Annotated in this window: 41 protein-coding genes; 31 read left to right on the top strand and 10 right to left on the bottom strand. The window is 63.9% G+C overall.

Going from position 1 to position 43,205, the window contains the following annotated elements; genetic code table 11:
- The coding region (locus tag RTQ46_RS20265; protein ID WP_312439412.1) for a divergent PAP2 family protein at window positions 1–177 on the bottom strand (177 nt) is incomplete at its 3' end.
- 208 nt (window positions 178–385) lie between these two features.
- On the opposite strand from RTQ46_RS20265, the gene RTQ46_RS20260 reads away from it, so the two are divergent.
- From RTQ46_RS20260 to RTQ46_RS20215, 10 genes are all read left to right on the top strand, one after another.
- Entirely contained in the window at window positions 386–1,468 is a 1,083-nt protein-coding gene (locus tag RTQ46_RS20260; protein ID WP_312439389.1) for a DUF475 domain-containing protein, read from the top strand.
- 98 nt (window positions 1,469–1,566) lie between these two features.
- Window positions 1,567–2,142 (top strand): TerD family protein, encoded by a 576-nt coding sequence (locus RTQ46_RS20255; protein ID WP_312439388.1) that lies wholly within the window; start codon window positions 1,567–1,569, stop codon window positions 2,140–2,142.
- A gap of 68 nt (window positions 2,143–2,210) precedes the next feature.
- Window positions 2,211–2,927, top strand: a complete 717-nt coding sequence (locus RTQ46_RS20250; protein ID WP_312439387.1) for a TIGR00266 family protein — start codon at window positions 2,211–2,213, stop codon at window positions 2,925–2,927.
- Window positions 2,928–3,048: 121 nt separating this feature from the next.
- Window positions 3,049–4,083 (top strand): ATP-grasp domain-containing protein, encoded by a 1,035-nt coding sequence (locus tag RTQ46_RS20245; protein ID WP_312439386.1) that lies wholly within the window; start codon window positions 3,049–3,051, stop codon window positions 4,081–4,083.
- On the top strand, window positions 4,080–5,237 hold the full coding sequence (locus RTQ46_RS20240) for a phosphoribosyltransferase domain-containing protein (protein WP_312439385.1): 1,158 nt from the start codon (window positions 4,080–4,082) through the stop codon (window positions 5,235–5,237). Before RTQ46_RS20245 ends, RTQ46_RS20240 begins: the two co-directional genes overlap by 4 nt.
- The gene (locus RTQ46_RS20235) at window positions 5,215–5,967 is read left to right on the top strand and encodes an HAD family hydrolase (protein WP_312439384.1); all 753 of its coding nucleotides are present in this window, start codon (window positions 5,215–5,217) and stop codon (window positions 5,965–5,967) included. Before RTQ46_RS20240 ends, RTQ46_RS20235 begins: the two co-directional genes overlap by 23 nt.
- Window positions 5,964–7,073 (top strand): cysteine protease StiP family protein, encoded by a 1,110-nt coding sequence (locus RTQ46_RS20230; protein WP_312439383.1) that lies wholly within the window; start codon window positions 5,964–5,966, stop codon window positions 7,071–7,073. The genes RTQ46_RS20235 and RTQ46_RS20230 overlap by 4 nt, the downstream gene beginning before the upstream one ends.
- Complete coding sequence (locus RTQ46_RS20225) at window positions 7,066–8,046, top strand: HpcH/HpaI aldolase/citrate lyase family protein (RefSeq protein ID WP_312439382.1); 981 nt, start codon at window positions 7,066–7,068, stop codon at window positions 8,044–8,046. The genes RTQ46_RS20230 and RTQ46_RS20225 overlap by 8 nt, the downstream gene beginning before the upstream one ends.
- Window positions 8,043–9,290 carry a TerD family protein gene (locus RTQ46_RS20220; RefSeq protein ID WP_312439381.1) on the top strand — a complete coding sequence of 416 codons (1,248 nt, stop codon included), beginning with the start codon at window positions 8,043–8,045 and terminating at the stop codon, window positions 9,288–9,290. Before RTQ46_RS20225 ends, RTQ46_RS20220 begins: the two co-directional genes overlap by 4 nt.
- Window positions 9,291–9,414: 124 nt before the next feature.
- The gene (locus RTQ46_RS20215) at window positions 9,415–9,792 is read left to right on the top strand and encodes a hypothetical protein (RefSeq protein WP_312439380.1); all 378 of its coding nucleotides are present in this window, start codon (window positions 9,415–9,417) and stop codon (window positions 9,790–9,792) included.
- A 59-nt stretch (window positions 9,793–9,851) separates the two neighbouring features.
- Here the strand turns inward: RTQ46_RS20215 and RTQ46_RS20210 are convergent, their stop codons facing one another.
- Both RTQ46_RS20210 and RTQ46_RS20205 read right to left on the bottom strand, forming a co-directional pair.
- Window positions 9,852–12,275, bottom strand: a complete 2,424-nt coding sequence (locus tag RTQ46_RS20210; protein ID WP_312439379.1) for a hypothetical protein — start codon at window positions 12,273–12,275, stop codon at window positions 9,852–9,854.
- Between the two features lie 132 nt (window positions 12,276–12,407).
- Entirely contained in the window at window positions 12,408–13,421 is a 1,014-nt protein-coding gene (locus RTQ46_RS20205) for a serine/threonine protein kinase (RefSeq protein WP_312439378.1), read from the bottom strand.
- Window positions 13,422–13,524: 103 nt separating this feature from the next.
- Between RTQ46_RS20205 and RTQ46_RS20200 the strand changes: the two genes are divergently transcribed.
- Window positions 13,525–14,223, top strand: a complete 699-nt coding sequence (locus RTQ46_RS20200) for a UPF0149 family protein (RefSeq protein WP_312439377.1) — start codon at window positions 13,525–13,527, stop codon at window positions 14,221–14,223.
- 24 nt (window positions 14,224–14,247) lie between these two features.
- On the opposite strand, the gene RTQ46_RS20195 is transcribed toward RTQ46_RS20200, so the two are convergent.
- From RTQ46_RS20195 to RTQ46_RS20185, 3 genes are all read right to left on the bottom strand, one after another.
- The gene (locus RTQ46_RS20195) at window positions 14,248–14,412 is read right to left on the bottom strand and encodes a hypothetical protein (RefSeq protein ID WP_312439376.1); all 165 of its coding nucleotides are present in this window, start codon (window positions 14,410–14,412) and stop codon (window positions 14,248–14,250) included.
- Complete coding sequence (locus RTQ46_RS20190) at window positions 14,400–15,482, bottom strand: hemin-degrading factor (RefSeq protein WP_312439411.1); 1,083 nt, start codon at window positions 15,480–15,482, stop codon at window positions 14,400–14,402. Before RTQ46_RS20190 ends, RTQ46_RS20195 begins: the two co-directional genes overlap by 13 nt.
- Before the next feature lie 219 nt (window positions 15,483–15,701).
- Complete coding sequence (locus RTQ46_RS20185; RefSeq protein ID WP_312439375.1) at window positions 15,702–16,601, bottom strand: DMT family transporter; 900 nt, start codon at window positions 16,599–16,601, stop codon at window positions 15,702–15,704.
- Window positions 16,602–16,757: 156 nt separating this feature from the next.
- Between RTQ46_RS20185 and gcvA the strand changes: the two genes are divergently transcribed.
- Together gcvA and RTQ46_RS20175 are read left to right on the top strand one after the other, a co-directional pair.
- A complete protein-coding gene (gene gcvA, locus RTQ46_RS20180) occupies window positions 16,758–17,699 on the top strand; it encodes a transcriptional regulator GcvA (protein WP_312439374.1) in 942 nt (313 codons plus the stop codon).
- Complete coding sequence (locus tag RTQ46_RS20175) at window positions 17,696–18,031, top strand: hypothetical protein (RefSeq protein ID WP_312439373.1); 336 nt, start codon at window positions 17,696–17,698, stop codon at window positions 18,029–18,031. The genes gcvA and RTQ46_RS20175 overlap by 4 nt, the downstream gene beginning before the upstream one ends.
- 88 nt (window positions 18,032–18,119) lie before the next feature.
- Here RTQ46_RS20175 and orn read toward each other — a convergent pair whose 3' ends face one another.
- A complete protein-coding gene (orn, locus tag RTQ46_RS20170) occupies window positions 18,120–18,716 on the bottom strand; it encodes an oligoribonuclease (protein ID WP_308922429.1) in 597 nt (198 codons plus the stop codon).
- A gap of 55 nt (window positions 18,717–18,771) precedes the next feature.
- Between orn and RTQ46_RS20165 the strand changes: the two genes are divergently transcribed.
- The 15 genes from RTQ46_RS20165 (at window position 18,772) to RTQ46_RS20095 (ending at window position 36,655) form a co-directional block, all read left to right on the top strand.
- Entirely contained in the window at window positions 18,772–20,046 is a 1,275-nt protein-coding gene (locus RTQ46_RS20165; protein WP_312439372.1) for a M48 family metallopeptidase, read from the top strand.
- Complete coding sequence (locus tag RTQ46_RS20160) at window positions 20,043–20,408, top strand: 4a-hydroxytetrahydrobiopterin dehydratase (RefSeq protein ID WP_312439371.1); 366 nt, start codon at window positions 20,043–20,045, stop codon at window positions 20,406–20,408. Before RTQ46_RS20165 ends, RTQ46_RS20160 begins: the two co-directional genes overlap by 4 nt.
- Entirely contained in the window at window positions 20,405–21,310 is a 906-nt protein-coding gene (gene rsgA, locus RTQ46_RS20155; RefSeq protein WP_312439370.1) for a ribosome small subunit-dependent GTPase A, read from the top strand. The genes RTQ46_RS20160 and rsgA overlap by 4 nt, the downstream gene beginning before the upstream one ends.
- A gap of 252 nt (window positions 21,311–21,562) precedes the next feature.
- On the top strand, window positions 21,563–21,982 hold the full coding sequence (locus RTQ46_RS20150) for a hypothetical protein (RefSeq protein ID WP_312439369.1): 420 nt from the start codon (window positions 21,563–21,565) through the stop codon (window positions 21,980–21,982).
- Between the two features lie 127 nt (window positions 21,983–22,109).
- Complete coding sequence (locus RTQ46_RS20145) at window positions 22,110–24,953, top strand: ATP-binding protein (protein ID WP_312439368.1); 2,844 nt, start codon at window positions 22,110–22,112, stop codon at window positions 24,951–24,953.
- Window positions 24,954–25,224: 271 nt separating this feature from the next.
- On the top strand, window positions 25,225–26,145 hold the full coding sequence (gene argF / locus RTQ46_RS20140) for an ornithine carbamoyltransferase (RefSeq protein WP_312439367.1): 921 nt from the start codon (window positions 25,225–25,227) through the stop codon (window positions 26,143–26,145).
- A gap of 66 nt (window positions 26,146–26,211) precedes the next feature.
- The gene (locus tag RTQ46_RS20135; protein WP_312439366.1) at window positions 26,212–27,447 is read left to right on the top strand and encodes an argininosuccinate synthase; all 1,236 of its coding nucleotides are present in this window, start codon (window positions 26,212–26,214) and stop codon (window positions 27,445–27,447) included.
- 183 nt (window positions 27,448–27,630) lie between these two features.
- Window positions 27,631–29,442 carry a methyl-accepting chemotaxis protein gene (locus tag RTQ46_RS20130; protein WP_312439365.1) on the top strand — a complete coding sequence of 604 codons (1,812 nt, stop codon included), beginning with the start codon at window positions 27,631–27,633 and terminating at the stop codon, window positions 29,440–29,442.
- Window positions 29,443–29,457: 15 nt separating this feature from the next.
- Complete coding sequence (locus tag RTQ46_RS20125) at window positions 29,458–29,901, top strand: chemotaxis protein CheW (RefSeq protein ID WP_312439364.1); 444 nt, start codon at window positions 29,458–29,460, stop codon at window positions 29,899–29,901.
- Window positions 29,898–31,154, top strand: coding sequence for a CheR family methyltransferase (locus tag RTQ46_RS20120; protein WP_312439363.1), 1,257 nt, complete (start codon window positions 29,898–29,900; stop codon window positions 31,152–31,154). The genes RTQ46_RS20125 and RTQ46_RS20120 overlap by 4 nt, the downstream gene beginning before the upstream one ends.
- Window positions 31,155–31,169: 15 nt before the next feature.
- Window positions 31,170–31,856, top strand: coding sequence for a chemotaxis protein CheW (locus tag RTQ46_RS20115; RefSeq protein WP_312439362.1), 687 nt, complete (start codon window positions 31,170–31,172; stop codon window positions 31,854–31,856).
- Window positions 31,853–34,216, top strand: a complete 2,364-nt coding sequence (locus RTQ46_RS20110; RefSeq protein WP_312439361.1) for a hybrid sensor histidine kinase/response regulator — start codon at window positions 31,853–31,855, stop codon at window positions 34,214–34,216. Before RTQ46_RS20115 ends, RTQ46_RS20110 begins: the two co-directional genes overlap by 4 nt.
- A 10-nt stretch (window positions 34,217–34,226) precedes the next feature.
- The gene (cheB, locus tag RTQ46_RS20105; protein ID WP_312439360.1) at window positions 34,227–35,273 is read left to right on the top strand and encodes a chemotaxis-specific protein-glutamate methyltransferase CheB; all 1,047 of its coding nucleotides are present in this window, start codon (window positions 34,227–34,229) and stop codon (window positions 35,271–35,273) included.
- A 10-nt stretch (window positions 35,274–35,283) separates the two neighbouring features.
- The gene (locus RTQ46_RS20100; protein ID WP_312439359.1) at window positions 35,284–36,303 is read left to right on the top strand and encodes a diguanylate cyclase; all 1,020 of its coding nucleotides are present in this window, start codon (window positions 35,284–35,286) and stop codon (window positions 36,301–36,303) included.
- A 31-nt stretch (window positions 36,304–36,334) separates the two neighbouring features.
- Window positions 36,335–36,655, top strand: a complete 321-nt coding sequence (locus RTQ46_RS20095) for a pyrimidine/purine nucleoside phosphorylase (RefSeq protein WP_312439358.1) — start codon at window positions 36,335–36,337, stop codon at window positions 36,653–36,655.
- On the opposite strand, the gene murB is transcribed toward RTQ46_RS20095, so the two are convergent.
- Window positions 36,656–37,684 (bottom strand): UDP-N-acetylmuramate dehydrogenase, encoded by a 1,029-nt coding sequence (murB, locus tag RTQ46_RS20090; RefSeq protein WP_312439357.1) that lies wholly within the window; start codon window positions 37,682–37,684, stop codon window positions 36,656–36,658. It abuts the gene before it with no gap.
- A gap of 181 nt (window positions 37,685–37,865) precedes the next feature.
- Between murB and RTQ46_RS20085 the strand changes: the two genes are divergently transcribed.
- Both RTQ46_RS20085 and RTQ46_RS20080 read left to right on the top strand, forming a co-directional pair.
- Window positions 37,866–38,351, top strand: coding sequence for a YajQ family cyclic di-GMP-binding protein (locus tag RTQ46_RS20085; protein ID WP_065306321.1), 486 nt, complete (start codon window positions 37,866–37,868; stop codon window positions 38,349–38,351).
- A 101-nt stretch (window positions 38,352–38,452) separates the two neighbouring features.
- The gene (locus RTQ46_RS20080) at window positions 38,453–39,712 is read left to right on the top strand and encodes a nitronate monooxygenase (RefSeq protein ID WP_312439356.1); all 1,260 of its coding nucleotides are present in this window, start codon (window positions 38,453–38,455) and stop codon (window positions 39,710–39,712) included.
- Between the two features lie 51 nt (window positions 39,713–39,763).
- On the opposite strand, the gene RTQ46_RS20075 is transcribed toward RTQ46_RS20080, so the two are convergent.
- A complete protein-coding gene (locus RTQ46_RS20075; RefSeq protein ID WP_312439355.1) occupies window positions 39,764–41,062 on the bottom strand; it encodes a leucine-rich repeat-containing protein kinase family protein in 1,299 nt (432 codons plus the stop codon).
- A gap of 24 nt (window positions 41,063–41,086) precedes the next feature.
- On the bottom strand, window positions 41,087–42,313 hold the full coding sequence (locus RTQ46_RS20070) for a YbfB/YjiJ family MFS transporter (RefSeq protein WP_312439354.1): 1,227 nt from the start codon (window positions 42,311–42,313) through the stop codon (window positions 41,087–41,089).
- A gap of 109 nt (window positions 42,314–42,422) precedes the next feature.
- On the opposite strand from RTQ46_RS20070, the gene RTQ46_RS20065 reads away from it, so the two are divergent.
- Entirely contained in the window at window positions 42,423–43,049 is a 627-nt protein-coding gene (locus RTQ46_RS20065; protein WP_312439353.1) for a helix-turn-helix domain-containing protein, read from the top strand.
- Window positions 43,050–43,205 lie beyond the last annotated feature (156 nt).

Here is a 43,205-nt window from a genome sequence, read left to right as displayed (position 1 = left end):
GCGCAGGGCGATCAGGGTCGCCATGCTGGAGACGACGGCGCTGTGGTTGCTGGGAAAGCCGCCATTGCCCACCAGCCCGAACGCCCACTGGCGCGTGCGGGCGCTGTTGATCAGGAATTTGATCGGGCCGACCAGGATCCAGGTGATCAGGGGCGTGACGAGGTAAGCGATATCCACGGGTGTTCCTTGTTGTCTATGTTGGTCAGATGCCATTCCAGGCGCGCCGCAATTATCGCAGATCGGCCGGGATCGAAGAACCAACATTTCCATGCGCAGTTTCATTCGTACAAAACGCGATTGATGGCAACAAGTAATATAAAATCATGGCGTATACAACAATTGACGTAAAACAATACGTCTCAGATCAACAAGTAACGGGGTCCCCATGAAGCATTTCAGAATTTCCTTTTTAGTGACCTTTATCCTGATGGCGGTCTCGGGCTGGTGGGGCTATACCCACGGCGGCACCAGCGGCATGCTGCAGGCGCTGTGGATCACGGGCGTGCTGGGCGTGATGGAAGTGTCGCTGTCGTTCGACAATGCGGTGGTCAACGCCTCCGTGCTGCGCCACTGGAATGAATTCTGGCAAAAGCTGTTCCTGACGGTCGGCATCCTGGTGGCCGTGTTCGGCATGCGCCTGCTGTTCCCGCTGGTGATCGTCTCGGTCGCCACCGGTCTGGGCCTGATGGATGTCTGGACCATGGCCACCACCACGCCCGATATCTACGCGAAACACCTGACGGACAATCACGCGCAGGTGGCAGCGTTCGGCGGCGCCTTTTTGCTGCTGGTGTTCCTGAACTTCCTGTTTGACGACGAGAAGGAATTGCACTGGCTGGGCTGGGCGGAAGAAAAAGTCAATGCGCTGGGCACGGAAAGCCTGGCGGTGCTGATCACCATGGGCGCCGTGGCCGCGTGCGTGGCGATGGGCCCGGTCGATGAAAAATACAGCGTGCTGGCCGCCGGCATCGTCGGCATTGCCGTCTACCTGGGCGTGAACTGGATCAGCGGTTTGCTGGAAGAAGGCGAACCGGACCTGCAGGACGAGGAAGATGACGGCGCTGTCGCCGTGAAGAACGGCAACGGCCAGCTGGTGAAAAATGTCGCGCGCGGCAGTATCGGCGGCTTTTTGTACCTGGAAGTGCTGGACGCCTCGTTCAGCTTTGACGGCGTGATCGGCGCGTTTGCGATCACCAACGACGTCGTCATCATCATGCTGGGCCTGGCGATTGGCGCCATGTTCGTGCGCTCGATGACGGTGTTCCTGGTACACAAGGGCACGCTGGACGAATTCGTCTACCTGGAACACGGCGCGCACTACGCGATCGGCATCCTGGCATTGATCATGCTGGGCTCGGTCAAGTACCATATCCCGGAATGGTTCACGGGCCTGTCGGGCGTGGCCTTCATCCTGGTATCGCTGTGGTCATCGCTGCGCTACCGGAAACGGCATGCGGCGTCGGCTTGATAAAGCCGATTTCGTCACCATATGCAGTGCATGGATCAAGCCTGCGCGCTTGATCCATCCGGGCATACAAGTAATCCATTACTGAAAAGGAGCACCACATGGCAATCAGTTTGCAAAAAGGCGGCAACGTCAACCTGAGCAAGGAAGCACCGAACCTGAAGAAGATCATCATCGGCCTCGGCTGGGATCCTCGTTCCACGGACGGCGCCACCTTCGACCTTGACGGCAGCGCCTTTCTCCTGAAAAACGACGGTAAAGTGCGTGGCGACTCCGACTTTATCTTCTACAACAACCTGAAATCGACCGACGGCTCCGTCGTGCACACCGGCGACAACACCACCGGCGAAGGCGAAGGCGACGATGAGCGCATCGAGATCGACCTGACCCGCGTGCCAGCCGACATCGAACGCATCAGCATTACCGTCACCATTCACGACGCCGACGCGCGCCGCCAGAACTTCGGCATGGTGTCGAAAGCCTTTATCCGCTGCCTGAACGCGGAAGGCGAAAAAGAGATCGCCCGCTACGACCTGTCCGAAGACAGCTCGACCGAAACGGCGATGATCTTTGGCGAGATCTACCGCTACAACGGTGAATGGAAATTCAAGGCCATCGGCCAGGGCTTCAACGGTGGCCTGGGGCCTCTCGCACGTTCGTTCGGCGTGAACGCCTGATCAGGCACAGCAGCAATCAGTCACGGCCGCCTGGGACATATCAGGCGGCTTTTTTTTGGAGATTTATCATGCCAGTATTTAGTGTCACCGGTGACGTCGATCCCTTCCTGCATGTCAGCATGAAGCAGGGCGAAACCATCTATTGCGAGTCCGATGCGATGGTGATGATGGAAACGGCGCTCGACCTGAAGGGCAAGATGACGGGCGGCCTGGGCAGCGCCATCATGCGCCGCTTCGCCAATGGCGAGTCGTTCTTCCAGCAGCATATCGAAGCGGTGCGCGGCAGCGGCGACTGCCTGCTCTCGCCTACCCTGCCGGGCGCGATCGAAGTGGTCGACGTCGGCGCGCGCCAGTATCTGCTGAACGACGGCGCGTTTGTCGCCGCCACCTCCGGCACCGAAATGAAGGTGCGCACGCAAAGCATCGGCAATGCGCTGTTTGCGCAGTCGGGCGGCTTTTTCGTGATGGAGACGGCCGGCAGCGGCCAGGTGGTGGTGTCCGGTTTCGGCTCCATGTTCCAGCTCGACGTGGAGCCGGGCAAGGATGTCGTGATCGACAATTCGCACGTGGTCTGCTGGGACAACAGCCTGAAATATGAAATCTCGGTCACCACCGGCGGCGGCAACAGCGGCGGCGGCATCGGCGGCTTCCTCGGCAATATCGTCAACAGCGTGACCAGCGGCGAAGGCATCGTGCTGCGCTTTTCCGGCTCCGGCAAGGTCTTTATCTGCTCGCGCAACCGCGACGCGTTCCTGAAGTGGACGGCATCGGGAAAAGCAGGGTAATATTTTGTCGTTTTGCTATAGTTGCTAAGGCCAGGTTAAGTCAGGCTGGCTACCATCTCCGCGCGCACGTGCCTTCACGCTGCGCGCGGTTTTTCTTTCGCTTCTTCACCGGTCCCCGTACATGCAAAGAGTCTGGTTCAACAAAACATTTTCCTCGGTCGCCACGGCCATGCGCCTGATCCGCGAAGCCGACATCGCCGCCACCGGCGGCCAGCGCCGCTATCACCTGATCTATACCAATCCGAACGAACACGCGGCAGCCTTTTTGGCGGCCGACGAATACGCGGTCGAACCGAGTGACCTGAAGGGCGAAGACTACCTGGAATGGTGTTTGGAATTCTGCCGCGAACGCGCCATCACGATTTTCTGGCCAGGCCGCGCCGCCGGCCGGATCGCCAGCGCGCGCGAGCGCTTTGCAGCCATCGGCACGCGCGTGCTGAGCGTGGCGACCGAAGAAGTGCTGGTCCTGATGCATGACAAGGCGCGCTTCTGCGCCGGCCTCGACCTGCCGATGGCGCCGGTGGCCGACACGCGCGCCGTCAGCACGATCGCCGAATACGATGCGGCCTTTGCCGAGCTGCGTCCGCTGCACGAGCGCCTGTGCATCAAGCCGTCCGAATCCGTGTATGGCCTGGGCTTTGCCGTGCTCGACGAACGCTCCAGCGCCCAGCTGCTGCTGGCCGGCGCCGACTACAAGATCAACACGCAGGAACTGCGCGATGGCCTGGCGCAGATGGAGTCCTTCAGGACGCTGCTGCTGATGGAATACCTGGACGGCCATGAATACAGTGCCGACTGCGTGGCAGACCAGGGCAGGCTGGTGTGCGCGATTCCGCGAAAAAAATTGCATGCGCCGGGCAGTGGCCAGCTGATCGAACTGCGCGAAGAACTGCTGGCCGCCTGCGACAAGCTGGCGCGCGATTACCAGTTGAATGGCGTGTTCAATATCCAGTTCCGCGAAGGCGCCAAGGGCCTGGCGCTGCTCGAGATCAATCCGCGCATGTCGGGCGGCATCGGCATGGCCTGCGCGGCCGGACCCAACCTGCCGTATATCGCGCTGGCCGGCTTCGACCAGGGCTATGAAAACGTCACGATTCCTGCCATCCGCGAAGGCATGCGCGTGGCCGAAACGGCGTATCCGGTGGAACTGCCATGACCACCATCCGCCAGCAGATGCCAACCGGCGAGCTGACCCTGCAGGTCGACGAGGCGCGCTTTGCGCTCGACGAGCTGATCGGCTACGCGGCGCGCGCCAACGCCAAGCGCGGCTTCCTGTTCCTGTCCAAAGTGCTGGGCAAGCACTGGCCCGTCACGCCAGGCGCAATGGAAGCGATCCACACCGACCTGGCCGCGCAGATTCCACCGGACCTGCCCGGCCCGGTGGTCTTTATCGCCATGGCGGAAACCGCCGTGGGCCTGGGCCAGGGCGTGTTCGAGGCGTGGCTGCGGGCGCATCCCGGCAGCGAAGGCCTGTTCCTGCACAGCTCGCGCTACCGCGTGGGGTCGGTCCCCTTCTTTGAATTCGAAGAGTCGCACAGCCATGCGCCGCGCCAGTTTCTGCATCTGTCCGATTCGGCCAGCGCCGTGTTCGCGCGTGCGCGCAGCCTGGTGCTGATCGACGACGAAGCGTCGACCGGCAATACCTTCGCCAACCTGATCGGCGTGTGCCGCACGCGCTATCCGCAACTGGAGCAATTGCACCTGGGCGTGATCACCAACTTCATGGGCCAGGACGCCAACGCCGGCTTGAGCCAGCGCTTCGGCCTGCCCACCACCGTGGGCGCGGCCCTGTCCGGCCGCTACGCCTTCACAATGGGCGAGACGCCGGCACCGGTGGCCACCAGCGCGCAGCGCTTCGAAGCCGACGCGGAGCGGGGTGCCAGCGACGCATTCGGGCGTATCGGCGTCGACCGCCCGTTGATGCCGCCGCAAGCGCTGGCCGCGCGGCTGGCGCAAGGCATAGCCGACGGCGAATCCGTGCTGGTGCTGGGCACCGGCGAATTCATGCACCCTTCGTTCCTGCTGGGGCGCGAACTGGAGGCACTGGGCAAGCGGGTGGTGGTGCAATCGACCACGCGCTCGCCCATCCTGTCGTGGGGTTCGGTCGGCCATATCGTCTACTGCGACGACAATTACGGCGAAGGTATCGCCAACTACCTGTACAACGTGGCGCCTGGCCAATACCAGCACGTCTTCATCTGCCATGAAACCCCGGCCAGCCCGGCCCTCATGCAACTCGCCGGCCAGCTCCATGGCCGCCTGTTCCACTTTCAGTCAGAGACCAAAATTGAAGAAATTCCTGTTTGTTGACCTGGACGACACACTGTTCCAGACCCCGAAAAAAGTTCCCGGCGAGACCGACCTGCAGCCGGCCGCCTATCTGAAAAATGGCGACGCCTGTTCGTTTACCACGGCGCGCCAGCGCGCGTTTTTTGAATTCGCGCAAAGCGGCATGACGCTGATCCCGGCCACGGCCAGGAATGGCGACGCGTTCCGCCGCGTCGACCTGCCGTTTGCCAGCTACAGCGTGCTCGATTACGGCGGCATCGTGCTGCAGCCGGGCGGCGCGCTCGACGCGGGCTGGCTGGCGCTGATGCAAAGCGATATGCAAGTTGCCCTGCCCGGCCTGACGGACGCCATGCGCATCATCGACGACTTCCAGGTGAAGGCCGGCATGCCGTCGCGCGCGCGCCTGATCGAGGACTACGGCACGCCGTTCTATGTGGTGGTGAAAGACCATGAAGCGCGCGGCGAACGCCTGGCCGATATCGAACAGCAGGTGCTGCTGGAGTGGATCGCCAAGGAAGGTTCGGACTACTTCATCCACCGCAACGGCAACAACCTGGCCGTGCTGCCGAAAAGCCTGAACAAGGCGCGTGCGGTGGCCTACCTGCGCGCGGAACTGGAAGCCGAGCATGGCCCGATCCTGAGCTTCGGCATGGGCGACAGCCGCTCGGACGCGCGTTTCATGGCCGCCTGCGACTACGCCATCATCCCCAACGGCACCCAGCTGGCGGCGCTGACGGTGGGCGCGCTATGAGCAATCTGACGACGCAGCATTTCAGCGGCAGCTACCGCCAGCAAGATGTCGAGTTTCTGTTGACACCGATGGCGCTCGAGCCGATCCGCGACCTGGCCGAAAAGGAACGCCTGATCCAGTCCGGCCAGCGCCACTACAGCGAGATGCTGTCGCCCGAGTCGCTGCCCTCGCCCGCCTACCTGGCGCTGTTCCAGAGCGCGTTTGCCGCCAACCGCCTGCAGATGGCGCGCGACTGCCTGCGCCTGGCCGCGCTGATTGCTGCGCGCCGCGAAGGGGCGATTACGCTGGTATCGCTGGCACGCGCCGGCACGCCGGTCGGCGTGATCCTCAAGCATCTGCTGATCCAGGTGTTCCAGCGCGAGTGCAGCCATTATTCCGTCTCCATCATCCGCGACCGCGGCATCGACACCAACGCCATCAGGCACATCCTGACGCACGGCCACGCGGCGGACTCCATCGTGTTTGTCGACGGCTGGACGGGAAAAGGCGTGATCTCGCGCGAACTGCGCCAGACCGTCAATGACTACAACGCGCAGCACGGCACCGGCATCGATGGCGGCCTGTTCGTGCTGTCCGACCTGGCCGGCACCGCCGCCTGCGCCGCCTCGTCCGACGACTACCTGATCCCGTCGAGCATCCTGAACGCCACCGTGTCGGGCCTGGTCAGCCGCTCGGTGCTGAACGAGATGATAGCTCCCGGCGACTTCCATGGCTGCGTGTATTACGCGCAGTTCGAAGCCCACGACCAGTCGCGCCAGTTCGCCGACGGCCTGGTGGCGGACGCCATCGCGATTGCCGGCAGCAGCGGCGTGCCGCTGGCGGTGGCGACCGATGCACCGGCCATGGCGGCCCGTTCGCAAGCCTATATGGCGCAGGCGCAAGCCGAGTACGGCATCACCGACATCAACCTGATCAAGCCCGGTATCGGCGAAGCGACACGTGTGCTGCTGCGCCGCGTGCCGGAACGCCTGATCGTGCGCGACACGAATGCGCCGGACGTGGCACATTTGCTGCTTCTGGCACAAGAAAAAGCCATCCCCGTTACCGTACAACCGGCGCTGCCTTACCAGGCGGTCGCCCTTATCAGGAGCGCAGTCGATGGATAACTCCATACACCCACAAAGTGAACACAAGGCAGCACTCGGCGCATCGATGTATGTGCCCACCACGCACAAGGATTTGCTGGCGATCGCCAACGGCGACAAATTCAGCCATCTGCGCTCGGTGATCTTCTGCACCGAAGACGCCATCGCCGAACGCGAACTGAGCTACGCGCTGTTCAACCTGTCGCTGGCGCTGCAGAACATGTGCGAAGCGTCCGATACCTTGCGCTTCGTGCGCGTGCGCAATGCCGAAGTGATGGCGCGCGTGCTGGCCATGCCGGGCGTGGAAAAACTGGCCGGCTTCGTGCTGCCGAAATCCACGCGCCACAATTTTTCGTCGTACTTCGACCAAGTGCGCCACACGCATCACCTCCTGATGCCGACGCTGGAAACGGTGGAAGTGTTCGATGACGAAGAAATGAAGCTGTTCCGCGCCAAGCTGGCCGCGCCCGAGGTGCGTGCGCGCATCCTGGCGCTGCGCATCGGCGGCAACGACCTGCTGGCGCTGTTGGGCCTGCGCCGCCCGACCACCGGCACCATCTACCAGACGCCGCTGGGCCAGGTGATCGGTCGCCTGGTGACCATCTTCAAGCCGCACGGTTTCGAGCTGACGGCGCCCGTGTTCGAACACCTGACGCAGGACGACTGGCTGGCCGCCGAAGTGGCGCAGGACATGGCGCACGGCATGATCGCCAAGACCGCGATCCACCCGGACCAGGTGCCGCAGATCGAGCGCCATTACCAGGTGGCGCAGACCGATATCGAACTGGCGCTGCGCATCATCGACCCGGACAGCCCGGCCGTGTTCCGCATGCAGGAATCGATGTGCGAAGTGGCCACGCATTCGAGCTGGGCGCAGCGCATCATCGAGCAGGCGCGCCTGTTCGGCATCCGCCTGGCGGACGGCGCCGCGCTGCCGGCCACCGCCATCAATCTGACTCCACTGACCAGCAATGAAGGGACGGCACGACCATGACCAATTTCACACGCGGACAAAAAGGCAAGCTGGCCGACCTGGGGCTCAATGGCCCGTTTGCCGTCACCCTGGACATCGCTTCCGGCTCGATGGAAGTCGATGTCAGCTGCTTCGGCGTCGACGCTGCCGGCAAGCTATCGGACGACCGCTACATGGTGTTCTACAACCAGAAAAGCGCGCCCGACAACGCCGTCACGGTGGAACTCAATGGTCCGCGTTCGGTGTTCCAGATCGACCTGGCGCGCCTGCCCCAGTCGATCGACAAGCTGGTGTTCACTGCCGCGACGGAACAGGGCAGCATGCGCGCGCTGGGTGCATCCAGCCTGGCGCTCGGTTCCGCCGCCACGTTTGCGTTCGCCGGCACCGACTTCCAGGATGAAAAGGCCGTGATTATCGGCGAGCTGTATCGCCGCGACGGCAGCTGGCGCTTTGGCGCCGTGGGCCAGGGGTTTGCAGGCGGCCTGGCGGCGCTGCTGAAACACTTTGGCGGCAGCGAAGCGGGATCGTCCGCTCCTGCGCCGGCACCCGTGCCGACGCCGGTCCCGGCACCAGCCGCGCCACCGGCGAATAAAATCTCGCTGTCGAAAATCCGCCTCGAAAAACGCGGCGACAAGATCTCGCTCGACAAGCGCGACAGCGGCGGCTATGGCCGCATCAAGGTCAACCTGAACTGGAACCAGAGCGCCCAGCAGGGCCAGGCGCCGGCATCGAAACTGGACTCCGGTTTCCTCGGCAAGCTGTTCGCCAAGCCGGCCGGCCGCGCGGGCGGCATCGACCTCGATATCGGCTGCCTGTTCGAGATGAGCAACGGCAGCAAGAGCGCGGTGCAGGCGCTGGGCAACAGCTGGGGCGCGTTCGACCGGCCGCCGTACATCCACCTGGAAGGCGACGATCGCACGGGCAGCATCAGCAGCGGCGAAAACATCTTTATCAACGGCACCCACTTCGACCAGATCAAGCGCGTGCTGGTATATGCGTTCATCTACGAAGGCGTGCCGAACTGGGCCGCCACCGACGGCGTGGTGACGATCGAGATTCCGGGCCAGCCGACCGTCGAAGTGCGCCTGGACAGCGACAGCCAGCACGCCATGTGCGCGATCGCCATGCTGGAAAACCAGGGCGGCAACCTGCAGGTGACAAAACTGGTGGAATACTTCGGTGGCCAAGGTAAAATCACGGCGCACCAGGCGATGGACGAGCGCTACAATTTTGGCCTGAACTGGAAGGCCGGGCGCAAGGATTAATCACTGTTTTTAATCGAACCCAACGGCGTAAAACTGGGGTCGGACGGGGACACCGAGTCCCTCACGGTCCGACCCCGGCATTTGCAGTTGGGGGAAAAACGACGCAAACCAACGGCATTCAACCATGACCCCCACCACCAAAAAAGCCAGCATCGCCTTCGTCCTCTTCCTGCTCGCCGGCGCCGTGCTGCTGGCCGCCTACACCTGGCTGGCGCTGAGCTTTTCGTATTCGGAAGGCGAGCGGGCTGGCTACCTGCAGAAGTTTTCCAAGCGGGGCTGGGTCTGCAAGACCTGGGAGGGAGAGCTGCTGCTGACGGCATTGCCGGGCACGATACCGGAGAAATTCCAGTTCAGCGTGCGCGACGAGGAAGTGGCCAGGCAGCTGACGGCCGCTGCCGGCAAGCGCATCCTGATCAGCTACAGCCAGCACAAGGGCGTGCCGACCGAATGTTTCGGCGAGACCGAATACTATGCCGACAAGGTGGTCCTGAACAGTAATTAAGACCCGTTGCAGGCAGCATCAGCGCCGGTCCGCTTTACGCGGAACGGCGCTTTTTTTTATCAGTCGTCCTGGCGCGAGCGCCAGACGGTGCCGGTCACCGCATTGGTATGCGTCAGGCGATCGAGCACTTCGCGCGTCAGGTTGGCCGAGGTGGCGTGTTCGGCCTTGGCGCGCGCGGCAGTCAGGGTAGCGGAAAACTCCTGCTGCTTGTCGCGCAGGCTGGCGCGCAGTTCGCCCAGTTCGCGTTCCTGCTGCTGCGCGCGGCGCATTTCCAGTTCCAGCAGCTGCTGCTTGGCGACCGCCATCTCGCGCGTGGTGTCGGCCGCCTTGCGCTGCAGGGCCGCATGCGCCTGCGCGCTGGCCAGCAGGGCCTGCTGCGCTTCGAGCTTGTCCTGCGCCGCCTGGCGGGCCGCCATTTCGGCCTGTTCGCACAGGCGCGCCGCATCGCTGGCCTGCTGTTCCATCAGCGCGCGCGCTTCGGCGGCGGCAGCGCTCTGCTGTTCCGATTCCAGCCGGCCGGCAATCGCTTTCGAGGCCCGCTCTTCGGCTGCCGTGGCCTGGCGCTGCTGCACCAGCTTCTGGTCGATCAGCGCCAGCGACTCGCGCTCGCTGGCGACAAAGGCGCGCTCGGACGCCAGCAGTTCTTCGCCAGCCTGCGCCTTGTCGCTTTCCACGCGGGCCCGGTCGGCATGCACCAGGCCCAGCTCCACCGCCAGCCGCGCCTGCGCCTGCACCGCCTGCGCGGCAGCTGCCTTTTGTTCGCCATCGACCTGTGCCTGCTCCAGCAGGATGCGCGTGGCGGCCGCTTCCTGCTCCGCCGCGTCTTTCAATGCCAGTTCGGCCGCAGCCTGCGCCTGCAGCGCCTCGGCCTGCGCCTGTTCGGCAGCCGTGCGTTCTTGCGTCGCCTGCAAGGCCAGCACTTCCGCATCGAGCCTGGCCTTTAACGCGGCAATCGCACCCTGCTCCGCTTCGCAGCGCGCGCGTTCCTGCGCCGCCAGATGCTCGGCTTGCAATGCTTTTTCTTCGGCCAGCGTGGCCGCTTCCTGCTCTGCGGCCAGTTGCGCCTGCTCGCTGGCCAGCGCCTGCTGTTCGGCCGCATTCCGGCGCGCCGCAACGTCGGCAGCCTCGCGCGCCGCCTCGGCACGTTCGTGCGCCAGCCGCGCGGCCTGCTGCTGTTCTTCCTGTTCGCGCACGGCCGCTTCGGCCGCGGCCAGTTCGGCCGCTTCGCGTGCGCGCGTTTCCTGCAGCGCCGCCGTTTCCGCTTCCATGCGGGCGTGGCCGGCGATTTCCGCGTCCTGTTCGGCGGCGATGCGGGCCAGCGCCACGGCGCGCAGCTGCCGGTCCACTTCGATGCGCGCCTCGGTGGCGGCCAGGATGCGCACGTCGGCGTCGCGGCGCGCCTGGGCGCTGGCGGCAGCCACCATTTCCAGGCGCTCGCGGTGAATGGCCGCGTCGCGCAGTTCTTTTTCCGTCTGCAGGCGCAGGTGCAAGGATTGGGCCGCATGGCGTTCCGATTCGGCCTGCGCCAGCGCGATCGCTTCGCGTTCCTGCTCCAGGTGGGCCAGCGCGCGCGCTTCTTCCAGCGCCCGCACTTCGGCGGCGGCGCGGTTGAACGCCGATTCCAGCGCGATCTGGTCGGCGCGTTCGCGCTGCACCGTCAGTTCCAGCGCTTCGCTTTCCGCTTCGGCCAGCATTTGCGCCGTCTTGCGCGCCCCGTGGGCATGGCGTTCGCGTTCGCGCGCCATCACGGCCACGCGCGCGTCAGCGGACGCAATGCCGACCATTTCTTCCTTGGCCGCCTGCACGGCGGCGACGCGTTCGACCGCCTGCAAGCGCGCCTGCTCGGTCTGCACCTGCAATTCTTCGGCGGCGCGCGCGGCCTGCTCGGCCAGTTCGGACTGCACCGCCACCTGTTCGCTGGCGCGCAGCCGGCTCTCCTGCTCGGCGCGCGTGCGCAGCTCGGCGGCCATGCGGATTTCATTGTCGGATTCGACGCGGGCGCGCAATTCCGCCGTTTCCAGTTTGACCGCTTCCAGCCGTGCCACGCTGGCCTGGGCGGCGGCGCGCATGGTTTCCAGGCGTTCGCGGTTGGCGGCGATCGCTTCTTCGGCCGCCTGCGCGCTTTGCTGGGCGGCGGCGGCGGCGGCGGCATCGATGGCGGCGCGGTCTTCGGCCAGCGTGCGCACGCGCGCTTCGGCCAGCGCGCGGCTCTCGGCGGCGCAGGTGGCTTTCGCTTCCGCTTCGACGCGGGCAATCGCTTCGTGGATGGCTTTCAGTTCCATCTGGTGGCGGCCCGGTTCCGCAGCGTCGGCGCCGGTTTCAGTTTCCGGCGACGGCGAGACGGGGACCGCCTTGGCCTGGGCCACGGGCGTGTCGGAAGCGGAGTCCAGGTCCTGGAAATCATGCAGCGAGACGATGCTGTCCTGGCCGAACTCGTCGTCGGAATGGGCGTCGGACTGGGGCTGGATGTGCTGTGCTTGCATGATTTCTCGCTTGATCGGGTGAATTCCATTACCTGCAGGAATTATTACCACCATTATCAGGCAGGCAGATAGCGATCAGCACGGCAAGCAGAGGCCTGTTTACCGCGCTTTTCCTGATTTGCATCAGATTGATCAGATTGGCCAGAGCGGGGCTTCATCCATGAGAGCCACCTGCTCGCGCAGTTCGAGGATGCGGTCCTGCCAGTAGCGTTGTGTATTAAACCACGGAAAGGCGACGGGAAACGCCGGATCGTCCCAGCGCCGCGCCAGCCAGGCCGAATAATGGATCAGGCGCAGGGTACGCAGCGCCTCGACCAGGTACAGTTGGCGCGGCTCGAAATCGCAGAAATCCTCGTAGCCGGCCAGGATGTCGCTCATCTGGCGCACCTGGTCGCCGCGCTCGCCCGACAGCATCATCCACAGGTCCTGGATGGCCGGACCCATGCGGCTGTCGTCGAAGTCGACGAAATGCGGGCCGGCGTCGGTCCACAGCACATTGCCGCCGTGGCAGTCGCCGTGCGTGCGCAGCAGCGCCACGTCGCCGGCGCGGTCATAGCAGCGCTTGACGCCATCGAGCGCCTGCTGCGCCACGCTGGAATACGCGGCCAGCAGCTCGGGCGGCAAAAAGTTGCCTTCGAGCAGGAATTCGCGCGGCTCGACGCCAAAGGTCTGGTGATCGAGCGCCGGGCGCTGCTTGTAATCCGACAGCGCGCCGACCGCGTGGATGCGGCCGATAAAGCGCCCGATCCACTCCAGCGTGGCCGGATCGTCCAGCTCCGGCGCGCGGCCGCCGTGGCGGGGAAAGACGGCAAAGCGGAAGCCCTGGTACTGGTGCAGCGTGCTGCCGGCAATCTCCAGCGCCGGCACCACCTGGATTTCGCGCTCGACCAGTTCGGACACGAACGCGTGTTCTTCGAGGATGGCGGCATCGCTCCAGCGCGCCGGACGATAGAACTTGGCCACCAGCGGCGCGCTGTCCTCGATGCCGACCTGGTAGACGCGGTTTTCATAGCTGTTGAGCGCCAGCAGGCGGCCATCGCCGCGCAGGCCCACGCTATCGAGCGCGTCGAGCACGCAGTCGGGACTCAGTTCGGAAAAGGGATGGACGGGCCGGGCGTCCTCGTGCGGCGGGTTTTCGTTGTGCATAAGCGCCATTGTACGGGGCGCGGCGGCGTGCTGCAGAAACACTTCGGCGAGCGCAGGCAGCTAGGCGTATACTGTCGGCTTACTTCAAATAAAAGAGCAAGCCATGCAACTCGAACAGCCATTATCAGAAAAAGAATTTGACGAACTAGACCAATTCCTGTTGTCGGACCGGTGCTCCGAAGACGCCATGACCATGGATATGCTGCACGGCTATCTGACGGCCGTGGCCATCGGCCCTGAACCGATCATGCCGGCCGAGTGGTTGCCGCGCGTGTGGGGCGAAGATATCAAGGACGCGCCCAAGTTCAAGAACAGCAAGGAAGAAGAGCGCATCGTCAACCTGATCATGCGCTTCATGAACGAAGTGCTGGTGACGTTCGAAGTGGCGCCAAAAGAATTCGAGCCGCTGTTCGTCGAGCACGAGCACGCCGGCCAGACCCTGATCGACGCCGAAGCATGGTGCTGGGGCTTCTGGGACGGCATGGAACTGCGCGAGGGGTCGTGGGACGAGATCTGGGACTCCGAAGTGGGCGACCTGATGCAGCCGGTGTACCTGCTGGGCGCCGACGAGATCGAGGAAGAAGAACTGAAACTGGTGGAAGACCCGGTCAAGGCGCACAAGCTGGCGCAGGAACTGGAAGCGAACCTGCCGGCGATTCACCGTTTCTGGGTACCGCGCCGCAAGCCGGCCGTGCAGACCCTCAAGCGCGAAGAGCCGAAAGTGGGCCGCAACGACGACTGCCCTTGCGGCAGCGGCAAGAAGTACAAGAAATGCTGCGGCGCCGAGCCGGCAGCCGAATAAGCAGCATTCCAGCACCGAGGCACATCAACGCCGGGCACTGTCCCGGCGTTTTTTATGAACGGGTTTTTCTGCCACCGTGCCATCGACGCCGGCCAGGACCTGCATCGGCGCGGCCAGCGCCACCGCGCCCGCGCCCATTTTTTTCAGCGCGATGCGGCGCGCCACGCTGGCGGCGATCATGCGGCGCATAATTGCCCCTCCGAGACGGCGCGTTCGACCACATTGCGCCATTCGCACAATTCATGCGTGCCCGGTTTGCGCTCGCCAAAGAACATGACGATGGTGTCGCCCCTGGCATCGAACAGTTCGACCGATGTCACCAGGCCATCGACGGTGGGCTTTTTCACCACCCAGGCGCTGGCGACATGGTCTTCGCGCAGGTGCAGGTTAAAGCGCGCATCGAGGATATTGATCCATGGCCCCATGACAGCGATCTTGTGCACGGGTCCGGAATGGATCTGGATCATGCCGGGATTGCCGACAAACGCCATGATGGCGACTTTTTCACGCGCCGCGTCGTTCAGCAGGTCGAGCACGCACGAGGTGTCGAGCGGCTGCACGAAGCGCGGTTCGGCCAGACGCAGACCCTGCAGGCGCGAGACCGAATATTTTTTCAGCAGCGCAAAGAAATCGTGGGTATCGCGCAGGCCGGCCCAGGCGGCGCGAAAGCCGGCCACGTCGATCTGCGCGTCGGGCAGTTCAGCGGGCGGTGGCGATACGGGGGCAACCGCGATGCCCGCTTCCTGGTCATCGTCGGCAAAGCGCGTGACCAGCGCGTCATACGCGGCCAGGTCGCTCTGGGGTTTCAGGAAAATCTTGTGCACGGCATGGCCGCTGGTATCGAAAAACTGCAGGCTGCGCTGCACCTCGTCTTGCTTCATCTCGCGCACGGCAAAGCCATGCGCCCACTGGCGGTAGAACACGCGCAGGTCGATCTCGCCACCGAGCACCAGGCCCACCTGATGGTTGTGGCTGGCCCTGCGATAGACGCCGGTTTTTTCATGCACGCAGGAGGCATTGCGCGTCAGCGCCATCACGTCGCCCAGCGGTTCCAGTGCGCCGATCATCGCCGGCCATTCGGCGCGCAGGCGCTCGGCGCCCAACAAGGCGCCGTCGGCCAGCGACAGGCCCGCATGCGCGGCGATCAGTTCACCTTCGGAAATATGCAATTCGGTGGCGATATCGCGGTGGCGCGCGTTCTTTTCGCGGCGCAGGCGGGCAAATTTTTCGGCGATCTCGTTGCTGCGTGATGGGCACATGGTAGGCACGGTGGTCTCCTTTCAAGGCGAACACTGGCTGGCGGCAAGCTGGCTGGTGGGGATTGGTGCAATCAATTATAAATGCGAATCATTCGCAATTGAAGATTTATTTGAACAGTATCCGCGCAGGCAAAAAAAACGCCGCGAAAAACGCGGCGCCAAGGAAACCGATCGGCATGGCGTACCCATGCGCGATCAGTTGAGAAAAACTGTCATCAGTCAGGCGCTGGCCTGCGCCCCCGGCATCAGGGCCGGTTTGGCCGCCGGTTTGTGTGCCAGCAACACTACTGCCGCCAGCACCATCGCGCCACCGAGCAATTGCGTGCCGCTGACTTTTTCATGCAGCATGGTCACGCCGAACGCCATGGTGATTACCGGCTCGAAAGTGGAAATGATCGAGGCGCGGGCCGCGCCGATCTGCGCCACGCCGGCAAAAAATGCCGCGATCGCGATCGCCGTCGAAAACAGGGCGATGGTGCAAACGGCCAGCCAGCCGGTGGCGGTACCCGGCAGGGAGACGCCCTGCCACAGCGCAATGGCGCTGTTGGCCATGCCGGCCGTGCCCAGGATCACCACGCAGGCGGCCAGCGGATGGATGTTTTCCGGGCGTTTCGCCAGGCTGTTGCCGAACAAGATGTAGACCGCGTAGACGCCGGCCGCCATCAGCGCCAGCGCGATGCCGATCGGCTGGCCCTGCAGCTTGCCGCCCAGGGTAATGGCCATGCCGGCAATCGCCAGCGCCAGCAGCACCAGCATGCGCCGGTCCAGCTTTTCCCAGCCCAGCGTCAGCGCCAGGATCGTCACCAGCACCGGATACACATACAGCAGCATGCCGCACAGGCCGCTGCTGGCGTACAGCAAGGCATTGAAATAGCCCTGCGACTGCGCCGTATACATCAGGCCCATCAGCATGTAGCCGGCCAGCAGGCGGCCGCGCGGCAGGCGCCAGCCACCAAGCCATACCAGCGGCAGCAGCAGCATGGCGGCGATCACGAAACGCAGCGCCAGCATGGTCGACGGATTGACGCCGGACGCATACGCGGCTTTGGCAAACACGGCGGAGCTGCCGAAACCGGCGGCCGACAACAACACCAGCGCCACTGCGCGGCGATCAGACATGCGAACCTCTCAGGATAGGGGAAGATGGCGTCACCCTGCACTCATGCGTCAATGCATTTGCGGGTGGACTCTCTCAGGAACGCCATGATAGGCCCTTGCGGAAAATGAAACAAACCAATATTCTTTACGGATAGGCTCAATTTCATTAAGGCTCGCATGTCCCGTCACCTGCCCCCGCTCGCCGCCCTGCATGCATTTGAAGCGGCCGCCCGCCATGAAGGCTTCCAGCGCGCCGGCGAAGAACTGCATGTCTCGGCCGGCGCCATCGGCCACCACGTCAAGCAGCTGGAAAGCTGGCTGGGCATTGTGCTGTTCCAGCGCCTGCCGCGCGGCGTGGCGCTGACCAATGCCGGCCAGCGCTATGCGGCCGCGCTGGGGCCGGTGCTGAACCAGCTGGCCGAGGTATCGGAGGCGGCGCGGCGCCAGGGCGACGACAAGGTGGTGACAGTGACGGCCACCAGCTCGCTGGTGTCGCGCTGGCTGATGCCGCGCCTGGGGCGCCTGCGCGACCGCCATCCGCAGATCGAGCTGCGCGTACTGGCCTCGATGCATCCGGCCGACCTGGCGCGCGACGGCGTCGATGTGGCGATCCGCCTGGGGCCGGGCCGCTATCCGGGCCTGAAGGTCGATCTGCTGATGGAGGAACGCTTCTGGGCCGTCTGCAGCCCCGGCTTTCGCGCCAGCGCCGCCAAGCTGCGGCAGCCTGCCGACCTGCTGCGCTACCCGCTGCTGCACGACGCGCCCGAAGTGCACCTGCCCGGCGAGATCGACTGGGGCCGCTGGCTGCACAGCTGCGGCGTCCATTACAGCGGCAATAGCGGCAACAGCGGCGCGAGCTTTTCCCACACCTACCTGTGCCTGGACGCGGCCGCCAGCGGCCAGGGCGTGGCGATCGCCGCCAGCCCCCTGATCAGCGACGACCTGCGTTCGGGCCGCCTGGTGCGCCTGTTCGAGCACCATGTGCTGGGGCCCCACTGCTACTACCTGCTGCGCTCGCCCCAGGCCGAAACGCGCCCGCTGGTGCATGCGTTCTGCGAATGGCTGATCGCCGAAGCGCGCGCCGACCAGGAAGCCGTGTGGCCGGAGGTCCAGGCATGAGCACGCGCGAGCTGGCGCGCAGCCGCCGTTACGTGGTCGAGCATGAATACGAATCGGCCTCGGTGACGGGTGCGGATGGAATCAGGGTGGCGATCGGTGAATTCTATGGCGATCCGGCGGTGGCGCTGATCGATGTGGCGGAACGATGGTGCGCGGTGGCGGGGCAAGGCGTGATCGTGTGCCGTCTCGCGCAAGGCGGCGCGTGCGTGGAATATTTCAGGTCTGCGGGCGAGACTGTCTGGGTCACCGGCTTGCGGCAGACCGGGCCGTTTGCGCTGACGCTGCTGTGCGAAGATGGCACGGCGCGCGTGCTCGACTTCGGACACGCATGAGTGACCGGACATAGCCTGGTGCGCAGGTCGGATTAGGCGCTCCGCGCCGTAATCCGACATCACCCGCGACAGGTTTGAAACCCGCGCTTTACAATTTAATGAAATGCTCGCGATAATATTTGAGCTCTTCAATCGACTCCAGGATATCGGCCAGCGCCGTGTGCTTCTGGTGTTTCTTGAAGCCGGTGGCGATCTCGGGCTTCCAGCGCTTGCACAGCTCTTTCAGGGTCGACACGTCGACGTTGCGGTAGTGGAAGAACGCTTCCAGTTTCGGCATGCCGCGCACCATGAAGCGGCGGTCCTGGCCGATGGTATTGCCGCACATCGGCGACTTGCCGGCTGGCACGTATTTCTTCAGGAACGCGATCAGTTCCGCTTCCGCCTGCGCTTCCGTCACGGTCGAGGCCTTGACCTTGTCGATCAGGCCCGAGCGGCCGTGCGTGCCCTTGTTCCAGGCGTCCATCTTGTTCAGCGTCTCGTCGGACTGGTGGATCACGAACACGGGGCCTTCGGCCAGCAGGTTCAGGTGCATGTCGGTGACCACCACCGCCACTTCGATGATGCGGTCGGTATCGGGCTCCAGGCCCGTCATTTCCATGTCGACCCAGACCAGGTTCATCTCGTTGGGACGGGCCGGCACGGCCGGTGCGGGGGAGGATGTGGATAAGTCGGTCGCTTGTGACATAATTCTCTCTTGGCCTAATCAACTGAATAATCAGCCATTTTCTCACAGGCACAGAATGTATTCACTCGCGTTTTCGATTTTGTTTGTTTCCATCCTCATTTTGACCCTGCTGGTGCGCTTCTGGCTCGCTTCGCGCCAGATCCGCCACGTGCTGGCCAACCGTGCCGCCGTGCCGCCCGAATTTGCCGAAAAAATCCCGCTGGCCGCGCACCAGAAAGCGGCCGACTATACGGTCGCGAAGACCAAATTTGGCCTGCTGACCCTGCTCGTCAATTCCGCCGTGCTGATCGGCTTTACGCTGCTGGGCGGCCTGCAATGGCTGGCGCTGCACCTGCAGGAGCTGACGGGGCCGGGCATGCTGTACCAGATCGGCCTGATCGTCGCCTTTGTGGCGATCTCGGGCCTGATCGACCTGCCGTTCGATTACTACCGCCAGTTCGTGCTGGAGCAGCGCTTCGGCTTCAACACCATGCGCCGCGGCCTGTTTTTCGCGGACATGGCCAAGGGCGTGCTGCTGGGCGCCATGATCGGCCTGCCGCTGCTGTGGGTGGTGCTGGCGCTGATGGCCAGTTCGGGCGACCTGTGGTGGCTGTACGCCTGGTGCGTGTGGAGCGGCTTCCAGCTCCTGATGATGGTGCTGTACCCAACCGTGATCGCGCCGCTGTTCAACAAATTCACGCCGCTGGCCGACGAATCGCTGAAAAGCCGCATCGAAGGTCTGATGAAACGCGTGGGCTTTGCCTCGAAAGGCCTGTTCGTGATGGATGGCTCGAAACGCAGCGCGCATGGCAATGCGTATTTCTCGGGCTTTGGCGCGAATAAACGCATCGTATTTTTCGATACCCTGCTGTCGCGCCTGGCGCCGCATGAAATCGAGGCGGTGCTGGCGCACGAGCTGGGCCACTTCAAGCTCAAGCATATCGTCAAGCGCATCGCCATGATGTTTGCCGTTTCGCTGGGCTTCCTGGCGCTGCTGGGCTTCCTGAAGACCCAGCCCTGGTTCTACGCGGGGCTGGGCATCGATCCGGTGGCGCTGGCACTGACGGGCCAGTCGTCGGACGCCATCGCCCTGCTGCTGTTCGCCCTGGCGCTGCCCGTCTTCACCTTCCTGCTGGGTCCATTGACCTCGCTCAGCTCGCGCAAGCACGAATTCGAAGCCGACGCCTTTGCCGCGCAACATACGCAGGCGGACGACCTGGTATCGGCGCTGGTGAAAATGTACGAAGACAATGCCTCGACCCTGACACCCGACCCGCTGCACTCGGCGTTTTATGACTCGCACCCGCCGGCCAGCGTACGCATCCGCCACCTGAAAGGGGCCACCGCATGAACCTGCCAGACACCATTGAAGCCTTGACCCGGCAAACCTGCGCCCCGCTGCAGCACGCCCTGAGCGAGGCCGGCATTGCCGCCCTGCTGCCGCTGCTGCCGGACTGGACGCTGGAGAGCGGCAAGCTGTGCCGCAGCTACGACTTCAGGAACTATTACCAGACCATCGCGTTCGTCAACGCCCTGGCCTGGATGACCCATACCCAAGATCACCATCCGGAGCTCATCATTACTTATAAAACCTGCACCGTGCGCTACGATACGCACTCGGTCAACCAGGGCGCCGGCGGCCTGTCGGAAAACGACTTCGTCTGCGCCGCCAAGGCAGATGCCATTTACGCCGGCCGGCAGGTGGAATCATGAGCGATGCCAAGCTGACCGGCGTGATCATCGCCGCCCATGGCCGCCATTACCTGGCCGACGTCGATGGCGCCAAGCTGCAATGCGTCACGCGCGGCAAGAAAACCAATGTGGCCGTGGGCGATATCGTGCACCTGACGCGCACCTCGAACGACCAGGCCGTGATCGACCGCATCGAAGAGCGCAAGACGCTGCTGTACCGCTCGGACCAGTACAAATCGAAATTGCTGGCCGCCAACCTGACCCAGCTGTTCATCGTGGTGGCTACCGAACCGGGCTTTGCCGACGACCTGATCTCGCGCTCGCTGGTGGCGGCCGACGCGGCCGGCATCGAGGCGCGCATCATCCTCAACAAGACCGACGTGACCGCCTCGCTGGAGCGCGCCCGCGAACGCCTGCTGCCGTATTCATCGATGGGCTATCCGGTCGATGAAGTGTCGGCGCGCGCCGAGCCGGAACACGCGGTGGCCACCCTGGCGCCGCTGCTGGCGGGACAGTCGTCGATCCTGATTGGCCAGTCCGGCATGGGCAAGTCCTCGCTGATCAACCTGCTGGTGCCGGACGCCGATATTGCCGTGCGCGAAATCTCGGCCGCGCTCGACACGGGCAAGCACACCACCACCTTTACGCGCCTGTACACGCTGCCGGAACTGGGCGAACACAGCTCCATCATCGACTCGCCCGGCTTCCAGGAATTCGGCCTGTACCACCTGAGCGAAGGCATGCTCGAACGCGCCTTCCGCGAATTCCAGCCCTACCTGGGCGGTTGCAAGTTCTACAACTGCCGCCACCTGATCGAGCCGCAATGCGCGATCCTGGACGCGGTGGCAGCAGGCAAGATCGCCAAAATGCGCCATACCCTGTACGGCCAGCTGCTGCACGAGTCGGCACAGACGCTGTACTGATTTTCGAATTTTTTCTCCCTCACAAGTCGGCAGGCGAAATTTAATTTCGCTGCCGAGCCTGCTTTCCGGATTTACTTCCAAACCCGTTCACCATCGATTTTCTGCATTTCATCGCGCCGATCCGGCATTTCGTCGCCTTGAACTGGTTTTCATGCACCGCGCTTGCTACCTTGGCACTGTCCCTGCCAGCGTGGCTGCCGGAGACACCACTGGTCCAACACCCATCCCATACTTCGATCACAAGGTGAAATCATGAAAACTTCCTTCCCGCGTACCCTCGCCCTCGGTGCCGCCGCCGCCATCCTCGGCCTGTCCAGTTTCAGCGCCAGCGCACTGGAGCTGGGCGAACAGGATACGGTCAAGGTATCGTCCGGCAAGGCCTACAAACTGGCACCGCTGGAATTTCAACAGTACGGCAACAGCTACCGGCTCGACACGGGCGACACGCTGGCCCTGCGCCAGCAGGTGAACCGCTACTTCACGCAGATCAAGGGCCAGCCAGAAGTGGAGCTGTTCGGCCGCTCGCCAGGCGTATTTGAAACGGCCAGCGGCACGCGCCTGGAGTTTCGCGACAATGCCGACATGATCGCCATTACCGGCCTGCGGCAGTTGCCAGGCGCCACCGTCAGCGCCACCGACAAGCTCGACACCGTGCACTACGCCGCGCGCTGAGCGCGCCCTGCATTATCTGTGTTTCCAGCCGAACAAAAGCGCCGCAATGCAGCTTACAATGCCACCGGTAAGGCGCAGGGCGTGATGGGCCGCAGGCCATCGCCCTCGCCACGGTGGAGGTGTTCGGATGGAGATGTTCGCGCTCGATACTGACCTGGCGCAGTGGGAAAATGCCTTGCCGCTGCTTGACGGCGCGGCGCGCCTGCCCGTGCTGCTGCAGCTGTGCTGGCATTTGCGCCAGCGCGACTGCGCGCGCGCGCTGGCGCTGGCCGAAGAAGCACGCCGGCTGCTGCCGCAATCGGCCTTGACGCCGGTGGCCCAGGAACTGGTGATGGCGCGGTTGCAACTGGTCCGCGCCGAAGTGCAGTGGCTGCATGGCGCGCTGGACGAGGCCGAAGCACTGGCCCAGGCCGCGCATGCCGTGCTGTGCACGCATGGCGACGGCGCGGCATGTGCCGATGCGCACTGGCTGCTCGCCTCGATCGCGGTCGACCGTGGCGACCATGTGCGCAACAGCGCGCAATTGCAGACCGCAGCGGAACAGGCGCGCAGCGCCGGCGATACCGTGCGCGCCAGCCTGGCCGATGCCGCGACGGCGCGCTGGGCCGTATTGCGCGACGCACCGGCGGCGCAGGAACGCTGGCGCAGCCACTTCAGCGACGGCCCGCTGGCGCCGCCACTGGCGACCTGGGTCCACGATTTTCGCGGCGTGCAAGCCTATGTCTCGCACGACCTGGGCGCGGCCGTCGGCCATTACATGCAGGCGTATGAAGCGGCGCTGGCCAGCGGGCAGCTGCGTCCGGCCATCACGGCCGCCATCAATATCGGCGACTGCTTCGGCCATCTGAACGACCACCAGGCGGCGCTCGAATGGATGCAATGCGCGCTGGACCTGGCGCGACCGACGCAGTGGCCGCGCAGCATCGGCGCCTGCCAGACGCATACCGCCGAAACCATGCGCAAGCTGGGCCGCCTGGACGCGGCCGGCGAACTGCTGCGCGAGGCGCTGGCCGTGCTGGCCCCCGTATCGGGCGCGCGCAGCTACGCCAACGCCCTGTTCTACCTGGGCGAACTGAGCCTGGACCAGGGCGACTACGACATGGCGCTCGACGCCTTCAGCCGTCTGGCGCAGCGCGCCGAAGCGCTGGACCAGGCCGATTTTCGCTGCAAGGCCCAGCGCGGCAGTGCACATGCGCTGTCCTACCTGGACCGTCCAGACGACGCGCTGCTGGCCGCCGAACGCGCCCTGGCGCTGGCGGCGGCGCGCGGCGACGCCGTCAACCACATGGCGGCGCTGCGCGTGCTGGCCATGCTGCATGCGCGCCACGAGCTGCCGGCCCCGCCCGGCATGGCCGAAGCCAATCCGGCGCTGCACTATCTGCAGCAGGCGCTGCAGGTAGCCACGGCAATCGACGGCTACGCGCCGCCGGCCGAGCTGCTCGACGCGCTGGCGCGCGAATACGCGCACGCGGGCGACCATGCGCGCGCCTATGATATCGCGCTCGACGCGGGCGCCGCGCGCGAACGCAGCCATACGCAGCAGGCCACCAACCGGGCGATTGCCATGCAGGTGCGCCACCAGACCGAACATGCGCGCTCGCAGGGCGACCATCACCGCGAACTGGCCGCTTCCGAAGCGCGCCGCGCGGCCATCCTGCAACAGACCAGCGACACGCTGGAGCGGCTGTCGGCCATCGGCCAGGAAATCACCACCCACCTCGATGCCGGCGCCGTATTCCTGGTGCTGAACCGCCATGTGCATGCGCTGCTGCCGGTCAATACCTTCGCCGTCTACATGCTCGACCCGAACGGCACGGCGCTGCGCCGCGCCTACGGCATGGAAGCCGGCCGGCCGCTGCCCGACAACGCCATCCCGCTTGACAATCCGCGTGCCTATTCGGTGCGCTGCCTGCGGAGCCGCAGCGAAATCTGTATCGACCAGGTACCGCCGGGGCGCCGCGCCTATACCGTGCCCGGCACCCTGCATAACCAGAGCGTGCTGTACGTGCCGCTGATGGTCGGCGAACGGGTGCTGGGCGTAATGACGGTGCAGGCCTGCCAGGCGCACGCCTACGGCGAGCGCGAACGGCTGATCTTTCGCACCCTGTGCGCATATGGCGCGATTGCGCTCGACAACGCCAACGCCTACCGCCAGTTGCAGGATGCGCAGGCGCAGCTGGTGTCGCAGGAAAAACTGGCCGCGCTGGGCGCGCTGATGGCCGGCGTGGCGCATGAACTCAATACGCCGATCGGCAACAGCCTGCTGATCGCCAGCACCATGCAGCAAAAGACGGAGGACGTGGCGCGCCTGATGAACGGCCCCGGCCTGCGCCGCTCGGACCTGGCCGCGTATATCGACGACGCCGGCAAGGCGGCCGGGCTGGTGATGCGCGGCCTGCACAGCGCGGCCGACCTGGTCAACAGCTTCAAGCAGGTGGCCGTCGACCGCACCACCGAACAGCGCCGCCATTTCGACCTGCAGCAGGTTGCCCATGAAGTGATCGCCACCGTGATGAACCGCATCCGCAGCTCGGGCCACCGCATCGAGACCGAGATTGCGTTCGGCATCGGCATGGACAGCTATCCGGGACCGTTCGGCCAGGTCATCACCAACCTGATCAACAACGCCCTGCTGCATGCATTTGGCGCGACGGGCCAGCATGGCAGCGGCAAGACCGGCCTGATGCGCCTGTCCGCCAGGGCCGACACGGCGCGCGTGACCATCGTGTTCGAGGACAACGGCAGCGGCATCGCCGAACAGCATCTGTCGCGTATCTTCGACCCCTTCTTTACCACCAAGCTGGGCCAGGGCGGCAGCGGCCTGGGACTGTCGATCAGTTACAACATCGTCACGGCACTGCTGGGCGGCACCATCCAGGTGGCCAGCAGCGGCGCCGGCAGCCGTTTTACGCTGGACCTGCCCCTGGTGGCGCCGCAATTCGATGGCGCCGGGCCGCAGGCGATCTATTGACGGGGCCGCCGGTACAGGCAGGCGCCGGCGCCGGCTAGCGGGAGTCCGCCAGTCTTTCCAATCTAAAAGCAAAACCCTTATAATTGAACGGCTGACGTACCTGCCATTGCATATTTTTTAACTTTGGCAAACCGCATCGAGCCGCGCGGCCTGCCTGCGCGGACGACGATCAACACAGTAGCGCGCCGGGCAGCAAAGCCATCAGTACACTGATGCGTGCCGGCGGGAAAGGCACGCCGCCGGCGGCCTGCGCATCTTCTAGTGGTCATTTATGTCGACAAAAAAACCGATCAAGCATTACCTCCAGTTCTCCGATTTCACATTGGAAGAGTACGACTATGTGATCGAACGCGCCCACCTGATCAAACGCAAGTTCAAGAACTACGAGATCTACCACCCCCTGATCGACCGCACGCTGGTGATGGTGTTTGAAAAGAACTCCACCCGCACCCGCCTGTCGTTCGAGGCCGGCATGCACCAGCTGGGCGGCGCCGCCATTTACCTCAACACGCGCGACTCGCAGCTGGGCCGCGGCGAACCGGTGGAAGACGCCGGCCAGGTGATGAGCCGCATGTGCGACATCATCATGGTGCGTACCTTCGGCCAGGAAATCATCGAGCGTTTCGCCGCCCATTCGCGCGTGCCGGTGATCAATGGCCTGACCAATGAACACCATCCGTGCCAGGTGCTGGCCGACATCTTTACCTATATCGAGCACCGCGGCTCGATTGCCGGCAAGGTCGTCGCCTGGATCGGCGACGCCAACAACATGCTGTACTCGTGGCTGCAGGCGGCCGAAGTCTTCGGCTTTCACGTCAACGTGTCGACCCCAAAAGGCTACGACATCGATCTGTCGCAAGTGAAAACGGAACGCTACACGCTCTTTGCCAACCCGTCCGACGCCTGCGAAGGCGCACACCTGGTCAACACCGACGTGTGGACCAGCATGGGCTATGAAGCGGAAAACGCGGCCCGTATTGCCGCTTTCGACGGCTGGATCGTCGACGGCGCCAAGATGGCCCGCGCGGCGCCCGACGCGCTGTTCATGCACTGCCTGCCCGCCCACCGTGGCGAGGAAGTGGCCGCCGAAGTGATCGACGGCCCGCAATCGGTGGTGTGGGACGAGGCGGAAAACCGCCTGCACGTGCAAAAAGCGCTGATCGAGTACCTGTTACTCGGTAAAATTACCTGATACGCCCGGACCTGCAATCCCGGCAGCATCGCACTACATACATCGACAACGACAACTGGAAGCAATATGAGCGACATCAAAAAAGTAGTCCTGGCCTATTCGGGCGGACTGGACACCTCCGTCATCCTGAAATGGCTGCAAGATAACTATCAGTGCGAGATCGTCACCTTCACGGCCGACCTGGGCCAGGGCGAAGAGCTGGAACCGGCCCGCGCCAAGGCGATCAAGTTCGGCATCAAACCGGAAAACATCCATATCGAAGACGTGCGCGAAGAATTCGTGCGCGATTTCGTCTTCCCGATGTTCCGCGCCAACACCGTGTATGAAGGCGAATACCTGCTGGGCACCTCGATCGCCCGTCCATTGATCGCCAAGCGCCTGATCGAAATCGCCAACGCCACCGGCGCCGACGCCATCTCGCACGGTGCGACCGGCAAGGGCAACGACCAGGTGCGTTTCGAACTGGGTGCCTACGCGCTGAAACCGGGCGTGAAGATCATCGCCCCATGGCGCGAATGGGACCTGCTGTCGCGCGAAAAACTGCTGAAGTACGCGGAAGACGCCGGCATCGAGATCGACATGAAGCACAAGAACGGCGGTGCGCCGTACTCGATGGACGCCAACCTGCTGCACATCAGCTTTGAAGGCCGCCACCTGGAAAACCCGAGTGCCGAAGCCGAAGAAACCATGTGGCGCTGGACCGTCAGCCCGGAAAACGCACCGGACGAAGCGGAATACCTGGACATCGAATACGAACAGGGCGATATCGTCGCCATCAATGGCGTGCGCATGTCGCCGGCCACGGTGCTGGCAGAACTGAACCGCGTTGGCGGCAAGCATGGCGTGGGACGCCTGGACCTGGTGGAAAACCGCTACGTCGGCATGAAGTCGCGCGGCTGCTATGAAACCCCGGGCGGCACCATCATGCTCAAAGCCCACCGCGCCATCGAATCGATCACGCTGGATCGCGAAGTGGCCCACCTGAAAGACGACCTGATGCCGCGCTACGCGTCGATGATCTACAACGGCTACTGGTGGGCGCCGGAGCGCGTCGCGCTGCAGACCCTGATCGACCACACGCAGCAGACCGTCAACGGCTGGGTACGCATCAAGCTGTACAAGGGCAATGTGATCGTCGTGTCGCGCGATTCGAAAACCGATTCGCTGTTCGACATGAACATCGCCACTTTCGACGAAGACGGCGGCGCCTACAACCAGGCCGACGCCGGCGGCTTCATCAAGCTGAACGCACTGCGCATGCGCATCGCCGCCATCGCGCGCGAAAAACGCGGCCAGAAGTAATCGACCCGCTGTGCTTGCCAAAAGCCGCCTCCGGGCGGTTTTTTTGTGTCCTGAACATGGCAGAAAATCAATTCCTGCACAGTTGCGCGCTGCTTCACGTGCCATTCCACCCCATTGTGCGCGCCCGCATGGCAAAATGCTGGAATGCAATGAAGTGCTGAACCCTTACGATCCGGAGCCCCCATGTTCAAAGACCTGAGCATCAAGAATAAACTGTACTTGGGCTTCGGCTCCATCGTGGCGATTATCCTGATCCTGCTGGGCGTGGCCTACAACAGCTTTGCGCGCCTGTCCGAAGCGAACAAGTGGGACCGCCACACGATGGAGGTGCTGAGCGAAATCAGCAAGATCCATAATTCCATCCTGCAGATCCAGGTCGAGGCGCGCGGCTATATCCTGACCGGCAACGAAGCCTCGCTCAATCCGGAAACCGACGAGATGGCCGTGCTGACCCAGCATACGCAAAAAGCGCTGGCCATGACGGTCGACAACAAGCCGCAGGCCGAGCGCTTCCGCAAGATCGACCAGCTGACCACCAGCTGGGTCAAGGACTGGATCAATCCGCAGATCGAAAAACGCCGCGCGCTGGGCAATACGCCAGGCGCCACCGAAACCGTGGCGCGCAATATGGTGGCCAGCGGCTATCCGGCCGTGGTGCAGGCCAACCGCCTGCTCGACGAAGCGGCCGCCGAAGAATCGCGCCTGCTGGCCGAACGCACCGCCACTTCCGCGCAACTGCAGGAAACCATGATGCTGACGCTGGCGCTGGGCGGCCTGCTGTGCGTGGTGCTGGCGCTGGGCATCGCCTACCTGCTGGGCCGCTCCATCCTGGGACCGCTGAACAGCCTGACGGATGCGGTCGGGCGCATCGCCGGCGGCGAACAGGGCGCGCGCGCCGCCATCCTGTCCGGCGACGAGCTGGGCCAGGTCACGGAAGAATTCAACCGCATGGCGCAAACCATCCAGGACAACCAGGCCAACGAACTGGCCGCCACCAATACCCTGCGCGCCAAGGTCGACTCCCTGCTCGAAGTGGTGTCGAAAGCGGCCTCGGGCGACCTGACCGGCAAGGTGACGATCACCGGCAGCGACGCCATCGGCCAGCTCGGCAACGGCCTGGCGAAGATGTTCGAAAACCTGCGCAGCCTGCTCAACAATGTGCAGAAGGCCGGCATCCAGGTGACCACTTCGGCCACCGAAATCGCCGCCTCGGCGCGCCAGCAGGAAGCGACCGGCATCGAGCAGGCACAGACCAGCGTCGAGATCCTCAGCACCACCAAGGAAATCTCGGCCAATACCAGCCAGCTGTTGAAAACCATGGAAGACGCCACCGCCGTGGCCGACTACACGACCAACGCCACCGCCGAAGCGCAGAACAACCTCAAACGCATGGACTCGACCATGCAGCACATGGTCTCGGCCACCGATTCGATCAACGCCAAGCTGGCCGCGCTGTCCGAAAAAGCCAGCAATATCAACAGCGTGCTGATCACCATTACCAAAGTGGCCGACCAGACCAATATTTTGTCGCTGAACGCCGCCATCGAAGCCGAAAAAGCGGGCGAAGCGGGCCGCGGCTTCTCGGTGGTCGCCACCGAGATCCGCCGCCTGGCCGACCAGACCTCGGTGTCGACCTGGGATATCGAGCAGATGCTCAAGGAAATGCAGTCGGCCGTCTCGGCCAGCGTGATGGGCATGGACAAGTTCTCGGAAGAGATCCGCCGCAGCGTGGGCGAAGTGCGGCAAGTGACCGACCAGCTGTCGGGCGTGATGGACCAGGTGCAGAAGCTGGCGCCGCAGTTCGACGCCGTGCTGCAGGGCATGCAGTCGCAGGCGATCGGCGCTTCGCAGATTTCCGACACCATGATGCAGCTCAACGACGCTACCCAGCAGACGGTGGAGTCGCTGAAAGCGACCAGCGAAGCGGTGCACCAGCTGCAGTATGCGGCCGGCGACCTGCAGTCGAGCGTGTCGAACTTCGCCGTCGCCGTGTAAGCCATGAAAGTGCTGGTGTTTCACATCGGACATGACCGCTACGGCCTGCGGCTGGCGGCCATCGTGCGCGTGCTGCCGCTGCTGGAACTCAAGCACCTGCCGCTGGTGCCCGATTCCGTGGCCGGACTGATGGACCTGCATGGCACGTCCGTGCCCGTGATCGACCTGTCGCGCCTGGCCGGCCTGGCGCCGGCCGCCTTGCAGGTCGACACGCGCATCGTGGTGGTCGACTACCACGCGCCCGATGGCGGCAGCCACGTGCTGGGCCTGATGGCTTCGCGCGTGCGCGGCATTGCCGAGATCGACACTGGCCGGCTGGGCGAGTCCGGCGTGGCGACCGCGCCCTTCCTGGGCCAGGTGGCCAGCGACACGGACGGCATGCTGCAGCTGATCGAGCTCGAACAGCTGCTGTCGCCCGAGGTGCGCGCGCTGCTGTTCCCGCACGGGAGCGCGCCATGAGGGTGCAAACCCTGCTGCGCCGCGCCACCGGCCTGACGGTATCGAAGTCGGTGGCCGAGCGCGCCGTGCGCCAGCGCATGGAACGCACCGGACAGACCGATAGCGAGGCCTACCTGGACACCATCACGCCCGATGAAATGACGCAGCTGGTGGAACTGGTGGTGGTGCCCGAATCGTGGCTGTTCCGCGACCCGCAGGCGTTCTACGCCACCGTCGAGCTGGTAAAGGAGCGCTGGTCGCGCGGCCGGACCACGCGCATCGCCTCGATCCCGTGCGCCGGCGGCGAAGAACCGTATTCGATGGCGATGGCGCTGCGCGACGCCAATGTACCGAAGCAGGCGTTCAGCATCGACGCATACGACCTGAGCCCGGCCTGCATCGAACGGGCGCAGGCGGGCGTGTATGGCCGCAACGCGTTTCGCGCGCAGGACGTGGCGTTTCGCGAGCGCTATTTCACGCACGTGGCCGACGACGCCTACCGCATCGACGAGGCACTGCGCGCACAGGTCAGTTTCAGGCAGGGCAACCTGCTGCAGTTCGACACCAGGGCGATGGGCAAGCAGTACGACGTGATCTTCTGCCGCAACCTGCTGATCTATTTCGACAAGCCCACCACGCGCGCCGCCATCGACACCTTGTCGGCGCTGCTGGCCGATGACGGCATGCTGCTGGCCGGTTACGCCGAAGTGCCGTCGTTCTGCCAGCATGGCTTTGCGCCGCTGCAGCACCGCCAGGCGTTTGCGCTGAAAAAAGATGATGGCAAGCCGCCAGTTCCTGCGCCAGCGCCAGCGCCGGTGGCGCCGCTGAAAAAGCCTGCCCTGCGCAGCGTGCCGCCATCGCCCACGCCGGCACCGGCACTGGCACCGGTACGCGCCACGCCGGCTGCGCCGGCGCGCACGCGTCCGGTGTCCGTCCCTGCGGCAACGGCAGCGGTGGATCTGCTGGCCGAAGCGCGCCTGCTGGCCGACCGCGGCATGCTGCGCGAAGCGGGCGAACAATGCCACGCCCACCTGGCGCGCGCGCCCGAGGCGGCCGAAGCGTATTATCTGCTGGGCCTGATCAATGAACTGGCCGGCAAGATGGACCTGGCCGACGACTACTGGCGCCGCTGCATCTACCTGCAGCCCGACCACTATGAGGCGCTGTGCCACCTGGCGCTGCTGGCCGAGCGCAATGGCAACCACACGGCGGCCACCACGCTGAAAGCGCGCGCCGCGCGCATCTACCAGCGCCGCCAGGCCACAGGCCAATAACATGCGGAATACACCATGACCAGTCCTCCCGTGAGCGCACTGCAAGCCGCCATCAGCGACTGCTGGAACCATATCGGCGTGGTCGGCGACCAAAGCTGCGACAGGCTGCCGGCCAATGTCCACTGCCGCAATTGCGACGTGTATGCGGACGCGGCCCAGCGCAATCTGGAGCGGCCGGTCGATGACGGCTACCGCCGCGAGTGGGCCAGCCATTTCCGCACCGTACAGGCCGATGGCGAGGCGAAGGACAGCTCGGTGCTGGTGTTTCGCATCGGCCGCGAATGGCTGGCATTGCCCACGCAGGTGTTCGACTCGGTCGCGCCGCAAGCCAAGGCCCATGTGCTGCCGCACCGCAGCGGACGCGGCCTGCTCGGTATCGTCAATATCGGCGGCAAACTGTATCCATGCATGTCGCTGGCCAGCCTGCTGGGCATCGACGAACAGGGCGCGCCGCCCGCCAAGGGCCGCCACACGTTTGCGCGCCTGCTGCTGATGCGCTGGGAAGAGCAGTCGTTTGCCCTGCCGGTGGCCGATCTGCACGGCATCGTGCGCCATGCGTCGAACGCGCTGCAGACGCCGGCCGCCACCCTCAACAAGGGCCTGTCGCGCTATCTGTCGGGCGTGATCACCGAAGGCGACATGCGCATCGGCTGCCTGGACACGGCACTGATCGGCTTTCAACTTGCGAGACTGTTACGATGAGCCAGGATCAATACGGCGACCTGAGCGGCTTTTCCATGCTCGACCTGTTCCGCATGGAAGCGGACAGCCAGACCCAGATCCTCACCGATGGCCTGCTGACCATGGAACGCCACGCCGGCGACGCCGCCGCCGTGGAACCGATGATGCGCGCGGCCCACTCGATCAAGGGCGCGGCCGCCATCGTCGGCCTGCAGGTGGTGGTGCAGCTGGCGCACGGCATGGAAGACGCCTTTGTCGCGGCCCAGCATGGCCGCCTGAAACTGACGCCGGAACGGGTCGACGTGCTGCTGTCGGGGGTGGACCTGATCGTGCAGCTGTCGCGCCTGGACGACGCCGGCGCCGAAGCCTGGCTGGCGACCAACGCCGCGCAGATCGACCAGACCCTGAAAGCGATTGCCGGCATCGCCGAGCTGCCCGAGCTGCCGGCCCTGCCGCCGCTGCCTTCATCCTCGTCGCTGGCGCCTGCACAGGCGGGCGGCAGCGCCTCGCTGCTGCCGGCCGATATCCAGGCCGCGCTGGCGGGTGAATTGGCCAATGAGCTGGCCGACCTGGCCAACGCCGGCATGGCGGACGATCCGGCGCCGCTGCAGGAAGCACCGGCCGCCGCCGCCCGCAGCGGCGCCGCGCCTGCCAAGGCGGTGGCGCAAAACTTCGACCGGCTGCTGTCGCTGGCCAGCGAATCGCGCATCAATGCGCACCAGATGCATCCGTTTGTCGGCGCGCTGCAGCGCTTCAAGCGCAACCAGAGCAGCCTGTTTTCCGCCATCGAGCAGTTGCACGAGGCGATCGGCCGCTCTGGCGACGCGGGCCTGATGGAAAAATCCCTGCTGGCGCTGCAAAAGACGCAGCCGCTCAAGCAGTTCGTGCTCGAGCATATCGCCGACATTGAAAACTACGAGCGGCGTTTGCTGGCCGTCTCGCAGGGCATGGTCGACGAAGTGCTGGCGCTGCGCATGCGCCCTTTCCGCGACGGCATCCACGCGTTTCCGCGCATGGTGCGCGACCTGGCGCGCAGCCTGGGCAAGGAGGTGCAGCTGGAAATCGAGGGGGAGGACACGCTGGTCGACCGCGATATCCTGGCCAAGATCGAAAGCCCGCTCAATCACATGCTCAGGAACGCGATCGACCATGGCATGGAAGGGCCGTACGAACGGATCGATGCGGGCAAGCCGGCGCTGGGCACCATCCGCATGGAGGCGCGCCACCGCGCCGGCATGCTGAGCATCGAGATCAGCGACGACGGGCGCGGCGTCGACCTGGAAAAAATCCGCCAGTCGGTCATCACCCGCAAGATGGCCAGTGCGGCCATGGCGGCGGCGCTGTCGACCGGCGAGCTGCTGGAATTTTTGTTCCTGCCCGCCTTCAGCCTGAAGGAAAAGGCGAATGAACTGTCCGGGCGCGGCGTGGGTCTCGACATCGTGCATGAAACCATCCGCCAGCAGAACGGCACCGTGCGCCTCGAATCGGAAACAGGACGCGGCTTTCGCGCGCTGATCACGCTGCCGCTGACGCAGTCGATCGTGCGCGCGCTGGTGATCGAGATCCAGGGCGAAGCGTACGCCATCCCCATCGTCAAGGTGGAAAGCGTGGTGCGCGTGCCGCAGGCGGCCATCCACACGCTGGAAAACAAGCAGTTTTTCGAACTCAAGGGCGAGCACCTGGGTCTCGTGTCGGCGGCGCAGGTGCTGGAACTGGGCGAAGCCGACACCAGCGGCGACGACCTGCCGGTGGTGGTGATCGGGCGCGGCAAGCAAAGCTATGCGCTGGTGGTGGGCGCGATCCGCGGCGAGCAGAGCCTGGCGGTGCAGGCGATCGATCCGATCTTCGGCAAGATGCGCGACATCTCCGCCGCCGCCCTGCTCGACGACGGCGAGCCGGTGCTGATCCTCGACGTGCCCGATCTGCTGCTATCGATCGACAAGCTGCTGCACGAAGGCGGCCTGCACCAGCTGGCGCAGGGTCCGCACGCGCAGCAGCGCAAGGCCAAACGCATCCTGGTGGTGGACGACTCGCTGACGGTGCGCGAAATGGAGCGCAAGCTGCTGCTGGGGCGCGGCTTCGAAGTGGACGTGGCGATCGACGGCATCGACGGCTGGAACGTGGTGCGCAGCGGCGAATACGACCTGGTGATCACCGACGTCGACATGCCGCGCATGGACGGCATTGAACTGGTGTCATTGATCAAGAAGGATCTGCACCTGCACAAGCTGCCGGTGATGATCGTGTCGTACAAGGACCGCCCGGAGGACCGCGCGCGCGGCCTGTCCGCTGGCGCCGATTATTATCTGACCAAGGGCAGCTTCCACGACGAGACGTTGCTCGACGCGGTGGCCGACCTGATAGGAGATGCGCGCTTATGAGGACGCGTGAATGAAGATAGCCATTGTCAACGATGTGGCGATGGCGGCCGAGGCGCTGCGGCGCGTGGTCGCCAGCACGCAGGAGCACCAGGTGCTGTGGATCGCCCGCACGGGACTGGAAGCGGTGCGCATGTGCCTGGACCAGCGCCCCGACCTGATCCTGATGGACCTGAACATGCCCGAAATGGATGGCGTGGAAGCGACGCGCCAGATCATGGAGCAAAGCCCGTGCGCGATCCTGGTGGTGACGGGGCGGCCGCAGGACAATGTCAACCAGGTGTTCAGGGCGCTGGGCGCCGGCGCGCTCGACGTGACCGCCACGCCGGTGCTGCAAGGGCAGGCTGGCGGCGACAGCGAACTGCTGGCCAAGATCAAGACCATCGGCAAGCTGATACGCCACAGTACCGAAGCTGCGCCGCCGCGCGTGGCCAATGGCGGCGAACGCAGCGAGGGCCAGGTGCAGACGCTGGTGGCGATCGGCGCCTCGACCGGCGGGCCGTCGGCGGTGGCCAAGGTGCTGTCGGGATGGACGCCGCCGCCGGGCTGCGCCATCGTGGTGGTGCAGCATATCGACGAGACGTTTGCCTCGCATTTCGCCAAATGGCTGGACGACCAGCTGGCCATGCCGGTGCGCGTGATCGGCGAAGGCGACGAACTGGTGGCCGGCAGTGTGCAGATTGCGAAGACAAATGATCACCTGCTGCTGGATCAAAATTATCGTTTGCGTTACGATGCAGCTCCGCGCGACTATGTCTACCGGCCTTCGGTCGATGTGTTTTTTCATTGCGTGGCGCAGCACTGGCGTGGCGATGCGGTCGGCATTTTGCTGACCGGCATGGGCCGCGATGGCGGCGATGGTTTGCTGGCGATGCGCCGTGCCGGCAAGACGACCATCGCGCAAGACCAGGCCAGCAGCGCCGTCTACGGCATGCCGCGTGCGGCGGCCGAACTCGATGCAGCGCAGCAGATCCTGCCGCTCGACAAGATAGGTGCCAGCTTGCGCAACCGCATTGGTGCAAAACTCAACAATGGGTGGGAACCCTCCCCCAACCTCTGAAAAGACCGCAATGCCCGATTTTGCTACCCGCTTCTCCCCTCCTGAAACTGCCCTGACCGAATTCAAGGTCAGCGTCCTGCTGGTGGATGACCAGTTGATCATCGCGGAAGCGATCCGGCGCATGATGAGCGACCAGCAGGATATCGAGTTCCATTACGTGACCGACGCCAACCTGGCGCTGGAAACGGCGCAGCGCATGCAGCCCACCGTCATCCTGCAGGACCTGGTGCTGCCCGGCACCGACGGCTTTGCGCTGATCAAGCAGTACCGGGAACAGGAGGCGCTGGCGCATGTGCCGGTGATTGTGCTGTCGGCGCGCGACGATCCGAAACTGAAGGCCTACAGCTTTGCCGTGGGCGCCAACGACTATGTGGTCAAGCTGCCGGACCGGCTGGAATTGCTGGCGCGCATACGCTACCACTCGAGCGCCCATATCAGCCGCCTGCAGCGCGACCAGGCGTTCCGCTTTTTGCGCGAAAGCCAGAAAAACCTGGCCGAAGCCAATATCGAACTGCAGAAGCTGGCCGCGCTCGACGGCCTGACGGGCATTGCCAACCGCCGCCGCTTCGACGAAACCATGATGGCCGAATGGCAGCGGGGCCAGCGTGACAAGGAGCCACTGAGCCTGCTGTTCTGCGACATCGACCTGTTCAAATCCTACAATGACCATTTTGGCCACCTGGCCGGCGACCTGTGCCTGAAGAAAGTGGCGGCCGTGCTGACCGAACACCTGAAGCGCCCGGCCGACCTGGCCGCCCGCTATGGCGGCGAGGAGTTCGCGCTGATCCTGCCCGAGACCGACAGCGCCGGCGCCATGCTGATCGCCGAAGCGTGCCGGCGCCACCTGGAAAGCCTGCAGATGGAGCATCCCGGCGGCGCGCAGGGCATCGTCACCGCATCGATCGGCGTGGCCACTGTAGTGCCGTCGCCACAGTCGACCGTGGAGCAACTGATCAACCGTGCCGACCAGGCCCTGTATACCGTCAAGCGCAGCGGACGCAACAAGGTGCTGAAGGCCGACGACAACTGATTTTCAACCACCAGAAAGACAAGCAATGAGCATGAGCAACAGCACACAACTGGACAATGTCAGCGTCGTCAAGAAATCGAACATCTATTTTGATGGCAAGTGCATTTCACACAATGTCATCTTCCCTGATGGCACGAAAAAAAGCGTGGGCGTGATTTTCGCTTCTTCACTGCGTTTCAATACGGGCGCACCGGAAATCATGGAAATCGTCAGCGGCCTGTGCAAGGTGCGCCTGGCCGACGCCACCGAATGGACCAGCTATGGCGCGGGCCAGCAATTCAGCATCGCCGGCAACAGCCATTTTGATATTGAAACAGTGGAAACAGTAGACTACGTCTGCCACTTCGGTTAATCAGACGAACACCGGCTCCGGCGACAGCGCTACCCCAAATTTCGCCTGCACATCCTTCTGGATCGCCTCGGCCAACCCGGTAATGTCCGCGCCACGAGCGCCGCCATTATTGACCAGAACCAGCGCCTGCTTGGCATACACCCCCGCAGGCCCCAGGTTTTTTCCCTTCCAGCCACACTGATCGATCAGCCAGCCTGCCGCCAGCTTTTCGGTGCCGTCCGCCTGTGCATGGTGCACCAGCGCGGGAAAGCGTTCCAATAACGCCGCGCACTGCTTGCCCGACACCACGGGATTCTTGAAGAAACTGCCGGCATTGCCGATCACGGCCGGATCCGGCAGCTTGCGCCGGCGTATCGCGATCACCGTATCGGCCACCTGCTGTGCAGTTGGGCTCGTCAATTGTTGTTCGGCCACCGCCTGCGCCAGTTCCGCATAGCGCAGGTTCGGCTGCCACTGCGCCGGCAAGGCAAAGGTTACTTCCAGCACGATCAGTTCCGCGCCGTCGGCCTGCTTGAAGATGCTGTCGCGGTAGCCGAAGCGGCAAGCCTCGCGGTCCATGTCGAACACGATGCCGCTGCCGGCATGCATCACGCTGACGCTGTGCAGAACGTCCTTGATTTCCACGCCATAGGCACCGATATTCTGGATAGGCGCCGCGCCCACCGTGCCGGGGATCAGCGACAGATTCTCCAGCCCGCCCACGCCCTGCGCCAGGGTCCACTGCACGAACGCATGCCAGTTTTCGCCGGCCGCGGCCGTCACCAGGATGGTGTCGAACGACGCCTGCGCCAGGCGCATGCCGCGCGTGGCCATGTGCAGCACGGCGCCGGCATAATCGCCGGTCAGCACGATATTGCTGCCGCCGCCCAGCACCAGGCGCGGCATGCCGGCCAGCAATGGCTGCTGCAGCGCGGCCTGCAGTTGGGCAGTAGAGGTGATGCGGACATAGGCGGCCGCACTGGCCGTGATGCCAAAGGTATTGAGGCTTTGCAGCGGGAAGTTGGGTTCGATGATGAGCTCTGGAGACATGGGATACCGTTTATTTTGCTCGATTATAGAGTGAAAGCGACAAAAAACCAGCGCAAGACAAGGGCAGGTCGGCCGTTGTCCGTTAAAATGTCGCATCTTTAACAGGGCTGCGCCACTTTACAAAAGTGTGTGCGTCCGGCGCGCCAGGCGCGCATTCGCTCCAACACGAAAGGAATTGACCATGCCGTCATTTGATGTAGTCTCCGAAGCCGATATGATCGAAGTGAAAAACGCCGTCGAACAGGCCAACAAGGAAATTTCGACGCGTTTCGACTTCAAGGGCAGCGACGCGCGCGTCGAACACAAGGAAAACGAACTGACCGCATTTGCGGATTCCGATTTCCAGCTCAGCCAGGTACGTGACGTGCTGACCAACAAGCTGACCAAACGCAAGGTCGATGTGCGCTTCCTCGACGAAGGCGACATCAAGAAGATCGGCGGCGACAAGGTCAAGCAGATCATCAAGATCAAGAACGGCATCGAAACGGATGACGCCAAGAAAATCGTGCGCGTCATCAAGGACAGCAAGATGAAAGTACAAGCGAGCATCCAGGGCGAGGCCGTGCGCGTCACCGGCGCCAAGCGCGACGACCTGCAGGCCGCGATGGCCATGTTGCGCAAGGATGTGCCGGACATGCCGCTGGAATTTAACAATTTCCGCGACTGATCCTGGTCTGGTAACAGTGGGGTGGCGCACCAAGACCCTTGCCCGCTTGCGGTAAAATTGGGCTTGCGCACAGTAATAACGACGGTAGTCTAAGGATAGCAATGAAACGTGTTGATGATTTCCGCCTGCGATTTGGCAAAAAAGAGTATGTGCCCATCATGATCGGCGGAATGGGCGTGGATATTTCCACGTCGGAGCTGGCGCTCGAAGCAGCCCGGCTGGGCGGTATCGGCCATATCTCCGATGCCATGGTGGAAGACGTGTCGGATCGCCGTTTCGACACCACTTTCGTCAAGGACAAGACGAAACTGTACAAATTCAACATCAACAACAGCGACAAGGCGGTGGTGCAGTTCGACCTGGGCCGCCTGGCTGATGCACAGCGCCGCCACATCGGCGCCACCATGGAAGCGAAAAAAGGCGATGGCCTGATTTTCGTCAACTGCATGGAAAAGCTGACCATGAACGGTCCGCGCGAAACCCTGCGCGTGCGCCTGAATGCGGCGCTGGACGCCGGCATCGACGGCATCACCCTGTCGGCCGGCCTGCACTTCGGCTCGTTTGCGCTGATGGCCGACCATCCGCGCTTCCGCGATGCCAAGCTGGGCATCATTGTCTCGTCCGTGCGCGCGCTGCAGATTTTCCTGCGCAAGAACGCCAAGCTGAACCGCCTGCCCGACTTCGTCATCGTCGAAGGCCCGCTGGCCGGCGGCCACCTCGGCTTCGGCATGGACTGGGCCAATTACGACCTGCACACGATTACGGCCGAACTGCTGGCCTACCTGAAAGCGGAACAGCTCGACATTCCACTGATCGCCGCCGGCGGCATCTTCACCGGCAGCGATGCCGTGTCGTTCCTGGAAGCGGGCGCGGCCGGCGTACAGGTGGCCACGCGCTTTACCGTCACCCATGAGTGCGGCCTGCCGGACAAGGTCAAGCAGGAATACTACAAGGCATCGGAAGAAGACATCATCGTCAACGGCGTCTCGCCGACCGGCTACCCGATGCGCATGCTGAAAAACACGCCAGCGATTGGCGCCGGCATCCGCCCGGGCTGTGAATCGTACGGTTATCTGCTCGACGCCACCGGCAACTGCGCCTACATCAATTCGTACAACCGCGAAGTGGCGGCCCATCCGGAACTGAAAGTCGTGTCCGTAATGGACAAAACCTGCCTGTGCACCCACATGCGCAACTTCAACTGCTGGACCTGCGGCCATTACACGTATCGCCTGAAAGACACCACGCACAAGCTCGACAATGGTCAATACCAGATCCTGTCGGCCGAGCACGTCTTCAAGGACTACCAGTTCAGCGTCGACAACCAGATCGCTTTGCCGGAAAAAGAAATCCTGGCCTGACCAGGCTCGGCTTCAATATAGTGGCGCAGCCTGCGAGGGCTGCGCCATTTTTTATGCCGGCAGCAACGCCGACAGGGTTTGTTCGATCTGCTCGAAACGGGGCCGCTGCAAAGGCTGCGCCGCCAGACAGGCGTCACGCAGCGCTTGTACTGCCGGCAAGGGCGTGGCGCAGTGTTCCAGCAGCTCTTCCAGCAGCAGCCCGAATGCGCGCGCCTCGATGCCCTGCAATACCGGTGCGATGGCCGTGTCAGGAGCAAACAGCGACGCGGCGCCGAAGTCACCGAGCAGGCAGGCACCGTCCGGGCGGTGCAGGATATTGTGCGCGTACAGGTCGCCATGCACGATGCCGTGCGCATGCAGCTGCCGCGCAGCCGAGGCGATGCCATGCGCGATCGCCAGCAATTGCCGCGCCTCAAAGCGACTCTCGGCACCATACACGTCGCGCGTACACGACGCCAGGCTGGGCGGGCCAGCCAGGTTGACGAAGGCCGGATCGATCAGCGGCATCACCAGCCCCGGCGATCCTTGCGGGTGAGCGCTCACAGTGCCGAGGATGGGAATCATGCTGGGATGGGGACCTGCGCTGACGCAGGCGGCCATTTCGCTGCGCGGCAAGCCGTCGCTGGTCATCGCGCCCTTGAATACCTTGACCGCCACCGGCTGCCCATCCAGCACGGCTTGCGAAATGACGCCAGAGGCGCCCTCGCCCAGCTTTCGCCCGATCTGCAGGCGGCCCCAGTCGATATGCGCCATGCCGGCGATATCCAGCGCGGCCGTTTCGCGCAATTCATTGAAAGGGTTGCCAGCACAGGCCAGCCAACTCAGGCGTGGCAATTCCTGCAGCCATGCTGGCAGCGCAGGCAGGCGGTTGGCGGAAATGCGCAACAGTTCAAGATTTGTGCAACGGGCCAGCGAGTCCGGCAAGGCCGTGAGCCGATTGCCAGCCAACATCAGCTTTTGCAGCTGCGTGCAGTTGCCGAATTCTTCCGGCAGCGCGTCGATGGCGTTATCGGTCAGCGTCAGCCAGCGCAGTTTGGGCGGCAAGGCTTGCGCCGGCACGCTGCGGATCCGGTTGGCCTTGAAACCGATCATGCTCAGTTCCGGGCAGGAACCGAGCACCGCCGGCAACGAGGTGAACAGGTTATCGGAGCAAAACACGATGCGCAGCTTGTGCAGGCGCGCCAGATCGTCGGGCAACGATGACAGGGCATTGCCCGACAAGTCGAGGATTTCCAACGTATCGGCCAGATCGTAGATCTCGGGCGGAAAGACCGTCAGGCCGCAGGACAGGCTCAAACGCTGCACGCCAGCCAACTGGCCGGCGCGCAACTGTTCCAATGTGGTGGACAAGGCGAGCTTTCAAATCGATAAAGATCAAAGTGTAGCAGGCGCCGCTTTGCCACCGAATACCTTTTTGACGCCGTCTCCCAGCAGGGCCAGCAGCAATGCGCCTGCGCCGATCAGCAGCAGCAGATGATAGTCGCCACCGCTCCTGGCAAACAGCCAGGAATAGCCATAGCCGGCCAGCGCCTGGAACAGCGCGAAGACGGTCGTCGCGCGGCTCCACGCGGCATTTTGCGCCGCCGCATCGTTGTGCAGCATCTGGTGCAGGCGTCCCAGGGTAATCGGCACTATCCCCGGAGGAAAAGTTCCCACCACAAACACCGCCAGCATCAGCACGATATGCTGCTGCGACAAAATCATCACACCCATGGCAGCGGCCTGCAGCCACAGGGCCAGATGGCTGGTCAACGCCGGGCCGATGCGGTCGGCCAGCGCACCGTACACCATTGGGCCGGCGATCGCACCGAGGCCATAGATGATCCAGAACACGGCCGCCGTATGCGTGCCCCAGCCCAGGCCGCGCGCCACATAATCGACCAGGAACACCATCATCGGCACCAGGGCCACCGCCATCAGCGCATATTGCATGAACAGGATTTTCAGGCCCAGTGCCGTGTCCGGCGCCAGATGCGTGGTGCCTGCCGTTCTGGCTGGCGTCCCGGTGGGCGGTGTGACCGGCCAATATTTCCAGCTGAGCAAGGCCAGCGCAAGCGACAGCACGCCCAGCCCCAGCCAGGTTGCTTGCAAGCCCAGCTGCATCAGCAGCGGCACCAGCGTACCCGACGCCGCCACGCCCAGGCCGACACCGAGGAAAATTGCGCCGCCGGCCAGGCCGCGGCGATTCAGCGGCACATGCGGCAGCACAGTCGACGCCACCAGCACCATGATGCTGCCGCCAGCCAGGCCGGACAGGAAACGCCAGACAAAAAACCAGCTGACCGACAGCGGAAAGGCGCACGCAAAAAACGCCAGCGACGCAAGCAGCATCATGCCGCGCAAGATGGTGCGCGCGCTGATGCGCCTGGCCAGCGGCCGGCCCAGCAAGGCGCCAGCCAGATAGCCCATCAGGTTGGCAGCGCCCAGGTAGATCACGTCGGAGACGGAAAACCAGTGCGCGCCGATCAACGACGGTATCAATGGCGTGTAGGCAAAGCGGGCCAGGCCGATGCCGACCAGGCTGGCGCACAGGCCGGCAACAATGGCGCGGATGCTGGCCCGGGTGTTGCTCTCTTCAGCGGAAAGCGTTGCGGTATTCATTTTCTTCCTTTGGTCAGTGACATGCGGTGCGCTCCTGCATCGGATGGTAGCGGATAAATCAGCAGCGCCATGTTTGACAGCATAGTCAAACTTGACAGCAGTGTCAAGAATGTCGATAATTCCTCGCATGGCTGGTAAAAAACAATTCAATGAAGATGAGACCCTGGACCGTGCGATCACGGTGTTCTGGGAACGCGGCTATGCCGCTACTTCGATGCAGGATCTGGCGCAGGCGACCGGCGTACTGCGCGGCTCGCTCTATCACGCCTATGGCGACAAGCAGGCCGTATTCCTGCGCGTGTTCGAGCGCTATCGCCGTAATTTCCTCGATGCCGCGCGCGCACAGTTGGCCAACCGCGATCCTGCTGTCGCCCTGCATGATTTTTTTGCATACACGATCAAGACGATGACGGAAGCCGTGCCGCCGACTGTGGCGTCGCCAGGACCATCGACACGTGGCTGCCTGACGACAAAAATCGCCACCGATGAAACCGCCATGGACGAACCGGTACGCGCTGCCTTGCGCAGCATGCTCGATGAACTGGAAGACATTCTGCTGGCACGCCTGGCGATGGACGATGCCACCGCACGCCTGCGCTTGCCTTCAGCCGACGCCGCCCGCCTGGCCGCCACGCTGACGCGCGGTATCGTTGTGATGGAGCGGATTTACCATGCGCCTGCCGCGCTGCTGGCGACGGCCGACTCGCTGGTTGCGGTGTTGTTCACCGCAAAGTAATTTGCTGGTGTCAACCATGTTGTCGGATTACGCGCTGCGCGCTCATCCGACCTGCGCAGCGGTTGACGCTGGTGGTAATGGCAGATGACGCGGCCGCACACGACCGTAGGTCGGATTAGGCCGCAGGCCGTAATCCGACACCACCCGCAGCTTCAA

The organism is Janthinobacterium sp. (assembly GCF_031995485.1).
GTDB lineage: Bacteria > Pseudomonadota > Gammaproteobacteria > Burkholderiales > Burkholderiaceae_D > Janthinobacterium.
Note: the sequence above shows the minus strand (reverse complement) of the source record. Positions and strands in the feature narration are given on the sequence as shown.

Bases quoted from the DNA above. Each gene is read 5' to 3' on its own strand.
- RTQ46_RS20260 (WP_312439389.1), top strand. From the start codon at position 386: ATGAAGCATTTCAGAATTTCCTTTTTAGTGACCTTTATCCTGATGGCG.
- RTQ46_RS20255 (WP_312439388.1), top strand. From the start codon at position 1,567: ATGGCAATCAGTTTGCAAAAAGGCGGCAACGTCAACCTGAGCAAGGAA.
- RTQ46_RS20250 (WP_312439387.1), top strand. From the start codon at position 2,211: ATGCCAGTATTTAGTGTCACCGGTGACGTCGATCCCTTCCTGCATGTC.
- RTQ46_RS20245 (WP_312439386.1), top strand. From the start codon at position 3,049: ATGCAAAGAGTCTGGTTCAACAAAACATTTTCCTCGGTCGCCACGGCC.
- RTQ46_RS20240 (WP_312439385.1), top strand. From the start codon at position 4,080: ATGACCACCATCCGCCAGCAGATGCCAACCGGCGAGCTGACCCTGCAG.
- RTQ46_RS20230 (WP_312439383.1), top strand. From the start codon at position 5,964: ATGAGCAATCTGACGACGCAGCATTTCAGCGGCAGCTACCGCCAGCAA.
- RTQ46_RS20225 (WP_312439382.1), top strand. From the start codon at position 7,066: ATGGATAACTCCATACACCCACAAAGTGAACACAAGGCAGCACTCGGC.
- RTQ46_RS20220 (WP_312439381.1), top strand. From the start codon at position 8,043: ATGACCAATTTCACACGCGGACAAAAAGGCAAGCTGGCCGACCTGGGG.
- RTQ46_RS20215 (WP_312439380.1), top strand. From the start codon at position 9,415: ATGACCCCCACCACCAAAAAAGCCAGCATCGCCTTCGTCCTCTTCCTG.
- RTQ46_RS20210 (WP_312439379.1), bottom strand. From the start codon at position 12,275: ATGCAAGCACAGCACATCCAGCCCCAGTCCGACGCCCATTCCGACGAC.
- RTQ46_RS20205 (WP_312439378.1), bottom strand. From the start codon at position 13,421: ATGCACAACGAAAACCCGCCGCACGAGGACGCCCGGCCCGTCCATCCC.
- RTQ46_RS20200 (WP_312439377.1), top strand. From the start codon at position 13,525: ATGCAACTCGAACAGCCATTATCAGAAAAAGAATTTGACGAACTAGAC.
- RTQ46_RS20195 (WP_312439376.1), bottom strand. From the start codon at position 14,412: ATGCGCCGCATGATCGCCGCCAGCGTGGCGCGCCGCATCGCGCTGAAA.
- RTQ46_RS20190 (WP_312439411.1), bottom strand. From the start codon at position 15,482: ATGTGCCCATCACGCAGCAACGAGATCGCCGAAAAATTTGCCCGCCTG.
- RTQ46_RS20185 (WP_312439375.1), bottom strand. From the start codon at position 16,601: ATGTCTGATCGCCGCGCAGTGGCGCTGGTGTTGTTGTCGGCCGCCGGT.
- gcvA (WP_312439374.1), top strand. From the start codon at position 16,758: ATGTCCCGTCACCTGCCCCCGCTCGCCGCCCTGCATGCATTTGAAGCG.
- RTQ46_RS20175 (WP_312439373.1), top strand. From the start codon at position 17,696: ATGAGCACGCGCGAGCTGGCGCGCAGCCGCCGTTACGTGGTCGAGCAT.
- orn (WP_308922429.1), bottom strand. From the start codon at position 18,716: ATGTCACAAGCGACCGACTTATCCACATCCTCCCCCGCACCGGCCGTG.
- RTQ46_RS20165 (WP_312439372.1), top strand. From the start codon at position 18,772: ATGTATTCACTCGCGTTTTCGATTTTGTTTGTTTCCATCCTCATTTTG.
- RTQ46_RS20160 (WP_312439371.1), top strand. From the start codon at position 20,043: ATGAACCTGCCAGACACCATTGAAGCCTTGACCCGGCAAACCTGCGCC.
- rsgA (WP_312439370.1), top strand. From the start codon at position 20,405: ATGAGCGATGCCAAGCTGACCGGCGTGATCATCGCCGCCCATGGCCGC.
- RTQ46_RS20150 (WP_312439369.1), top strand. From the start codon at position 21,563: ATGAAAACTTCCTTCCCGCGTACCCTCGCCCTCGGTGCCGCCGCCGCC.
- RTQ46_RS20145 (WP_312439368.1), top strand. From the start codon at position 22,110: ATGGAGATGTTCGCGCTCGATACTGACCTGGCGCAGTGGGAAAATGCC.
- argF (WP_312439367.1), top strand. From the start codon at position 25,225: ATGTCGACAAAAAAACCGATCAAGCATTACCTCCAGTTCTCCGATTTC.
- RTQ46_RS20135 (WP_312439366.1), top strand. From the start codon at position 26,212: ATGAGCGACATCAAAAAAGTAGTCCTGGCCTATTCGGGCGGACTGGAC.
- RTQ46_RS20130 (WP_312439365.1), top strand. From the start codon at position 27,631: ATGTTCAAAGACCTGAGCATCAAGAATAAACTGTACTTGGGCTTCGGC.
- RTQ46_RS20120 (WP_312439363.1), top strand. From the start codon at position 29,898: ATGAGGGTGCAAACCCTGCTGCGCCGCGCCACCGGCCTGACGGTATCG.
- RTQ46_RS20115 (WP_312439362.1), top strand. From the start codon at position 31,170: ATGACCAGTCCTCCCGTGAGCGCACTGCAAGCCGCCATCAGCGACTGC.
- RTQ46_RS20110 (WP_312439361.1), top strand. From the start codon at position 31,853: ATGAGCCAGGATCAATACGGCGACCTGAGCGGCTTTTCCATGCTCGAC.
- cheB (WP_312439360.1), top strand. From the start codon at position 34,227: ATGAAGATAGCCATTGTCAACGATGTGGCGATGGCGGCCGAGGCGCTG.
- RTQ46_RS20100 (WP_312439359.1), top strand. From the start codon at position 35,284: ATGCCCGATTTTGCTACCCGCTTCTCCCCTCCTGAAACTGCCCTGACC.
- RTQ46_RS20095 (WP_312439358.1), top strand. From the start codon at position 36,335: ATGAGCAACAGCACACAACTGGACAATGTCAGCGTCGTCAAGAAATCG.
- murB (WP_312439357.1), bottom strand. From the start codon at position 37,684: ATGTCTCCAGAGCTCATCATCGAACCCAACTTCCCGCTGCAAAGCCTC.
- RTQ46_RS20085 (WP_065306321.1), top strand. From the start codon at position 37,866: ATGCCGTCATTTGATGTAGTCTCCGAAGCCGATATGATCGAAGTGAAA.
- RTQ46_RS20080 (WP_312439356.1), top strand. From the start codon at position 38,453: ATGAAACGTGTTGATGATTTCCGCCTGCGATTTGGCAAAAAAGAGTAT.
- RTQ46_RS20070 (WP_312439354.1), bottom strand. From the start codon at position 42,313: ATGAATACCGCAACGCTTTCCGCTGAAGAGAGCAACACCCGGGCCAGC.
- RTQ46_RS20065 (WP_312439353.1), top strand. From the start codon at position 42,423: ATGTCGATAATTCCTCGCATGGCTGGTAAAAAACAATTCAATGAAGAT.